Here is a 57,523-nt window from a genome sequence, read left to right as displayed (position 1 = left end):
AGATCTGGCTGAACTCCAGGCCCTTGCGCTGCATCTTGCGCCAGATCGAATAGATGTGTTTCGCCCGGCCGCTGATGTCGGCCTTGACCCCGGTGGCCAGCAGCTCGTTCTGCAACTGGTTCATCACATCGCTGATGAAGCGCTCGCGGTCCAGCCGCCGCTCGTGCAGAAGCTTGGCGATCTGCTTGTACTGGTCGGGCTCCAGATAGCGGAAGGACAGATCCTCCAGCTCCCACTTGATATGGCCGATGCCCAGGCGATGAGCGAGCGGTGCGTAGATGTCGAACACCTCGCGCGCCACGCGCAGGCGTTTTTCGTCATCGGCGGCCTTCACCGCGCGGATCGCGCAGGTCCGCTCAGCCAGCTTGATCAGGGCGACGCGCACGTCGTCGACCATGGCCACGAGCATCTTGCGCAGGTTCTCGACCTGCGCCTGCGAGCCCAGCACCAGCGACTGGCGCGGGCTGAGGCTGGCACTGATGGCCGCCATGCGCAGCACGCCGTCGATCAGCTTGGAGACCACCGGGCCGAAACGCTGGCCGACCTCGGCCAGGGTGACCTTGCCTTCGCGGACCGAGCGATAGATCACGGCGGCGACCAGCGAGTCCTGGTCGAGCTTGAGGTCAGCGAGAATTTCGGCTATCTCGAGCCCCGCCTGGAAGCTCGACGTCCCGTCGGCCCAGGAATGCTTGGCCGGGTTGCCCTTCTTCTCGACTTCCTGGGCGAAATCGCAGGCCTCCTTGAGCGCCGTGCGATCCAGCGCCGAGTCGACGCTCACCACATGATCCAGCCATGCTTCGAGATTGATACTGCCGTCGGTGTTGACCGGCTGGTGCACTCTCACCTGTACCATGTTCCGTTTACCTTTCCATACAGCGCACCTCACGGGTGCACTGACAATCAACCGTGCCGCTTCCCATCCGTGGAAGCCACACCAAGGGGCCAGCCGTTACTGGCCCACTTCGAATAACGCCATGGCCTCGACATGCGCCGTCTGAGGAAACATGTCGAGAATCCCGGCCCTTTTTAACCGGTACCCCTGGCCGACCAGCACCTGCGCATCTCGCGCCAGCGTGGCGGGGTTGCACGATACATAGACCAGCCGCTTGGCCTTGAGGCGGGCGATGCTTTGCACCACCTCGTAGGCACCGTCGCGCGGTGGGTCCAAGAGTACCGCAGAAAAGCCCTCGGCGGCCCATTCGGCACCTGCCAAAGACTGCGATAAATCGGCCTGAAAAAACCGTGCGTTATGCACATTGTTGCTCGCGGCGTTGGCGGCGGCCCGATCGACCATCGCCTGCACACCTTCCACCGCCACCACTTCACGGGCCTGGCGAGCCAGCGGCAGGGCAAAATTGCCCAGGCCACAGAACAAGTCCAGTACCCGTTCATCCGGTTGCGGCGCAAGCCACGCCAGCGCCTGTTGGATCATCAGGGTGTTGACCTGGGCATTGACCTGCACGAAGTCGCCAGGTCGCCAGGCCAGCTCCAGCCCCCAAGGGGCAAGGTCAAACCCAAGTGTCGCGGCGCCATCATGTGGCGCCGGCTCACCCTCGCCCTGCAGCCACAGTTGCGCACCCGACTGCTCGCAGAACGCCTGCAGGCGCGCCAGGTCGCCATCGGCCAGCGGCGCTACATGGCGTACCAGCACCGCCTCGGCCGTGCCGCTGAACAATTCCACATGCCCCAGTGCCTGGGGCCTGCTCAGGCTGCGCAGCACGGTCGGCAGGTGACGCAGGATGGTTTGCAAGGGTTGTACCAGCACCGGGCATTCGTCGATGGCGATGATGTCCTGGCTGGCTTCGGCACGAAAACCGACGTGCAGCTCCCGCGCCTTCACATCCCAACGCACGGCGATGCGCGCGCGGCGGCGGTAGCCGAATTCCGGCCCCGCCAGCGGCGCGGCCCACTCCTCAGGCTGCACACCGGCGACACGCTGCAACTGCTCGGCAAGCAGGCGCTGTTTGAGCGCCAGCTGGCCCTCGTGGGGCAGGTGCTGAAGGTTGCAACCGCCGCAGCGGGCGTAATGCCGACACGGCGCCTCGCGCCGCTCGGGGCTGGCCTGCAGCACGCGCTCAAGACGTGCTTCGACGATCTTGCCGCGGGCATTGAGCACCCGCGCCTCGACCGCCTCACCTGCCAGGGCGCCGCTGACGAACCAGGTGCGCCCTTCGACAAAGGCGATGCCGCGTCCGTCACCGGCCAGGCGCTCGATGTCCAGGCGTTGCTTCTTGCCTACCGGCACCTGTGGGGTGCGATCGCCGCCGGCTGGCTGGAAGCGCAGGCCGCTACTGTTGCTTTTCTTTCTGGACATCAGGTTGCGTCGAACAGGCCGGTGGAGAGATAACGGTCGCCGCGGTCGCAGATGATCGCGACCATCACGGCGTTTTCCACTTCACGGGACAGGCGCAGCATCGCCGCGACCGCACCGCCGGAGGACACTCCGCAGAAAATGCCCTCTTCGCGTGCAAGGCGACGGGTGGTGTCTTCGGCTTCCTGCTGGGACATGTCCATCACCCGATCGACGCGAGTGGCGTCGAAGATCTTCGGCAGGTATTCCTCCGGCCAGCGGCGGATACCCGGAATGGCCGAACCTTCCATCGGTTGCAGGCCGACGATCTGCACCGCCGGGTTCTGTTCCTTGAGGTACTGCGAGCAGCCCATGATGGTGCCGGTGGTGCCCATGGAACTGACGAAGTGGGTGATGCTGCCCTGGGTCTGCTGCCAGATCTCCGGGCCGGTGCTGGTGTAGTGGGCAATCGGGTTGTCGCCGTTGGCGAACTGGTCAAGCACCAGGCCGCGACCTTCGGCCTGCAGCTTTTCGGCCAGATCGCGCGCCCCTTCCATGCCCTCTTCCTTGGTCACCAGGATCAGCTCGGCGCCATAGGCGGTCATCGCCGCCTTGCGCTCGGCCGTGGAGTTGTCGGGCATGATCAGGATCATCTTGTAGCCCTTGATCGCCGCCGCCATGGCCAGGGCGATACCGGTGTTGCCGGAAGTCGCCTCGATCAGGGTGTCGCCAGGCTTGATCTGGTTGCGCAGTTCGGCGCGGGTGATCATCGACAACGCCGGGCGGTCCTTGACCGAGCCGGCCGGGTTGTTGCCTTCGAGCTTGAGCAGGAGGGTATTGCTGGTCTGCCCGGCGATACGCTGCAGGCGAACCAGGGGGGTGTTGCCGACGCAATCGGCGATGGTTGGGTACTGCAAGGTCATGGGCGTGTTTCGCAATCAGGACGGCAGGGGCGCCTATCATACCGGCAAAGGACGCGTGGCCATATCACGCAATTGCTGGGGCATATAGCAGACCGTTATATGGGCGGTGCGTTCTTCACGGACAACCCTACCCCCACAAGAACATCGAACGCCTTCGGGGGAGCGGGTTGATCCGCGAGAAACCCACTGTCGATACACGGCAGGCGCATGCACAGTCGCAACCCTCGTTGCCCATTCTCGGCCCACAGCCTCCCGCCCTGACGCTGGATCGCACTGCGGGCGATGCTCAGCCCCAGCCCAAAGCCTCCATCCCCAGGGCGCGAGCCGTCGAGACGGGAGAACGGCGCGAAGATCCTTTCCAGATCGTCTTCGTCCACCCCGCCGCCCTCATCCTCCAGGAACAACTGCCAGTGATTGCCCTCGCGCTGGCCACTCAGGCGCACCACTCCGTCGTGCGGCGAGTGGCGGATGGCATTGCGCAGCATGTTCTCCAGCGCCTGGGCCAAATGGTTGAGGTTGCCCTCCACCCAACAACTGGCCGGCAACGTGCACTGCAACCGCTGCGCCGCCCAGCCGCTTTCGTAGCAGGCATTCTCCACCAGCAGGTCCCACAGGGCCTGAAGCTGGATGGGCTCAAGGTTCATCGGCGCACGCTCGGCATCCTGCCAGGCCAGTTGCAGGGTGTCCTCGACCAGTTGCTGCATGCAATCCAGTTCCCGCCCGAGGCGTTCGCGCAGGCGCGCGACGTCGGTCTCGCCCTCGCAGGCCACACGCAGGCGGCTCAGGGGCGTGCGCATCTCGTGGGACAAGTCGCGCAAGAGTTGCTGCTGCAGGGCCACGGTGCTCTGCAGGCGCTCGGCCATCTGGTCGAAGGCACGCGCCAGTTCGCCCAGCTCGTCGTCACGGCCGATGGTGCGCGAATCGAGCCGCGCCGACAGTTGGTCGGCACGCCAGGCATTGGCCTGCTCGCGCAACTGGTTCAGCGGCACGATCAGCATCCGGTAGAGGCCTACGCACAACAGCAGGGTGAACAGCCCCGGCATCACGCCATTGGTGATGATCCGCCAGAACAGCCGATACTGGCCGGGGGTCAGGCGCTGGGGCAACTCGATCACCAGCATGCCTTGCTCAGGGGCATGGGGGAACGGCAGGCGCAGCCAGGGCTGGTCGACGCTGCGCCTGCTCATCGGCCAGTCGACTCCGCGCAGACGGGTCAGGCGCTGGATTTCCTCAGTGGACAAGCGAGCGCCGGCGAGCGGTCGCAAGTTGCCATCGAGCACCCCGATCCAGCCCGACTCACGCTGGCGCATGTCCAGCAACCAGCGGTCGAGGCCTTCGCGACCGCCCTGGTTCCAGGCCTGCTCGGCCTCGGCGGCATAACCGCGCAGCAGGTGCCGGGCAGGCTCCGACAGGAAGGCGTTCTGGGTTTCCATGTGCCGGCCCCAGGTGTAGCTCAGGCCGATCATCAGCAGGCAGAAGCCCACCAGCAGCACCGCCAGCTTCCAGAACAGCGATCGACGCTCGAGCATCCTCAGTCTGCCTCGCCCGCACAGAACACGTAGCCCTTGCCCCATACCGTGCGCACCTGGCGCTCGTGATAACCGATGCCCTTTAGCTTGCGACGGATCTGGCTGACATGCATGTCCAGGCTGCGATCATGGCGCGAATAGCCCCGCTGCAGGACCTGCTGATAAAGGAAGGGCTTGCTCAGCACCTCCTCCTGGCTGCGGTTGAGGGTGTCGAGCAGGCGGTATTCGCTGGGTGTGAGCCCTGCTGGCTGCCCGTCGAGCGTCACGTCGCAGGCCTGTTCGTCGAAATGCAGTTGCCCCGGCAGAACGTCACGCGGCGCCTGATGACGGCGCTCCAGGGCGACCCGACGCAGGATCGCCTCGATGCGTACGCGCAGCTCGGCCATGCTGAAGGGCTTGGGCAGGTAGTCGTCTGCACCGCGCTGGAAACCGCTTATACGGTCCGCCTCGGCCCCCAGCGCCGACATCAGGATGACTGGCGTGGCACTGCGCCGGCGTAGTTGCGCCAGGGTGTCCAGACCGTTGAGCCCGGGCAGCAGGATGTCCAGCAACACCACATCGAAGGCCTCGCGGCCAGCAGTTTCCAAGCCTTCCAGGCCGTTACGGCACCAGGTCACGCGGAAACCGCCGCGCTGCAACTCCTCGTGCAGGTAGGCGCCGAGCACCGGATCGTCCTCGATGGCGAGGATGCTTGAGTCGTGAATGGATACGGTATGCATTGGCATCTGCCATGAATTCTCAGTTGCGCGATTATTGGCGAGGGACGCCGTTCTGGCAACCGAGTGTCGACCAATGCCCCGGCAAGCGCCGTGCGGCATAAAAAACCCGCACAAACAAAGTGCATTACCGCTGCGCGCGGAGTAACGTTCTGCGGGATCCCGTCCACTCGCGACGGCCCGCACGCACATGACAGGAGACAGGTGTGCTCGATCGTTTGGGAATCAGAAGCCGCGTCCTGCTGCTGGCCCTACTGCCCGCCGGGCTGATGGCGCTGGTGCTGGGCATTTATTTCACCTGGTTGCAGCAGAACGAACTGCGCACCCAGCTGTTGCAACGCGGCAAGATGATCGCCGAGCAACTGGCACCGCTCGCAGCCCCCGCCCTGGCTCAGGAAGCGCCAGCGCAGCTCGAGCGCATTGCCGCCGAGGCTTTGGAGCAGACCGATGTACGTGCCGTGGCCTTCCTGGCCCCGGACCGTTCGCGCCTGGCCCATGCCGGCCCCAGCATGCTCAACCAGCCGCCCAGCGGCGGCACCGGTACGCAACTGCTGCAACGCACCGGCAACGACGCCACGCGCTACCTGATGCCGGTTTTCGGCCATCACCGTGACCTGGCCACCGAAGCCGTGCCTAACGAATCCGAGCGCTTGCTTGGCTGGGTCGAAATCGAACTGTCCCACGACGGCACGCTCCTGCGCGGCTATCGCAACCTGTTCACCAGCCTGCTGCTGATCTTCGCCTGCCTGAGCCTCACGGTGCTGCTGGCACTGCGCATGAGCCGGGCGATCAACGGCCCGATCGGGCGCATCAAGCACGCGGTCACCCAGCTCAAGGAGGGCAATCTCGAAGAACGTCTGCCGCCGATGGGCAGTGTCGAGCTGGACGAGCTGGCGGCTGGCATCAACCGCATGGCCGAAACCCTGCACAACGCCCACGAAGAGCTGCAGCACAGCATCGACCAGGCCACCGAGGACGTGCGCCAGAACCTGGAGACCATCGAGATCCAGAACATCGAGCTGGACATGGCGCGCAAGGAGGCCCTGGAGGCCAGCCGGATCAAATCCGAATTCCTCGCCAACATGAGCCACGAGATTCGCACCCCGCTCAATGGCATTCTCGGTTTCACCCACCTGTTGCAAAAAAGCGAGCTCACGCCTCGACAGCTCGACTATCTGGGCACCATCGAAAAATCCGCCGACAACCTGCTGGGGATCATCAACGAGATTCTCGACTTCTCCAAGATCGAAGCCGGCAAGCTGGTGCTCGACAGCATCCCCTTCAACCTGCGCGACCTGATCCAGGACACCCTGACCATTCTCGCCCCAGCGGCCCACGCCAAACAGCTGGAGCTGGTCAGCCTGGTGTACCGCGACACGCCTTTGTCGCTGGTCGGCGATCCGCTGCGGCTCAAACAGATCCTCACCAACCTGGTGAGCAACGCCATCAAGTTCACCCGCGAAGGCACGATCGTCGTGCGCGCCATGGTCGAAGACGAGCACGAAGACACCGCGCAACTGCGCATCAGCGTGCAGGACACCGGCATCGGCCTGTCACCGGCGGACGTGCGCACCCTGTTCCAGGCCTTCAGCCAGGCCGACAACTCGCTGTCGCGCCAACCCGGCGGCACCGGCCTTGGGCTGGTGATTTCCAAGCGCCTGATCGAACAGATGGGGGGCGAGATCGGTGTCGACAGCACGCCGGGCGAAGGCTCGCAGTTCTGGATCAACCTGAGCCTGCCCAAGGCCCATGACGACACCGAGGAACTGCCCCTGCAAGCGCTGCTGGGCCGTCGCGCAGCGATCGTCGACGGCCACGAACTGGCCCGTCAGGCCCTGGAGCACCAGCTCGAAGACTGTGGCCTGAGCGTCAGCCTGTTCTCGTCGTTCGAGCAGTTGCTGCAAGGGGTGCAGGCCGCCAGCCAGGCCGGCCAACCCTTCGAGTTCGCCGTGCTTGGCGCCAACCTGGCCAACCTCTCGCCCGACCAGCTCGGCCAGTACCACCAACAACTCGAACGCCTGGGCTGCCAGTGCGTGGTGCTGTGCCCGACCACCGAGCAGGCGCTGTATCACCCATTCCTGCCCAATGCCCATGGCCAACTGCTGTCCAAGCCCACCTGCACCCGCAAGCTGCGCCGCCTGCTGCTGGAACTGGTGCAACCGACCCGCCCCAGCAGCGAACCGCGGTATACGGCCGGCTCACGGGTGCCGAGGATTCTCTGCGTCGACGACAACCCGGCCAACCTGCTGCTGGTGCAGACCCTGCTCGAAGGCATGGGCGCCGCAGTGGTGGCGGTGGACAGCGGCTTTTCGGCAGTTCAGGCCGTGCAGGACGAGCCCTTCGACCTGGTGCTGATGGATGTGCAGATGCCCGGCATGGACGGCTGCGCCTGCACCGAGCAGATCCGTCGCTGGGAAACCAGCCAGAGTAGCCCACCCCTGCCCATCGTCGCCCTGACGGCCCACGCCATGGCCAACGAAAAGCGCGCCCTGCTGCACAGTGGCATGGATGATTATCTGACCAAGCCGATCAGCGAGCGCCAACTGGCCCAGGTGGTGATGAAGTGGACCGGCCTGAGCCTCGGCACGCCACCGCTGGAACGCGTCACCGAACGCCTCCCCGATGGCAACGAGCTGAAGGTGCTCGATCACGAGGAGGGTTTGCGCCTGGCAGCCGGCAAGGCGGACCTGGCCGCCGACATGCTGGCGATGTTGCTGGCCTCGCTGGAAGGTGATCGCCAGGCCATCCGCAACGCCCGCGAACAAGGCGATCGCTCGGCAATGATCGAGCGCGTGCATCGCCTCAACGGCGCTTCGCGCTACTGCGGCGTGCCACAGTTGCGGGCTGCCTGTCAGCGCAGCGAGACCCTGCTCAAGCAAGACAGTCCGCAGGCATTGCAGGCGCTGGATGATCTGGAGCGCGCCATCCACCGGCTGGCGGAGCAGGCGCACCTGAGTGCCTGATCGTCGACGACACACCGAAGGAATCCCCACCATGCGCGTCCTGTTGTTCAGCAGCCAGCACTACGACCAGGAAAGTTTCACCCAGGCCGCTGCCAGCAGCGCGCTGGAGCTGCATTTCCAAGCCGCCCGCCTCACCCCGGACACCGCACCGCTGGCCCAGGGTTTCGAGGTGGTCTGCGCCTTCATCAACGACGATCTGGGCGCCGACGTCCTGCAACGCCTGGCCAGCGGCGGTACACGGCTGATCGCCTTGCGTTCGGCGGGCTACAACCATGTTGACCTGACGGCCGCAGCACACCTGGGGCTGACAGTGGTGCGCGTCCCGGCCTATTCGCCGCACGCCGTGGCCGAACACGCGGTGGCGCTGATCCTGGCCCTCAACCGCCGCCTGCACCGCGCCTACAACCGCACCCGCGAAGGCGACTTCACCTTGCATGGCCTGACCGGCTTCGACCTGCACGGCAAGACTGTCGGCGTGGTCGGCACCGGGCAGATCGGTGCTGCGTTCGCCCGCATCATGGCCGGCTTCGGCTGCCAGTTGCTGGCCTACGACCCCTACCCCAACCCCGAGCTGCTGGCCCTCGGCGCCCGCTACCTGGAACTGCCCGAACTGCTCGGCCAGGCGCGAATCATCAGCCTGCACTGCCCACTGACCGAGCATACCCGTCACCTGATCAACGCCGAGAGCCTCGCGCGCCTGCAGCCCGGTGCCATGCTGATCAACACCGGGCGCGGTGCGCTGGTCGATACCCCGGCGCTGATCGACGCGCTCAAGTCTGGCCAGCTCGGCTACCTGGGCCTGGATGTCTATGAAGAAGAGGCGCAACTGTTTTTCGAGGACCGCTCCGACCTGCCACTGCAGGACGACGTGCTGGCGCGGCTGCTGACCTTCCCCAACGTGATCGTCACCGCACACCAGGCGTTTCTGACCCGCGAAGCCCTGGAGGCGATCGCCGCGACCACCCTGGACAACATCGCCCGCTGGGCAGCAGGCGATGCGCAAAACACGGTCACAGGGTAGGATACGCGGCATTTCTGGAGGACCCATGGTCGAGCACGATTTCCGCTACACCCTTTTCAACCCGCAACACACCCTGATCGAATGCCGTGCACTGGTGCCAGGTCGCTACCAGGTGACCGGCAACGGCGGATCGATGCATAAAGGCGACGTCCTGCTGGTGACGCTCAAAGGCAGCAAGGACCTGTCCATGCGCCTGACCGTCGAGAGCGTCCGTCACCTGATCAACCCTCGCGGCCAGTGGGTTGCCGTGGCCAGCGGCCCGGTGTTCAACGAACTGGAAATCCTCACCTGGCAGGTCAAGTGCGACAGTTGCGAGGCCGTGCTCGACTTCGAATTCGCCGTCGATGCCAAGCTCGACAAGAAGGCCCGCCAGCCCGCCGCCAATGCACGCATCGCGGAACTGGGCTGGAGCAGCCAGGGCGAGCGTCACCTGTGCCGCAACTGCCAGGGAAGCGCCCAGTGAAACACCTGTTGATCTGCGCCGCGCTGCTCGGCGGCCTGTTCGGCTGCGCGGCGCAGCCATCCAAACTGCAGCAGGAGCGCAGCTATGTGCTGGAATGGATCGGCGAACGCCCGCTGATCGACTACAGCCTCCTGACGCTAACCCTGGCCAATGATGGCCGCGCCTACGGCAATGCCGGCTGCAACCATTGGTTCGCCAGCTATACGCTGGACGGCGAGCAATTGAGCTTCGGCAAGATCGGCAAGACCCGCAAGCTGTGTGCACCGGCATTGATGGAGCAGGAAAAGCGCTTCCTCCAGGCACTGGAGACGGTGCAGCGCTGGGATGTGTCGGCGATCGAGCAGATCCGTTTCTGGCCGGCCGAAGGCAAGCCGCTGCGCTTCTGGCCTGAGGAAGGCTGAAGTGCATCGGGGCCGCTGCGCGGCCCATTCGCGGCACGAGGCCGCTCCCACAAGTAACACCGCAGTATTCAGAAATTGCGGAGCTCTTGTAGGAGCGGCCTCGTGCCGCGAATGGGCTGCGAAGCAGCCCCGACAACAGGTCAGGCGTCGCCCTTGAGCGCCTTGATCTTCGCCTGCAGCCCTTCGAGCGTCTGCTCGCCGAGCAACTGCTCACGCACCTTGCCCTTGTCGTCGATGATGTAGGTCACCGGCAGTGCTTCGCTGCGAGGCAGCTCGTAGCGCTCGGCCGGGTCCTGGGCCAGCACGGTGAAGTCGATGCCCAGGGCCTGCGCGGCCTGCTTGAGGTCATCGCCCTGCAGCCCGTCGAAGTTCACCCCCACCACCTTGATGCCCTGGGCGTCCCATTGCTTGGCCGCCGTATTCAGTTCAGGGATCTCGGTGCGGCACGGTCCGCACCACTCGGCCCAGTAATTGAGCACCAGCCAGTGCCCGTCGATCTGTTCGGCCTTCACCGTATTGCCGTGCTGGTCCACGCCGTAGTCCGCACCGCAGCCGCCGAGCAAAAGACTCGCGGTGATGGCCAGTGCAGCTGCCAAACGCCTTGCCATGGGTCAATCCTTCTCGAAGTTTTAAAGCATGAAATGTCGGTCGCTGCGGTTAGAATAGCCGCCAAACCCAGCTGGATGCGACCCGTCATGACCGATCTGACCCTCTATCATAACCCGCGCTGCTCCAAATCCCGCGGCGCCCTTGAACTGCTGGAAGAACGCGGCCTGGCCCCGACCGTGGTGCGTTACCTCGAAACCCCGCCCGACGCCGCCACGCTCAAGGCGCTGCTCGGCAAGCTCGGCATCGGCCCACGCCAGTTGTTGCGCAGCGGCGAAGACGAATACAAGGCCCTGGACCTGGCCAACCCAGCGCTCACCGACGCGCAACTGATCGACGCCATGGTCCAGCATCCGAAACTGATCGAACGCCCGATCCTGGTCGCCGGCGACAAGGCCGTGATCGGCCGGCCCCCCGAGAAAGTCCTGGAGATCCTGCCGTGAGCGATCCCTTCATCCTGGTCCTGTACTACAGCCGCCACGGCTCCACCAGCGAGATGGCCCGGCACATCGCCCGCGGTGTCGAGATGGCGGGCCTGGAAGCGCGCCTGCGCACCGTGCCGGCGATTTCCAGCGAGTGCGAAGCCGTGGCCCCGGACATCCCCGCCAGCGGCGCGCTCTATGCCACCCTCGACGACCTGCGCCACTGCGCGGGCCTGGCCCTGGGCAGCCCGACGCGCTTCGGCAACATGGCCGCGCCGCTCAAGTACTTCCTCGACGGCACCAGCAGCCTGTGGCTGGGCGGTGAACTGGTCGGCAAGCCAGCGGCGGTATTCACCTCCACTGCCAGCCTGCACGGCGGCCAGGAAACCACCCTGCTGTCGATGCTGCTGCCACTGATGCACCACGGCATGCTGGTCACTGGCCTGCCCTATAGCGAATCGGCCCTGCTCGAAACCCGTGGCGGCGGCACGCCCTACGGCGCCAGCCATCATGCTGGTGCCGATGGCAAACGCGAACTGGACCAACACGAGATCGCCCTGTGCAGGGCGCTGGGCCAACGCCTGGCCAATACCGCCAAGGCCCTGGGTGGCGAGCGTGGCTAGAAAGTCCAAGGCCCTGCCTGCACTCGACTGGCTGGCCCCACGCCTGCGCCTGACCCGGGCACTGAGCCTGGCCTGCTTCTTTGGCCTGATCGCCTTGCTGGTGGTGAACAACCTGTGGTTCGCCGACCTGCATGGGGCGCGGGTCGAAGTGATCCTGGCCATCGAGCTGATCCCTCTGCTGCTACTGCTGCCAGGCATGCTCAGCGGCAGCGCCCGGGCGCATGCCTGGACCTGCTTCGTGGTGAACATCTATTTCATCAAGGGCGTGCTGGCAGCGTTCGACCCGGCCCGGGCGCTGTTTGGCTGGGTCGAGGTGCTGGTGAGCCTGGGATTGTTCGTCAGCGGGTTGCTGTACGTGCGCTGGAAGTTTCAGCACGAGCGGCGGCTGGCGGGGGAATAGAACACCGGGTGCGGCATTCGCGGGCAAGCCGGCTCTGTAGGAGCGGGCTTGCCCGCGAAGCAGGCGCCGCAAACCTCAATGATTGACGGTATGCGCCAGCATCACCGACAACTGGCACAGCGGCCGGCCACTCTCTTCATGCCACTGGTTGAACGCCTGCTGCACCAGCGCCAGGTCGCGCTGGCTGGTGGGCGGCTTGTCGATCACCTTCTGCGCGATCAATGCCGCGGCCATGTCCTCGGTAGGGATGAAGGTATCCTTGCCGACCATGCGCAGGAAGCGCGGCGCCGACAACCCACCCAGCTGGTTGCCATGCTTGGCCAGGTACTTCCACAGCCCGACGATATCGGTCTCGGGCCAGTCGGCGATGAAGGCACCGAAACTACCCTTCTCCTTCGCTACATCGAGGATCATCTGCGCATTGCGCGGCACGCTCTTGAGCTTGCCCAGGTGGCGGATGATGCGCTCGTCCTGCATCAGGCGCTCAAGGTGCTCGGCGCCCATGAGCACCACTTTCTCGGGGTCGAAACCGAAGAACACCTGCTCGAACGCTGGCCATTTGGCGTCCACCAGGCTGTGCTTGAGCCCGGCGCGGAACACGCGCAGGGCCAGGGTCGACAGGTAGCGGTCGTCAGTGATGTCGCGCAGTTGCGCCGGCGTGCGCGGTTGCGGCAGGAAGGCTTCGAGCGCCTTGGACGAGCCGAAGCGATTGAGGCAGTACTCGTGCAGCCACTGGTAATCGCGCATGGGTTCAGATGTTCAGCACGTCGAGGAAGCGCGGAGTGGCGCTCTCGTCGATTTTCAGGCTGGTGAAGTCGAACAGGTTGCGGTCGGCCAGTTGCGACGGCGCGACGTTCTGCAGGGCGCGGAAGATGCTCTCGGTACGGCCCGGATGCTTGCGCTCCCACTCCACCAGCATGTCCTTGACCACCTGGCGCTGCAGGTTCTCCTGCGAACCGCACAGGTTGCACGGGATGATCGGGAATTCCTTCATGTCCGAGTAAGCCTGGATATCCTTCTCGCTGCAGTAGGCCAGCGGACGGATCACCACGTTGCGGCCGTCGTCGGCGCGCAGCTTGGGCGGCATGCCCTTGAGCGCGCCATTGAAGAACATGTTGAGGAAGAAGGTCTCGACGATGTCGTCGCGGTGGTGACCGAGCGCCATCTTGGTCGCACCGATCTCGTCGGCGAAGGTGTACAGCGTGCCACGGCGCAGGCGCGAGCACAGCGAACAGGTGGTCTTGCCTTCGGGGATCAGTTCCTTGACCACCGAGTAGGTGTCCTTCTCGACGATGTGGTACTCGACGCCGAGGGTCTTCAGGTAGGCAGGCAGCACGTGCTCGGGGAAGCCTGGCTGCTTCTGGTCCATGTTCACCGCGACGATCTGGAACGAAATCGGCGCCACCTTCTGCAGGTGCAGCAGAACATCGAGCATGGTGTAGCTGTCCTTGCCGCCGGACAGGCAGACCATGACCTTGTCGCCATCCTCGATCATGTTGTAGTCGGTGATGGCTTCGCCGGCGAGACGACGCAGGCGTTTTTGCAGTTTGTTCTGGTTGACCGAGAGGGTGCCCATAGCGCTTGGATCCGCGAGGTGTGACAAAAGCCGGCTATTTTACGCACAAACCGAGCACAGGCGTAGGCCATTCCGATAAAGAATCAACAGCGCCACCGACAGCGCGATTTGCTCTAAAAAGCCGCGTTTATGCCGGGTTCTGCTTCCTATACTGCGACATAAGGCCATATTACCGCTTGATCGGTTGCCTGGCCTCGAGCCACAGGCGCTCCGCTTGGGGGGCGTTTGGCAACGACGATAGGAGTGACCGGCATGATCCATCACGTTCTGGGACTGTTTACCCATCCCGACCAGGAATGGCGGGAGATTCGTGGCGAAGAAGAAAGCATCAGCCATATGTACCTGACCCACACCCTGATCCTGGCGGCGATTCCGGCGGTGTCCGCCTTTATCGGCACCACTCAGGTCGGCTGGGTGATCGGTGACCGACCACCGGTGATGCTGACCATGGAAAGCGCGCTATGGATGAGCGTCATGTCCTACCTGGCAATGCTTGCCGGGGTGGCGGTGATGGGGGCCTTCATCCACTGGATGGCGCGCACCTACGATGCCAACCCCTCTATGGCGCAATGCATCGCCTTTGCCACCTACACCGCCACGCCACTGTTCCTCGGCGGCCTGGCGGCGCTCTACCCCCACCTGTGGCTGGGCATGCTGCTGGGGACAGCGGCCATCTGCTACACGGTCTACTTGCTGTATGTCGGGCTACCGACCTTCATGAACATCCCCACTGACGAGGGCTTCCTGTTCTCCAGCTCCGTGCTGGCGGTGGGCCTGGTGGTGCTGGTGGCGATCATGGCCGCCACCGTGATCATCTGGGGGCTTGGCGTGGGGCCGGTCTACACCAATTAGAAACACCAACACTGGGGCGTCGGGCCAGGGGCCGCCGTTTTGGCGGCCTCTGGCTTCGTGCTGACCGGCGGCTCGGCAAGCGTGCAGGGCTTGCGGCATAATGGCGCGTCAGGAGAATCATCCCGCCATGCCCGAGCAACTCAAGCAACGCGTCGAAACCTGTTACCAGCAAGCCGAAACCTTCTTCAAACGCCCCTTCCCCCGCCCGGAAGTCAGCTTCAAACTGCGCGGCCAGAAGGCCGGTGTCGCCCATCTGCACGAGAACCTGCTGCGCTTCAACCTGCAGCTGTACCGCGAGAACCAGGATGATTTCCTGCGCCAGACCGTGGCCCATGAAGTCGCCCACCTGATCGCCCACCAACTGTTCGGCGACCGCATCCAGGCCCATGGCGAGGAGTGGCAACTGATCATGCGCGGGGTGTACGAACTGCCGCCCAACCGCTGCCACAACTATGAGGTGCAGCGCCGTGTGGCAACCCGCTACATCTACCGCTGCCCCTGCCCGGACAGCGACTTCCCCTTCAGCGCACAGCGACACAAGCTGGTGCGCCAGGGCCGGCGCTATCTGTGCCGGCGCTGCCGGGAGATTCTGGTGTACAGCGGCGAGACACGCGTCGAATGACCCAACGCATTTGCGGGCCAGTCTGATCACCACAAAAACCGAGCATGAAAAAAGGCGACCCTAAGGTCGCCTCTTTCGCATCACTACAACCGCTATCAGCGAGTAGCCGGGCCTTCAGCAACGCCCAGGTCGTCGGTCGGACGGGTTTCGACCAGCGGTGCACCGCCGGAAGCCAGTTCCGATTGCAGCTTGTCGGTGTCCAGTTCCTTCACCCACTTGGCCACGACCACGGTGGCAACGGCGTTGCCGATCAGGTTGGTCAGGGCGCGGGCTTCGGACATGAAGCGGTCGATACCCAGGATCAGCGCAAGGCCGGCAACCGGCAGGTGGCCAACGGCGGACAGGGTGGCGGCCAGGACGATGAAGCCCGAACCGGTAACGCCAGCAGCACCTTTGGACGCGACCAGCAGCACCAGCAGCAGGGTGATCTGGTGAGTGATGTCCATGGGGGTATCGGTGGCCTGGGCGATGAACACCGCAGCCATGGTCAGGTAGATCGAGGTGCCGTCCAGGTTGAACGAGTAGCCGGTCGGGATCACCAGGCCAACCACGGATTTCTTCGCGCCCAGGCGCTCCATCTTGGTCAGCATGCGTGGCAGGGCCGATTCCGAGGAGGAAGTACCCAGTACGATCAGCAGTTCTTCACGGATGTAGCGGATCAGCTTGAGGACGCTGAAACCGTGGGCGCGGCAGATACCGCCGAGGACGATCAGGATGAACGCCAGGCAGGTGATGTAGAAGCAGGCCATCAGGTAGCCCAGCTGCACCAGCGAACCCACGCCGTACTGGCCGATGGTGAAGGCCATGGCACCGAAGGCACCGACCGGCGCCAGCTTCATGATCATGTTGATGATGTTGAACATGACATGGGCGAAGCGGTCGATCAGCTCGAGCACTGGCTTGCCGTAGCTGCCCAGGCGATGCAGGGCGAAGCCGAACAGCACCGAGAACATCAGCACCTGGAGGATGTCGCCGTTGGCGAAGGCACCGACCACGGTGTTAGGGATGACGTTGAGCAGGAAGCCAACGGTGGTCTGCTGCGCACCGGCGGCGGCGTAGGCTGCGACGCTGCTGGCGTTCAGGGTGCTGACGTCGACGTGCATGCCAGCGCCAGGCTGAACCACGTTGACGACGACCAGGCCGATGATCAGGGCGATGGTGGAGACGATCTCGAAGTACAGGAGCGCATAGCCGCCGGTCTTGCCGACCGACTTCATGCTCTGCATGCCGGCGATGCCGCTGACCACGGTGCAGAAGATGATCGGGGCGATGACCATCTTGATCAGTTTGACGAAGCCGTCACCCAGGGGTTTGAGGGCGACACCGGTTTCGGGGTAGTAGTGGCCGAGCAGAATACCGATGGTGATTGCAACGATCACCTGGACATACAGGGACTTGTACAGCGGCTGACGTTTCGTCATGGCTTAATTATCCTCAAGTGTGCCGTTTCACCCTTCCCAGGGCGAGGCACCTAAAGCGCGAACCCTCCTGCACCTGGAGGGATTTGTCGTTGTGTTCGAGCTGCCTGAGCAGGCCTCTGCCAGATCTTTAGCAAGGGTGATGCCAAAATGCCCGGATTGGGTGCAATGCCAGTGTTTTCGGGAAATTTCTGCCCAAGGACAGGGCGAATCGACAGGGGTGGGTTGGCGGATTTCCGCCCGGTGGCGAAATTCGTACAAGGCCGATGGCGGGAATCCGCCCGATGCGGGGCATGATGCAGGAAAGCCTCACCTGCGGGAGCTAGCCTGCCCGCAAGCTCACTCCAGGCTGAACACGATCCTGAATGCCGCCCCGCCCAGGGGCGAATCATCCAGCGTAAGCCGGGCATCGAAGCTGTCGATGATGTCCTTGACCACCGCAAGCCCGATCCCCTGCCCCGGATGCTGCCGGTCCAGGCGCTCGCCGCGCTGCAGGATACGTTCGCGCTGGCCTGCGGGCACACCCGGACCATCATCCTCCACGCACAACACCTGCTGCCCGGGCAGCGCCTCCAGGCTCACCCGCACCTGCCCCAGGCACAGCCGATAGGCGTTCTCCAGCAGGTTGCCGAGCAGCTCGAGCAAGGCACCCTCTTCGATCGGCACCCAGGCTTGCGCGGGAACACTCAGGGTGACGGTGACACGCTTGTCGCGATAGACCTTGTCCAGCGTGTTGCACAGGCTATCGAGCACCGGCGCAAGGCGTACCTTGTGCCGCACCAGGCCGCTCTTGCGCAGGCTGGCGCGTTGCAGCTGGTAGTCGATCTGCTGGCTCATGCGCTCGATCTGGCTTTGCAGCACCCGCGCCTGTTCGCGTTCGCCGCTGCGCTGGCCCATGCTTTCGCCAACCCCCTGCAGCACCGCCAGCGGGGTCTTGAGGCTGTGTGCCAGGTCATCCAGCGAGTCGCGATAACGCTGACGTTGCTCGCGCTCGCTGTGCAGCAGGCGGTTCAGCGAGCCGGTCAGGCGCAGCAGTTCGCGCGGGTGCTCACGGCTCAGCCCCTCACGGGCACCGCTCTCCACTTCATCCAGTTCGTGACTCAACCGGCGCAACGACCGCAGCCCCCAGGTCAGACCAGCCCAGAGCAGCACCATCAATGCCAGCAGGGCCGCGCCAAAGCCCAGGTAGAGTTTCTCGCGCAGGCCGTCGAGGGTGTGCTGGTACTCGCGCACCGGCTGCAGGGCAACGATGCTGAAGGCTGCGCTCTTGCCACCGAGCAGCTTGACCTCGACGTCATAGACGAAGAACTCGTCACCGTCGTCCTGGCGGATTCGCGCGAATTCGCTGCCGCGACCGTCATAGCGGGGTTGATAGTTGATGTGCTTGTCGGCGGTGGCGCGTGAACGCCAGACCAGTCGGCCCTCGCGGTCAAAGATGTAGCCAAGCAGGCCCATGTTGGGCAGGTTGTAGCGCTCGTCGGGCAGCAGCTCGGGCATCTGCAGATGACCATGCTCGATGCGCGCCGCCGAGATCATGGTGGTCACATCCGAGGCCAGGCGCTGCTCGATCGACTCCTGCAGGGCCAGGCTGAAGGCCTTCTGCAGCGCCGGCAGCAGCGCCAGCATGAACAGCAGGGCCAGCAGCGCTGCGGCCAGCATCAGGCGCAGGCGCAGCGAACGGATCATCGGCAGCGCTCGGTGAACAGGTAGCCCAGGCCGCGCACGGTGTCGATGGGTTTGAAGCCGTTGTCGCCCTCGAGCTTGCGGCGCAAACGGCCGACCAATACCTCGATGACGTTGGGATCGCGCTCCTCGTCGTCCGGGTAGAGCTGCTCCATCAGACGGTCCTTGGCCACCACCTGCTGGTGATGGCGCATGAGGTATTCGAGGATCCGGTATTCATAGGCGGTCAGCGCCAGGGGCTGCTCGTCCAGTGTCGCCTGCTTGCGATTGAGGTCCAGCACCAGCGGGCCGGCAGCGATGGTCGACTGGGTAAAGCCACTGGAGCGACGCAGCAACGCGTTCAGGCGCGCCTCCAGCTCTTCGAACTGGAAAGGCTTGACCACATAGTCGTCGGCACCGGCGGCCAGGCCTTCGACCTTGTCCTGCCAGTTGCCGCGGGCGGTGAGAATCAGAATGGGGAACGTCTTGTCCTGGCTGCGCAACTGGCGGATCAGGTCCAGCCCGCTCATGCCCGGCAAGCCCAGGTCGATCACGGCGAGGTCATGGTTGTACTGCTCGGCCTGGTAGAGCGCCTCTTCGGCATCGCCCACCGCCTGCACCACATGCCCGGTCTCGCCCAGACGTGTATACAGATGATGGCGCAGCAGCGCCTCGTCCTCGACCACCAGCAATTTCATGCCGCATCTCCTTTGTCTATATCTCCCGGACCGCCGAGCGGTCAGGGCCGGCACAGCATAACAGCGAACCGGCACGGGAAACCCCTGCCGGTTCGATGAGCCTCGGCCTTAGAACTTGTAGCTGGCGGCGAGGTAGGTCTGGGCGCTGCTGGTCAGGCGCAGGGTGCCGTCCTTCGGACCACCGTGCGGCGACAGCTCGGTGGCGGCATTGCTGCGCAGGTAACGGTAGCCCAGTTCCACCGAGGTGTTGTCGGTGACCTGCTGCAGCACGCCGGCTTGCAGGCCGACCGCGTAGCCGTAGTCAGTATCGCGGCTGTAGCCAGACGAAGTCTGGGTCAGCTTGGTCATGCCCAGGCTGCCGCCGCCGAAGAGCTTGGTGGTGTCGGTGATCGGCAGGAACACATCGTAGCTGCCGAGCAGGTTTTCCTGGCGCAACTTGACGCCGCTGTGATCACCCGAAACGTTGTCGTAGGTCAGGTAGTAGCGGCCTTGATCGTTGATCTGGCCGACACGCAGGCCCCAGGTGCTGTCCTTGCCGATGATGCCGTCGGCGTTGAGGTTATCGGTGTTGCGCTGCAGCAGGCCGGACTTGCGGACTTTGTCGCTGGTCTGACCGTAGGTCAGGCTGGCGAAGTTATCGTCGGCCTGGGCGGTGGCGGCAACGCCAGCGGCGCAAACAGCCATGGCGACCATCAGGGTGTTGAGTGCTTTCATGCTTTGTTACTCCAGTTAGGTGCGCTGTTTCGGTCTGGGGACTAGAGTAAGCAGGGCGCCCTGAACCGCTCCTGAACCCCGGCTGAACCTTGGCTGAACGAACCCGATACGGCTGCATCTTTCCTGGAGACCCCCTCATGCGTTCACTGCTTGCCCTGGCCCTGATGTGCAGCGCCGCCTTCGCCCAGGCGGCGGTACAGACCCGCGAGATCCGCTACCAGGACGCCGAAGGCACTGCGCTGATCGGCTACTACGCCTATGACGACGCCATCGCGGGCAAGCGCCCCGGTGTCGTCGTGGTGCATGAATGGTGGGGGCTGAACGACTACGCCAAGCGCCGCGCCCGCGACCTCGCGGCGCTGGGCTACAACGCACTGGCCATCGACATGTATGGCGACGGCAAGCACACCGAGCACCCGCAGGACGCCCAGGAATTCATGGCCGCCGCGCTGAAGGATCCAGCGGCAGCGGCGCGACGCTTCGACGCCGGGCTCGCGCTGCTCAAGCTGCAACCCAACACCAACAAGCATCAGTTGGGCGCCGTCGGCTACTGTTTCGGTGGCAAGGTGGTACTCGACGCCGCACGCCGGGGCGAGAAGCTCGATGGCGTAGTGAGTTTCCATGGCGCGCTGGTCACCCAGACCCCGGCCAAGCCCGGAGTGGTGAGGGCGAAGATCCTGGTCGAACATGGCGAGGCCGACAGCATGGTCACGCCCGAACAGGTCGAGGCCTTCAAGAAGGAGATGAAGGATGCCGGAGCAGACATGCAGTTCGTCGGCATTCCCGGGGCCAAGCATGGCTTTACCAACCCCGATGCGGACCGCTTGAGCCATGGCGCGCATGGCGGGCCGGATATCGGCTATGACAAGGCGGCAGATGAAAGCTCCTGGAAGGACATGCAGGCGTTCTTCAAGCAGGCGTTCAAGTAAGCGCCCAAGCCCCCGCGAATTCTCTGCGTACTTGTAGGAGCGGGCTTGTCCCGCGATCGGGCGCGCAGCGGCCGTAAAACTGACACAGAGGTTTTTCAGGAAGACGTCGGTCGCCTGGTTGCACGGCCGCTGCGCGCCCGATCGCGGGACAAGCCCGCTCCTACAGGAATCGCGTCAGTTGCGGATTTGCATTGGCCTTGCCCGCGAAACGGCCGGAACTGGCACAATACCGCCCATGGACAGACTCCCCACCTGCTGCACCCCACTCCAGCATCACTGGCCCCTGCCCCAGCCCCTTCCCGGCGCGGTGCTGGTCAGTTGCGCCTTCGATCCCAAGCGCCTGGCCGCCGACGATTTCCAGCGCGCCGGCATCGCACAGAGCCCCAGCCTGCAGCGCTCGGTGGCCAAGCGTCAGGCCGAGTACCTGGCCGGCCGAGTCTGTGCCCGTGAGGCGCTGCAACGCCTGGACGGCCGCGACTATGTTCCGGGCAGCCACGAAGACCGCTCACCGGTCTGGCCCGCCGGCATCCGAGGTTCGATCACCCATGGCCAGGGCTGGGCCGCTGCCGTCGTCGCCCACGAAGGTGCCTGCAACGGTATCGGCCTTGACCAGGAGAGCCTGCTTGACGACGAACGCGCCGAGCGCCTGGCGGGGGAGATCCTTACCGCCGACGAGCTGCAGCGTCTGGACCGCTCAATGATCGGCCTGGGTGTGACCCTGACCTTCTCGCTCAAGGAAAGCCTGTTCAAGGCCCTCTACCCCCTGACCCTCAAGCGCTTCTATTTCGAACACGCCGAAGTGCTGGAGTGGGACGCCACAGGCCACGCACGCCTGCGCCTGCTCACCGAGCTGTCGAGCGAGTGGCACCACGGCCGCGAACTGGATGGCCAGTTCTGCCTGCAGGACGGCCACCTGCTCAGCCTGGTCAGCGCCTGAGCCTCACCCCGGCGCCTGCTGTCGTGGCCAGTTCAGGCTGAAGCAGGCGCCACCCAGCGCCTCGCTGCGCCCCACCTGCGCCCGCCCACCGTGCCAGTAGATGATCCGCCGCACGATCGACAGGCCCAGGCCATGCCCTCCCGAGGCACGGGTACGGCTGTCATCCAGGCGGGTGAAGGGGGTGAAGATGCGGTCCCAGACGCCTTCGGGAATCCCTGGGCCGTCGTCCTCCACTTCGATGCGGCAACGTTGCTGGCCAAGCTGAAAGCTCAGGCGCACCTCGGACTCGGCATGGCGCATGGCATTGCTCACCAGGTTCTGCAACGCCCGATGCAGGTAGCGCGGTTCGGCCTCGACCCAGGCCTGATGGTCTTCCCCCAGCTGGCAGGTCCCGCGGGTCACCCGAACATCCGCACGCAGCGGTGCCAGTTCGTCGATCACCCGATCCAGCAGGCTGTCCAGCTCGATGCGCTGGAACTTCAAGGCCGGCGCGCCCTGCTCCAGGCGCGCGTAGGTCAGCATCTCGTCGACCAGTCGGTCCAGGTCCTGGATATCGCTGTCCATGCCCGCCAGGTGCTTGCTCCGCGCCTGCTCGGTGCTGGCGCTCTCGATCATCTCAAGGCCGAAGCGCAAGCGCGCCACCGGTGTGCGCAACTCGTGGGACACCGCCCGCACCAGCTCACGCTGCATGCTCAGCGAGCGCTGCAAGTGCTCGGCCATGCCATTGAACGCCGCTGCCAGGCGCCCGACCGAGTCCGCATCACCGGCCGGCACGCGAGTTTCCAGGCTGCCCTGGGCGATGCGCGAGGCCGCCATCTCCAACCCCGAAACACGGCGCTCGAGCTGGCGCACCAACAGGTACACCACCAACCCGATCAGGCACAGGCCGAGAAAGGCGATCAGGATCAACAGCTGCGGCGGATAAGGATTGAGCTGATACAGCGGGCCGATTTCCAGCACCCACGGCGAGCCGGACAAACCGGCAAACACGCGGATCGAGTCACCATCGCGGCCCAGCGCCATCACCGTGTCGCCTTCCTCGACCCGGCGCCGCTGGTCGTCGTCCAGCCCTACCCGCTCGATCCGCTGCAGGGCGATGTCGAAACCGAACCCCTTGCTCTGCCTGATCTGCGCCAACCGCTGCTGCTGCTCGGTCACCGGGTAGCGCACCAGCTCGTCGGCCAGCAGATAAAGGGTGGCACGGGCCAACTGCTCGCTGACCTGCTTGACCTGCGCGACCAGCACCACATCCTCGTGCGCCACCTGGCGCAAGACCTTGGCCGCATGCGGACCGGTCTTCTCCACCACCACCAGGCCGCGCGCCAGACGGCTGCGCTGCCCGGCATCGAGGGTCTGCATCGACAGCGGCGCCAGGTCCAGCGGCACCCCGAGCAAGCGCTCCCAGATCACCAGCGACCGCTTGCGCTCGACCTCGTTCTGCAGCGCCAGGTTGTCCGCCATCAGGCTGAAGGTGCCTTGCGCCAGGCCCTCACGATGCTGGCCTGCGCGCACCTCGTTGACCAGGTGCAGGCTCAGCACGCCGAGCACGGCGACCAGCACCAGCACCGCGAGCATGCCGCCATAGATGCGCAGGAAGATCGAATTCATGGGCTGGCATCGCCGACGAACAGGTAGCCCTTGCTGCGCAGGGTCTTGATCAGCCGCGGGTGGATCGGGTCGTCACCGATCTTGGGGCGAATCTTGGAGATGCGCACATCGATGGAGCGATCCTGGCCGTCGTAACCCACCCCGCGCAACGAGGTGGAGATCTGCTCGCGCGACAGCACCCGCCCGGCGTTGCTGGCCAGCAACCAGAGCAGGTCGAACTCGGCGCCGGTCAGGTCGATCGGCTGCTCGCCCAGCCAGGCCTCGCGCAGGCGGTTGTCGATGCGCAGCGGGCCGAAGCTCAGGTCATGTCCCTTGCCCTGCGGCGCCTCGCTGCGCCGCAGCAGGGCGTTGATGCGCGCCAGCAACAGGCGTGGGCGCACCGGTTTGCAGATATAGTCGTCAGCACCCAGGTCCAGCCCCTGGATCTGGTCGAGTTCATCGCTGCGCGCGGTGAGCATGAGAATGGGGTTGGGGAACTGCCCGCGCACCCGCCGGCAGATGCTCAGGCCATCCTCGCCGGGGAGCATCAGGTCGAGGATCACCAGATCAGGCTGGCTGTCGATGATGCGCCGCACCGCCCGCCCGCCATCGCCCTCGACCGCCACCTCGAAGCCGTTGGCCTGCAGGTATTCGGCGGTGAGATCGGCCAGGCGCTGGTCGTCCTCGACGATCAGGATACGGTTGTTGGGCTGGTCCATCGCCGGTCACCTCTGTTCATGATCTTGTTGGCGGTGCGCTATCGTGGGGGCAGGCTTGCCCCGCGACGGGGCAACTGCCGCCCTTCACCAAAGGGCAACATATCCCTCGGATACTACGTCCCGCCCCAGGCACTGCCAACCACGCGAAAAATTCTGTCACAGGCCTGAAACCGGCAAAAACCTCTTGCGACAAGGCCTACAGCGAATACCCACCTTTCACACACAAAGTACCCACAAGTTATCCACAGCGGCTCGCCTTGCAAAGACCCCAATACCGCATTATCTTGTATCCCCATTGCAGCGAACCACTACATGTTGTGGCTTCGACCCAAATCACAAACACAAGTCCAGGCAGAAACTCAAGCGATTTTTCTGCCGGAACTTACAGTGATTTCAGCAGCCAAACCGCTCCTGCGGAGGCGCGACCGAGGCAAGCCCTCCAGGGCCTTGTTCGGGTATGGGTGTTGCAGGCATCGCCTGACACCCGACAGCAACAGTTTTTGGGCGTGACCCAGAATCTTTGACTTCGGCCAGGGAGCGGCAAGTGATTGCCCCTTATTCCTGAGTCTGTCCCGAAGTCGGTAAGCCCGAGCGGGCGGATGCACGTGCGCGTGGCATCCCCCGCCCGGGCCGGTCGAACTGATGGATGGAACGGTGGGCGCCCACAAGGCGCCCGAACAATATAGAAACTGTGGAGACACCCATGCAAACCGACACAACTCGCGAGAACCCGCAGGCCAAGGCGCCGCAGGCCGCCGATTCGAACCAGGATCTGGCTGCGACCGCTCCGGGCCAGCTGCGCGTGATCAAGCGCAACGGCACTGTCGTCCCCTACACCGACGACAAGATCACCGTTGCCATCACCAAGGCGTTTCTTGCAGTTGAAGGTGGCACCGCCGCCGCCTCGTCGCGCATCCACGACACCGTCGCGCGCCTGACCGAGCAGGTCACTGCCACGTTCAAGCGCCGCATGCCGTCGGGTGGCACCATCCACATCGAAGAGATCCAGGATCAGGTCGAACTGGCCCTGATGCGCGCCGGCGAGCAGAAAGTCGCCCGCGACTACGTGATCTACCGCGACCAGCGCGCTAAAGAGCGCGCCACCCGCGCCCACACCGACGCCGTGGTCGAGCCGCACCCAAGCATTCGCATCACCCTGGCCGACGGCAGCCTGGCGCCGCTGGACATGGCACGCCTGAACACCATCATCAGCGAAGCCTGCGAAGGCCTGGCAGAAGTCGATGGCGACCTGATCCAGCGCGACACCCTGAAGAACCTCTACGACGGCGTGGCCATCAAGGACGTCAACACCGCCCTGGTGATGACCGCCCGTACCCTGGTCGAGCGCGAGCCGAACTACTCGTTCGTCACCGCCCGCCTGCTGATGGACACCCTGCGCGCCGAAGGCCTGGGCTTCCTGGGCGTGGCCGACAGCGCCACCCACCACGAAATGGCCGAGCTGTACGCCAAGGCCCTGCCGGCCTATGTCGAGAAAGGCGTCGAGTTCGAGCTGCTCGACCCTGCACTGAAAGGCTACGACCTGGAGCGCCTGGGCAAGGCCATCAATCACGAGCGTGACCAGCAGTTCACCTACCTGGGCCTGCAGACCCTCTACGACCGTTACTTCATCCACAAGGATGGCGTGCGCTTCGAACTGCCGCAGGTGTTCTTCATGCGCGTCGCCATGGGCCTGGCGCTGCAGGAGAAAGACCGCGAAGCCCGTGCGATCGAGTTCTACAACCTGTTGTCGTCGTTCGACTACATGGCATCGACCCCGACCCTGTTCAACGCCGGCACCCTGCGTCCGCAGCTGTCCAGCTGCTACCTGACCACCGTTCCGGACGACCTGTCGGGCATCTACAAGGCCATCCACGACAACGCCATGCTGTCCAAGTTCGCTGGCGGCCTGGGCAACGACTGGACCCCGGTACGCGCCCTGGGCTCGTACATCAAGGGCACCAACGGCAAGTCGCAAGGCGTCGTGCCGTTCCTGAAAGTGGTCAACGACACCGCCGTTGCGGTCAACCAGGGCGGCAAGCGCAAGGGCGCGGTCTGCGCCTACCTGGAAACCTGGCACCTGGACATCGAGGAATTCCTCGAGCTGCGCAAGAACACCGGTGACGACCGTCGCCGTACCCACGACATGAACACCGCCAACTGGATCCCGGACCTGTTCATGAAGCGCGTCTTCGACGACGGCAAGTGGACCCTGTTCTCGCCAAGCGAAGTGCCTGATCTGCACGACCTGACCGGCAAGGCCTTCGAAGAGCGCTACGAGTACTACGAAGCCCTGACCGAGTACAACAAGATCAAGGTATTCAAGACCATCCAGGCCAAAGACCTGTGGCGCAAGATGCTGTCGATGCTGTTCGAGACCGGCCACCCATGGCTGACCTTCAAGGACCCGTGCAACCTGCGTTCGCCGCAGCAGCACGTGGGCGTGGTGCACAGCTCGAACCTGTGCACCGAGATCACCCTGAACACCAACGCCGACGAAATCGCCGTGTGCAACCTGGGTTCGATCAACCTGCCGAACCACATCGTCGATGGCAAGCTGGACACCGCGAAACTGGCGCGTACCGTCAAGACCGCCGTGCGCATGCTCGACAACGTGATCGACATCAACTACTACTCGGTGCCACAGGCGCAGAACTCGAACTTCAAGCACCGCCCGGTCGGCCTGGGGATCATGGGCTTCCAGGACGCGCTGTACCTGCAGCACATCCCGTACGGCTCGGACGCAGCCGTCGAGTTCGCCGACAAGTCGATGGAAGCGGTCAGCTACTACGCCATCCAGGCCTCGTGCGACCTGGCCGATGAGCGCGGCTCCTACGAGACCTTCCAGGGTTCGCTGTGGTCCAAGGGCATCCTGCCGCTGGATTCGCAACAGATCCTGATCGAAGCCCGTGGCGCCAAGTACATCGACGTCAACCTGGAAGAGTCGCTGGACTGGGCTCCGGTGCGCGAGCGTGTGCAGAAAGGCATCCGCAACTCGAACATCATGGCCATCGCGCCGACCGCAACCATCGCCAACATCACCGGCGTGTCGCAGTCGATCGAGCCGACGTACCAGAACCTGTACGTCAAATCGAACCTGTCGGGCGAGTTCACCGTGATCAACCCGTACCTGGTCCGCGACCTGAAGGCCCGCGGCCTGTGGGACTCGGTCATGATCAACGACCTGAAGTACTACGACGGTTCGGTGCAGCAGATCGAGCGTATCCCGCAAGAGCTGAAGGACCTGTACGCCACCGCGTTCGAAGTCGACACCAAGTGGATCGTCGATGCCGCCTCGCGTCGCCAGAAGTGGATCGACCAGGCCCAGTCGCTGAACCTGTACATCGCCGGCGCTTCGGGCAAGAAGCTGGACGTGACCTACCGCATGGCCTGGTACCGTGGTCTGAAGACCACCTACTACCTCCGTGCACTGGCCGCGACCAGCACCGAGAAGTCGACCATCAACACCGGCAAGCTCAACGCCGTCTCCAGCGGCGGCGACAGCGCCCCGGTCCAGGCCGCGGGCCCAGCCCCGGTACCGAAGGCCTGCGCCATCGACGAGCCGGATTGCGAAGCCTGCCAGTAAGGCTTGGCTGAGGCTTCCCCCGGGAAGCCTCAATTTTCTGTGCAACAGCACAGCACCCTGTAGGAGCGGGCTTGCCCGCGAAGAGGCCACCACCTCTCCCGCAGACAGACATAAAAAGCCGCCGCCCAGTGCCGCGGCCAGCCCTCAAAGGGCGCTTCCGATTTGCGTGCACCGCACCGCAACCAAGATCCACCGGCCATACTCCATAGATGGCCCTCAAGCAGGAGAACCTCACCATGCTGAGCTGGGACGAATTCGATAAGGAAGACGGCGAAGTCGCCGCCAAAACCAACACCCCTGCGCAGGCCAACGCCGCCGCGACCCTCGACAAGCTCGACAGCGCCGGCGGTGCCGCCGCCCTGGAAGCTCGCGCCGCCACCGCCAACGACTCCGACGCGGTCAAGCGCGCCAAGGCCGCGCTGGACGCCCTCGACGTCGCCGAAGGCCTGGCCGAACTCGAAGGCTCCTCGGCCCGCGTCGCGGTAGACGAGAAGCGCATGATCAACTGCCGCGCCGACCTCAACCAGCTCGTGCCTTTCAAGTACGACTGGGCCTGGCAGAAGTACCTCGACGGCTGCGCCAACCACTGGATGCCGCAAGAGGTCAACATGACCGCCGACATCGCCCTGTGGAAGAGCATGGACGGCCTGACCGAAGACGAGCGCCGCATCGTGATGCGCAACCTCGGCTTCTTCTCCACCGCCGACTCGCTGGTTGCCAACAACCTGGCCCTGGCCGTGTACCGCCTGATCACCAACCCCGAGTGCCGCCAGTACATCCTGCGCCAGGCCTTCGAGGAGGCGATCCACACCCACGCCTACCAGTACTGCATTGAGTCGCTGGGCATGGATGAAGGCGAGATCTTCAACATGTACCACGAGATCCCGTCGGTCGCGAAGAAAGCCGCCTGGGGCCTGAAGTACACCCGCGCGATCTCGGATCCGGAGTTCAACACCGGCACCGTCGAAACCGACAAGGAGCTGCTGCGCAACCTGATCGCCTACTACTGCGTACTGGAAGGCATCTTCTTCTACTGCGGCTTCACCCAGATCCTGTCCATGGGCCGCCGCAACAAGATGACCGGCGTTGCCGAGCAGTTCCAGTACATCCTGCGCGATGAGTCGATGCACCTGAACTTCGGTATCGACGTGATCAACCAGATCAAGATCGAGAACCCGCACCTGTGGGATGCGGCGATGAAGGAAGAAGCGACCCAGATGATCCTGCAAGGGACCCAGCTGGAGATCGAATACGCCCGCGACACCATGCCTCGCGGCGTGCTGGGGATGAACGCAGCGATGATGGAGGATTACCTCAAGTTCATTGCCAACCGTCGCCTGACCCAGATTGGTCTGAAGGAAGAGTACCCAGGGACTACCAACCCGTTCCCTTGGATGAGCGAGATCATGGACTTGAAGAAGGAGAAGAACTTCTTTGAGACTCGGGTGATTGAGTATCAGACGGGTGGTGCTCTGAGCTGGGATTAATCGCCTAGCGATTCGAAAAGGCTGCCTTTGGGCAGCCTTTTTTATTGCCCGAACTTCAGATCAGGACATCTCCTACACGCATCTCGCTAATTGCCCAACGGCAATCCAAGTAGTTTGTCGGCGATCTTGGCATAGTCGCGGCAGAAGTTAACTACCACAGCACCGACAATGGAACGTTCAAAGCCAACTACAGCTAGCCAGCGCGCTGCATCACAAACCGCACAAAGACGTCGAGTTTGGACAACGCGCTGCGCTGGCGCAGGTAGACCAGATTGACCGGGCGAGTCGCCGGCAGGAAGGGTTCGAGCAACGAGACCAACCGCCCCTCGCGCAGGTCATCGGCGACCAGGAATTCCGGCTGCATGAGGATGCCGTTGCCACTGATCGCAGCCAGGCGCAGCACCTGGCCATCGTTGCTCTTGAGCGTCCAGTGTTCCGGCCAGGAGTATTCACGCCCGGCGTCCTGCAGCGGCCAACTAAAGCGATGGGTCCAACTGGAATGGACAAGCAAGCGGTGCTTGCCGAGATCGGTCGGCACCGTGGGCCAACCCTGTTCGTTCAGATAGGCCGGGGCCGCACAGATCACCATGCGATAGGGGCGCAGCGGCTTGGCGACCAGATCGACATCTCCCAGCTCGCCGATACGAAACGCCAGGTCGAAACCCTCGGCCATGAGGTCGACTACAGTGTTGCTCAGGACCAGATCGACGCGCATCTGCGGATGCTCACGCAGAAACTGCGCCACGATCGGCGCCACCAGCGCCGAGCCCAAGGTCATCGGTGCACTGATTCGCAGCAGGCCGCTGGGTGCCTTCTGCAAGCTCTCGACTTGCTCGTAGGCCCGGCGCACCTGCTCCAGCGCCTGGCGGGACTCTTCATGAAACACCCTTCCCGCCTCGGTGACGTGCATGCGCCTGGTACTGCGCTGGATCAACTCCACCTGCAGCGCTTCTTCCAGCCCACGGATGTACTTGCTGACCATCACGGTCGACAGCCGCAGGTGCTCGGCAGCCGCGCTGAAGCTGCCTTGCTCCACCACGGTGACGAAGACTTCCATCGCGCGCAGACGATCCATATTTAACTCTCAGTTAAAATTAATTGAACGAAACCGTTATTTATTAACAGATAATTTTCCAATAATGTGTCTTCGTCAACTCACAACCACGGTGTTTCATCATGAGGTCGCTCACCTCCCTGCTCGAACGGTTCCCACGCACGTGCTTGATCGAACAGGCCACGCCCATTCAGCGCCTCGTCGCGCTGGAACAGGTCTTGGGGCTCGACGCGCGCGGTATCCGCCTGTTCGCCAAGCGGGACGACTTCATGGCGCTCGGTGGCGGTGGCAACAAACTGAGGAAACTCGAATTTCTGCTGGGCGCAGCGCTGCATGACGGTATCGAGCATGTCATCACCGTCGGAGGCCTGCAGTCCAACCACGCGAGATTGACCGCGGCGGCCTGTGCGTCACTGGGCCTGCCCTGCGAACTGGTGCTGTCGCGGGCAGTCGCCAAGGATGGCGAAGAATACGAGCACAGCGGCAACGTGCTGCTGGACGAGCTTTTCGGCGCCAAGGTGCATATCAGCCCCGACGGGATCAGCGCGCTGCATTGGGCCGAACTGCGTGCAGCGCAGTTGGAGAAGGCGGGCCACAAGGTCAAGGTGATCCCTACCGGCGGCTCTACCGCTCTGGGCTGCCTGGGGTATGTCAGGGCCGCACAGGAAATCGCCGAGCAGGAGCAGGCCCTGGCCCTGCAGTTCACGCGGGTGTTCACGGCCAACGGAAGCTCCGGCACCCATGCCGGCCTCAGTGCAGGATTCGCCGCCCTCGGACGTGGCGCCAACCTGGTCAAATCCTACGCGGTACTGGCAGACGCGAGCACTGCACAACGCCAGACCCTCGACTTGTCACACCATGCCCAGACCCTGCTCGGCCTGCCGGCCGACATCGCAGCGCACGATATCGAGGTGGATGGCAGTTGCCTCGGCAAAGGCTATGGGCTACCGACTCCCGAGATGCTCAATGCCCTACGCCTGATGGCCCGCCATCAAGGCCTGCTGCTGGACCCTGTGTATTCCGGCAAGGCATTCGCCGGCTTGATCGCCGACCTGCAGAGCGACCGTTATGTGCGCGGCGACAACCTGCTGTTCGTCATGACCGGCGGAACACCTGGGTTGTTCGCCTATCGCGATGCCCTGCAAGACGCCTGATCGACTCGCTGACTACCTACCCGCACGTCCTCCATTTCTCCGGCACCCCGCAACGCCCGGCGATGATACGCGTCAGTCACTGGCAAAGCGGCGCCTGCGCCCCACCTCGCGCACAGCCTCGACCAGGGCGCGGGTCATTGGCGCAGGTTTGCCGGTGAAGGCATGGAAACGTGCCATCGCCAGCGGCGGCAAGCCCTCGCTTTCGTCCACCGCACGCAGCCCCTGGCGCAACTGACTCTGCGCCACGGGGCTGACGGCGAAGCCTGCCTGCGCCGCCGCCAGGCAACCGGCCATGCTGCGGCTCTCGAACGCCAGGCGCCAGTCGATATCCGCCGCAGCCAGGGCATTGATCGCCGACTCGCGGTACACGCAAGGCTCGGGAAACACCGACAGCGGTACGGGCTCATCGGACGGCAAGACGGTGTGTTCGGCGAAGGCCCACACCAGAGGCTCTTCCCACAGCAGTTCACTGTCGTCTTCGATGCGTGCGCAGCGTTTGCCGAACACCACGTCCAGTTCCCCCTCCGCCTGTTGGCGCAGCAGTTCGGTGGTGATGCCCACCCGCAACTCGATGGCGATGCCCGGATGCCCGCGGCGAAACACCTGCAGCACCTGTGCAAGCCAGGTGCCGGCGAAGTCTTCGGAAGCGCCGATCACCAACCGCCCGGCGGGCGACTCGCCTCGCAGGCGTGCCCGCACCTCCTGTTCCAGGTCGAGGATATTGCGGGCGTAGGTGTAAAGCGTTTCTCCCGCCGACGTCATGTCCAGCTGGCGGGTGGTGCGCGGCAACAGGCGCGTCCCCAGGCTCTCCTCGAGGCGCTTGATGTGGCCGCTGACCGCTGACGGCGTCAGCGTCAGGCGATCGGCCGCAGCGGCGAAACCGCGCAGGTCGACCACAGCTAGAAAGGTACGCAACAGCACGATATCCAGGGCAAGTGCCGACGACGAAGGATGCGAAGACATCTGGCGATCGCACTGTCGCTGGTATGTATCGGGATGCTTCGAAGCGGCACAGGCGCGGGGTTGACGCAGAGTATGCGCACAACGAGTACCCGAGGCTGAGCCGTTCGAAGTGATTGGGCCGTGCCCTGTGCGGCCACGGCGTGAAGTGCGAATTTCACGCCGTTTTTTATCTAGGCACTTGGCACCCGGACCAACGGCCTTGTAGCGTGACAGCACCCTTATGCGCCCCAGAGCTGACTAGCCCCCATGGAAATCCGCCATTTCCGCTACTTCCTGAGTGTTGCCCAGCACGGTCACTTCACCCGTGCCGCTGAGCAGTTGGGCATCGCTCCGCCAACGCTGAGCCGGCAGATCCAGGACATGGAAAACGAGCTTGGCGTACGCCTGTTCCAGCGCAGCCAGCGGGCCGTGCGTCTCACCGCGGCGGGTGAAGCGCTGCGGGTCGAGGCGTTGCAGGCGGTGCGCCAGTTCGATGCTGCGCAACTCGGCGCGCAGCGGGCCGGGCGGGGCGATGTCGGGCGTATCGAACTGGGTTATGTGGCTTCTGCCGCGTACTCGGGGCTTTTGCAGCAGCAAGTGACGCACTTCAGTCAATCCTGCCCCGGCGTCCAGCTCAATATTCGCGAGGTCGCCATGATGGCCTCGCCCGAGCTGGTTCGTGATGGGCAGCTTGACCTCGCCTATGTACGAATGCCCATGGAATTGCCAGAAGATCTGAACGCCATTACGCTGCTGGAAGAAGGCTTCGTCCTTGCCCTACCCTCCAGCTCCCGCCTCAACGAACTGCCGCAGATCAACGCCGCACGGCTGGCCGGGGAAACCTTCATCCTGCCCGAGCAGATCTCCGGCACCTTGGCGGTAGCCGCACAGGGAGGCTTCACCCCTTACCTGGGGCCGCAGCCCGGCAGCCTGGTGGCGGTGGTCGCTCTGGTCTCGCTGGGCCAGGGCATCGCGGTGGTGCCGGAGTCGATGGTGCGCAGGGTCAATCTGCCGCAGGTCAACTATCGCCCGATCAAAGATTGCCAGCCGCGCTCCTGCCTGGCCCTGCTGCATCGCCGTTTCGAAAAGGCGCCGACGGTGCAGCGCTATATCGAGATGCTGGGGCGCGTGCGCTAGGGTCTGTTCCGCCCTGCCCGGTTCTCCCGCCTGAAGGTGCTGGCTAAAGTCCGCCCATCACTTGCTCCCTGGAGCACCACCATGAACCGTATCGCATTCTGCACACTCGCCCTGGGCCTTGGCCTGACCGACCTACCATGGCCGCGCAGGTCAACTACCGCACCGCCGAAGTCGATGGCGTACAGATCGCCTGGCTCGACAAGCAAGGCTGAACCGGCCCGTATCGCAGCGACCTTGCCAGCCTTTGAAGCTGCGCAGCCTGTGTCGGGATGGCCGCGTTACGAGCGCCAGCCACCTCGCCAGTCATAGGATGTCTTCGCAACTGGCGAGCTAGAGCGACTGTAGCCTCAACACTGGAAAACCTCCGATAAATATGGAAGCAAAACCCTGTTCAAAAGCGTTGACAGCGTTTTCAGGGGTTGTTAATAATCGCCAAAGTTGTACGACAACACACAACAAAAACAACAACTCGTGAAGCCCATCATGTCGACATCCTACCCACGCTACTCGCACCCTCCTCTTTCCAACATTCGCCGCTGCGGCGAATCGCTGGCAGCAACGGGCACCTGAGCGCCCGATTCGCGCGTTTCACCTTGGTCCACGACGGGCCATTCACCCCACCGCCCCTGCAATCGGCCGCTCGCGCGTACCTGGCAGGCGGCTGCCTCACTGCTGGGAGCACAACAATAATGAAAATCCGCCAGACCCTGCCCTTCGCCCTGTTCGGCGCCACCGCCCTGGGGGCACTGCCCGACGCTGCACTGGCCGCCGGCTTCATCGAAGACTCCAAGGCGACCCTGAACCTGCGCAACTTCTACATCAACCGCAACTTCGTCGACCCGAGCAACCCGCAAAGCAAGGCCGAGGAGTGGACACAAAGCTTCATCCTCGACGCCCGTTCCGGATTCACCGAGGGGCCGATTGGCTTCGGCGTGGATGTGCTGGGGTTGTGGTCGGTCAAGCTCGACGGCGGTGGCGGCACTTATGGAACGGCCCTGCTGCCACGCCATGACGATGGACGCCCGGCGGACGATTTCGGTCGCCTGGCCGTGGCCGGCAAGGTGCGAGTCTCGAAGACCGAACTGAAGGTCGGTGAATGGATGCCGGTCCTGCCGATCCTGCGCTCCGACGATGGCCGCTCGCTGCCGCAGACCTTCCGTGGCGGCCAGGTGACATCCAGCGAGATCGCCGGGCTGACCCTCTATGGCGGGCAGTTCCGCGGCAACAGCCCGCGTAACGACGCGAGCATGGACGACATGAGTTTCGGCCGTGGGGTGTCCGATCGCTTCAACTTCGTCGGCGGCGAATACAGCTTCAACGACAAGCGCACCCTGGTCGGGCTGTGGAATGCCCAGCTCAAGGATGTCTACCAGCAGCAGTACCTGCAACTGAGCCACAGCCAGCCACTGGGCGACTGGACCCTGGGCGCCAACCTCGGCTACTTCCAGGGCGAAGACGACGGCGCCGAACGTGCCGGCAAGCTGGACAACAAGACCTACTCGGGCATGTTCTCGGCGCGCTATGCCGGCCATACCTTCTGGGTCGGCCTGCAGAAGGTCAGCGGCGATACCTGGATGCGGGTCAACGGCACCAGCGGCGGCACCCTGGCCAACGACAGCTACAACGCCAGCTTCGACAACGCCAACGAACGCTCCTGGCAAGTGCGCCACGACTTCAACTTCGTCACCGTCGGCATCCCCGGCCTGAGCATGATGAACCGCTACATCAGCGGCCGCGATGTGCACAGCGGCGCGGTGAGCGATGGCAAGGAGTGGGTGCGTGAATCGGAACTGGCCTACGTGATCCAGAGCGGCCCGTTCAAGGATCTGAGCGTGAAGTGGCGCAACTCCAACATCCGCCGCAGCTTCAGCAACAACGAGTTCGACGAGAACCGGCTGATCTTCAACTATCCGCTGTCGATCCTGTAAACCGATACCATCAATGCATTGACAAGCCGCGAACTCGCTGTCGATAATCGACCCATGTCGTACGACAACCTACAACAATCAACGACAAGAGCTGGCCATGACCACTACTCCCTTCAAACGCCTGCTGCTCACCGGAGCGGCAGGCGGCCTGGGCCAGGTGCTTCGCGAACGCCTCAAAGGCAGCGCCGAAGTCCTGCGCCTTTCCGATATCGCCCCGATGGCACCTGCTGCCGGTCCGCATGAAGAAGTGATCACCTGCGACCTGGCCGACAAGGCTGCGGTACACGCGCTGGTCGAAGGCGTCGATGCCATCCTGCATTTTGGCGGGGTGTCCACCGAGCACAGTTTCGAGGATATCCTCGGCCCCAATATCTGCGGGGTGTTCCACATCTACGAAGCGGCGCGCAAGCATGGGGTAAAACGCGTCGTCTTCGCCAGTTCCAACCATGTGATCGGCTTCTATCGCCAGGACGAGCGGCTCGATGCCCACTCCCCTCGCCGCCCCGATGGCTATTACGGCTTGTCCAAGAGCTACGGCGAGGACCTGGCCAGCTTCTACTTCGACCGCTACGGCATCGAGACCGTCAGCATCCGTATCGGCTCGTCCTTCCCGCAACCGCAGAACCCGCGAATGCTTTGCACCTGGCTGAGCTACGACGACCTGCTGCAACTCATCGAACGCAGCCTGCGCACCCCCGACGTCGGCCACACCGTGGTCTATGGCGCGTCCGACAACCGCACTGTCTGGTGGGACAACCGCCACGCCGAGCACCTGGGCTACCAGCCCAAGGACAGCTCGGAGGTGTTCCGCGCCGACGTCGAATCAAGGCCCGCGCCCCCCGCCGACGACCCCAGCATGGTCTACCAGGGCGGCGCCTTCGTCGCTGCCGGCCCCTTCGATTGAGCGCCACTGCGTGCAAGGAGCAGCACCATGCAGCACTGTGAACTGATCGTCGACGCGCGCAACGCCACCGGGGAAAGCCCGGTGTGGCATGCCGGCGAGCAGGCCCTGTACTGGGTCGATATTCCCGCCCGCCAACTGCAGCGCTGGCGCCTGGCCGATGGCAAGCACGACGTCTGGCAGGGCGATGAAATGCTGGCCTGCATCGCCCGTGGCGCACAGGGCTGGGTCGGGGCGATGGAGACCGGCCTGTTCATCCTTGAACCGACCGCGGACGGGCGCCTGCTCGGCACGCTCCTGGCCAGCGTCGAGCATGCCCGCGAGGGCATGCGCTTCAACGACGGGCGCTGTGACCGCCAGGGCCGTTTCTGGGCCGGCACCATGCTGATGGACATGCAGCAAGGCGCCCAGGTCGGCGCACTCTACCGCCTCGATGGCAAGGACCACCTGCATTGCCAGCTCGACGGCATGATCGTGCCCAACGGCCTGGCCTTCAGCCCGGACGGCAGGCGCATGTACCTGTCCGACTCGCACCCGACGGTGCAGAAGATCTGGTCGTTCGACTACGACACCGACAGCGGCACGCCCCATAACCAGCAGCTGTTCGTCGACATGCGCGAGCATCCAGGCCGCCCCGATGGCGCGGCCGTCGACCAGGACGGCTGCTACTGGATCTGCGGCAACGACGAGGGGGTGATCCATCGCTTTGCCCCCGATGGCCGCCTGGACCGCTCGCTGCACGTACCGGTGAAGAAGCCGGCGATGTGCGCCTTCGGTGGCCCCCGACTCGACACCCTGTACGTCACCTCGATCCGCCCCGGCGGCATCGACCTCGCCGACCAGCCGCTGGCCGGCGGCGTGTTCGCCCTGAACCCCGGCGTCAAGGGCCTGGAGGAAACACCCTGGCAAGGCTGACCGCCCAGCCCACCCACACCCGCACGACCGAAACCAGATAATAAAAACCACGGAGTTTCATCATGACCTTCAAACGCACGTTGCTTCTTGCCGCCCTCCCCTTGGCCCTCGGTCTGTCCAGTGCCGCCAGCGCACTGGACATCAAGTTCGCCGAGATCCACCCAGCCGGCTACCCGACAGTGGTCGCCGAGCAGAACATGGGCAAGAAGCTCGAACAGGCCAGCAATGGCGAGATCACCTTCAAGATGTTCGCCGGCGGTGTGCTCGGCTCGGAAAAGGAAGTCATCGAACAGTCGCAGATCGGCGCGGTGCAGATGACCCGCGTGAGCCTGGGGATCGTCGGCCCGGTGGTGCCGGATGTGAACGTGTTCAACATGCCGTTCGTGTTCCGCGACCAGGCGCACATGCGCAAGATCATCGATGGCGAGATCGGTCAGGAGATCCTCGACAAGATCACCAACTCCGAATTCAACCTGGTGGCACTGGCCTGGATGGATGGCGGCTCGCGCAGCATCTACACCAAGAAGCCGGTGCGCAGCATCGATGACCTCAAGGGCATGAAGATCCGCGTGCAGGGCAACCCGCTGTTCATCGACATGATCAACGCCATGGGCGGCAACGGTATCGCCATGGACACCGGCGAGATCTTCAGCGCCCTGCAGACCGGGGTGATCGACGGCGCCGAAAACAACCCGCCGACCCTGCTCGAGCACAACCACTACCAGAGCGCCAAGTACTTCACCCTGACCAACCACCTGATCCTGCCGGAGCCGGTGGTGATGTCCAAGACCACCTGGAACAAGCTCACACCTGACCAGCAGGCACTGGTGAAGAAAGTCGCGCGTGAAGCGCAGATGGAAGAGCGCGAACTGTGGGATGCCAAGTCCGCCGCCAGCGAAGAAAAGCTCAAGGCCGCGGGTGTCGAGTTCATCGCCGTGGACACCAAGCCGTTCTATGACGCCACGGCCCCGGTACGCGAAAAATACGGTGCGCAGTACGCCGACCTGATGAAACGCATCGACGCGGTCGAGTAAGCCACTCCTTCCAGACGACTCCGGCAGCACGGCGCCCGCCGTGCCGCCTCCTGGTGATGCCCATGAAAACGTTTTTCCTGCGCCTGAACGACAGGCTCTACAGCAGCTGCATCTGGATCGCTGGCCTGTCGATCCTGGCCATGTCGCTGATCATTCCCTGGGGCATCTTCGCCCGTTACGTGCTCGGCACCGGCTCCAGTTGGCCGGAGCCGGTGGCGATCCTGCTGATGGTGGTGTTCACCTTCGTCGGCGCCGCCGCCAGCTATCGCGCAGGCGCGCACATGGCGGTGGCGATGCTCACCGACCGCATGCCCGCACCACTGCGCCAGCTGGTTGGCGTGCTGGTGCAGGTGCTGATGATCGTGGTGTGCCTGTTCATGACCTGGTACGGCACCAAACTGTGCATCACGACGTGGAACCAGTTTCTCGCCTCGCTGCCGGGCGTGCGGGTGGGCATGACCTATGCGCCGATCCCGGTGGGCGGCGTGCTGACCTTGATCTTCGTGCTGGAAAAACTCGTGCTGGGCGATCAGAGCAACCGCAGGGTGGTGCGCTTCGACCTGGTGGAAGAAAGCGAAGGAGCGGCATAAATGGATGCGTTCATTCTGTTGGGCAGTTTCATCGCGCTCATCCTGCTGGGCATGCCGGTGGCTTATGCGCTGGGGCTCTCTGCACTGATCGGTGCCTGGTGGATCGACATTCCGCTGCAGGCAATGATGATCCAGGTGGCAAGCGGGGTTAACAAGTTTTCGCTGCTGGCCATTCCATTCTTCGTGCTGGCCGGTGCGATCATGGCCGAGGGCGGCATGTCGCGGCGCCTGGTGGCTTTCGCCGGGGTGCTGGTGGGCTTCGTGCGTGGCGGGCTGTCGCTGGTCAACATCATGGCCTCGACCTTCTTCGGCGCGATTTCCGGCTCCTCGGTGGCCGACACGGCGTCAGTCGGTTCGGTGCTGATTCCGGAAATGGAGCGCAAAGGTTATCCGCGCGAATTCTCCACGGCGGTGACCGTCAGCGGCTCGGTGCAGGCACTGCTCACCCCACCAAGCCACAACTCGGTGCTCTATTCGCTGGCCGCAGGCGGCTCGGTATCGATCGCCTCGCTGTTCATGGCCGGGGTGATGCCGGGGCTGCTGCTCAGTGCGGTGATGATGGGCCTGTGCCTGTTGTTCGCCAAGAAGCGCAACTACCCCAAGGGCGAAGTGATCCCGATGCGCCAGGCGCTGAAGATCGCCGGTGAAGCGCTTTGGGGCCTGATGGCCATGGTGATCATCCTCGGCGGCATTCTCTCGGGCGTGTTCACCGCCACCGAGTCGGCGGCCGTGGCGGTGGTGTGGTCGTTCTTCGTGACCATGTTCATCTACCGCGACTACAAGTGGCGCGACCTGCCCAAGCTGATGCATCGCACGGTGCGGACCATCTCCATCGTGATGATCCTGATCGGCTTCGCAGCCAGCTTCGGCTACGTGATGACGCTGATGCAGATCCCATCGAAGATCACCACCGCGTTCCTGACCCTGTCGGACAACCGCTACGTGATCCTGATGTGCATCAACTTCATGCTCCTGCTGCTGGGCACGGTGATGGACATGGCGCCGCTGATCCTGATCCTCACCCCGATCCTGCTGCCGGTGATCACTGGCATCGGCGTGGACCCTGTGCACTTCGGCATGATCATGCTGGTCAACCTCGGTATCGGCCTGATCACCCCGCCGGTGGGGGCGGTGTTGTTCGTCGGCTCGGCGATCGGCAAGGTCAGTATCGAGGCGACGGTCAAGGCGCTGCTGCCGTTCTACCTGGCGCTGTTCATGGTACTGATGGCGGTGACCTACATCCCGGCCATCTCGCTGTGGCTGCCAAGCGTGGTTCTGTAAGTTCGCGGACAGCCTGCTCTCTCCCGGTGGGAGCACCTGTCTTGTTCAAGTCCTAAAGGCCAGCCCAATCCCCTGTGGGAGCGGCGGTTCGGCGCCCCGACTTGTCCCGCGATCACCGGCAGAGCCGGTGCCATGCAGCGCGGTGTTCTTGGCGTAGGCCCCCGCTCCGGCAAGCCCCCCACTGTCGACCTCTTTTGCAAATGGACCCTGCACATGGCTGTTCCCGCTTCACCTTCCCTCTTCCCGCGCAAGCTGGCCATCGCCCTCCTGGCGCTGCTGGCCTGCTCGTTCGCCGGCAACCACATCGCCGCGCGCATCGCCTTCGATGACGGCACCGGCGTGCTGCTGGCGATTCTCTGCCGCTCGGGCATCACCTTCCTGGCCCTGGCCAGCCTGGTGCTCTGGCAACGCCAGGCCCTGGGGCTGCCCAGCGGCACCCGGAGCTGGCAACTGCTGCTGGGGCTGCTGATCGCCACCCAGAGCCTGTGCCTGTACTCGGCGGTGGCGCGCATCCCGGTGGCGTTGGCACTGCTGGTGGGCAACACCTTCCCGATCCTGCTGGCGCTGCTCAACTGGGCGCTCAACGGCGTACGCCCAACCGGGCGCACGGTGCTGTTCATGGCCCTGATCCTCTGCGGCCTGGTGCTGGCCCTGGATGTGCCGGGACGCCTGGCCGACAGTGGCACGAGCAATCCGCACTGGACCCTCGGGGTCAGCCTGGCCTTCGGTGCCGCCTGCGTGTTCGCCTGTGCGCTGTGGATCACCGACAACAAGCTGGCCGCTGTGCATGGCCCGGTCCGCAGCCTGCTGACCTTGCTGATCGTGTTCACCAGCATGCTGGTGGCAGGCGCTGGTGGTTGGGTGCCGGCGGGCCTGTCGTTGCCGGGCAGCGCAGGGGGATGGATGGCCCTGGCCAGCCTGGTGGTGCTGTACGGGGTGGCATTCACCTTGCTGTTCGTCTGCGTGCCGCGGCTGAACATGGCACAGAACGCGCCAGTGATGAACATCGAACCGATCGCCACCCTGCTGCTGGGATGGGCCCTGCTCGACCAACAGTTGAGCGGCCTGCAACTGCTCGGCGGGGCGGTGGTGGTCAGTGGCATCGTGCTGCTGACGTACCGCCGCCAGCCCGCGGTGAAATGATCACGGCCCTGCCGGAGAACAGCGCAATGACCGAACTGCACCTGCAGGACCGACTGACCCGTCTCACCCTGGCCCCCGCGCTGGGCGCCAGCCTGGTCAACTGGCAGGTCAAGGCCACCGGCCAGGCGTTGTTGCGCCACAGCGACGCCGCAGCACGTGCCAGCGGCTCACCCCGGCGCCTGGCCTGCTATCCGCTGGTGCCCTGGTCCAATCGCATCGCCGCTGGCGGCTTTGCCCGCCCGGACGGCTGGCAGGCCCTGGCCGCGAACACCGATCACGATCCCTACCCGATCCACGGTAGCGCCTGGCAGCAGCCGTGGCGTGTGGAGCACCACAGCCAGCGGCGGGCCCGGCTGATCCTCGACAGCCAGCAGCCCTTCGCCTACCAGGCCATGCTGGATGTGCACCTGCACGAGGGGCGTCTTGACCTGGAGCTGCACGTCACCCACCTTGCCGCCCAGGCGACCTGGCACGGGCTGGGCCTGCATCCGTATTTTCCAAGGTCTGCCAACACCCGCCTGCAGGCATCCGCCCGCCAGGTGTGGCTTGGCGAGAGCGGTGAGCTGCCATCACGGCTGGCGCCCATTCCCGAGGCCTGGCGCTTCGACAGCGCCCGCCACTTGCCCCTGACACCGGTCGACCACGCCTTCGCAGGCTGGACAGGCAACTGCACCATCGAACAGCCCGACGCGGGCTATCGCCTGGAATGCCAGGCCACCGGCACCGACCACTTTCTGTTGTTCTGTCCGCAAGATCGCGACTTCTTCTGCTTCGAGCCGGTCAGCCACCCGATCAACGCCCATCACCTGCCCGGGCGTCCGGGCCTGCGCTTGCTGCAGCAGGGCGAGCAGGTCAGTCTGGGGTTGCGCCTGCGTTATCTGCCAGGCTGACGGGCAGTCAGTCCAGGCCCTTGGCGCGCACGTCGGCGGCCAGCATGTCGATAAACGCGCGCACCTTGGCCGAGCCGTACTTGCTCTCGCGGTGCAGGATATGGATGGGCCAGGGCGCCTCCTCGAAATCGGCGAGCACTACCTGCAGGCGACCGCTGGCGATCTCCTCGACCACCTGGTACGACAGCAGCCGGGCGATACCCAGGCCTGCGCATGCGGCGGCAATGGCACCGTCGTTGCTGGTCACGGTGAGGCGGGGCTTCATGCGCACCATGGTCGGCTCGTCGGTCAGGCCAAAACGCCAGCCCGCACGTGGCGACAGGTTGGTGGTGGCGATCACCACATGCTCGTGCAGGTCGGAGGGGTGAGTCGGTACGCCGTGCCTGGCGAGGTAATCGGGCGAGGCGCAGAGCATGCGCCTGACCTTGCCGACACGCAGGGCCTTGAGCCCGGAGTCGGGCAACTGGCCGATGCGCACCGCCACATCCATGCCCTCCTCGACCATGTTCACCACCCGATCGAGGAAGTACGCCGACACGTCCACCTCAGGGTACTGCTGCAAGTAACGCACGATGCTGGGCATGACGAACTTCTTGCCGAACAGGATCGGCGCGGTCACCGCCAGTTCGCCCTTGGGCGTGGCGTTGACTCCGGCAGCCGCCTCGTTGGCCTCGGCGATGCTGGCGAGGATGCTGCGGCAGTCTTCCAGGTAACGGCCGCCGGCCTCGGTAAGGCGCACGCTGCGGGTGGTACGCAGCAGCAGCTTGACCCCCAGGCGTTCTTCGAGGGCGCTGACCGCGCGGGTCACCGCAGCGGGCGACATGTCCAGCCGCCGTGCCGCGCCAGCGAAGCTTTCCAGCTCGCCGACGGCGACGAATACCTTCATCAGGTGGATGTGGTCCATGCCCTGCCCTTCTGCCTGGAAACGATGTGCGATTATTTCAGCAGCCGGGGCGAATGAGTAGGTCGGGATGAGTGATGACCTGCGGCAGCAGGTAACTGGCCTCACACTCTGCAGCACAGGGCAGCGCCGGGACATCGAGCATGTCGATATCAGGGCAGCTGTCCCCAGGCCACGCGGCAGACTGCTCGAGCGGTTCGACGACGTTCATCACTCATCTCCTGTCGCGAGGATCAGGCCTCGGCCTGTAGACCTGCCGCCGTGCGCGGCATCGCCACGAAATCATCCAGCGCCTCGATCCGCGCCAGCCACCCTCGCACATTCGGGTAGGCATCCAGCGACACGTTGCCTTCCGGTGCGTGGGCGATATAGGAGTAGTTGGCGATGTCGGCGATGCTCGGCTCGCTGCCGGTGAGGAACGACGCCTTGCCCAGCTCAGCCTCCATCACCTTGAGCAGGTTGTGGGCACGACCGATGACTTCGTCGGCATTGAAGCCTGCACCGAACACGGTGATCAGTCGGGCAGCGGCCGGTCCGAAGGCGAGGGGGCCGGCGGCAATGGAGAGCCAGCGTTGTACACGGGCCTCGCCGGCGGCATCCTGGGGCAGCCAGCGGCCCTGGCCATAGGTCTTGGCCAGGTAGACGAGGATGGCGTTGGAGTCGCCGATGATGGTGCCGTTGTCGTCGATCACAGGCACTTGCCCGAACGGGTTGAGGGCCAGGAACTCAGGCTTTTTCTGCTCGCCCTTGGCCAGGTCGACGAAGATGACTTCCGGCTCCAGCTTGAGCAGCGACAGCATCAGCCGGGCACGATGAGCGTGGCCGGACGTGGGGAAGTGATAGAGCTTGATAGGGTTGGACATGGTCTGGACTCCGGTTCAAAGGGTTGAGGTCTGAGCGCCGGTATCCAAGGGTGGCGCTGCTGGAGGGAATCCTGCACCTGTTCGCCGTTCAACAGAATCCGTGTGGCCAGCAATCCATAATTTCGCTGATCGGAATAATAAAAGCGGTGGCAGGTCGATGGCCACCGGTTGCTCTGGGTGTCGACTTCGCTATGAAGCGCCAGTGATCAGTTGCGTATCAGCTTCTGATAGCGATACAGACCGCGGACCGCCTCGATCACGCCTGGCACGCAGGCCTGATGTTCGTCGAAGCTCATCGCATCGAGCAGCTCGAAATTGTCTTCCAGGCCATGCAGGGAAATGGCCTTGAGCAGGGCGTCCTGCTGCGCTGGCAACTTGCTCCACTCGGCAACCTGGGTGCCGCGCATGTAGCCGAAACACCACTCTTCGAGAATGATCGCTGGCCCTTCCTCGCCCTCGCTTTCCTCGAACAACGGCTCGAAGCCGTCGAGGTTCTCGGCGACCTGGTCGGCGTAGCGCAGCATCAGCGCAGTGTAGGCTTCCTCGTGGGCGGGCTTCTTGAACTTGGGCACCTTGCCGCCGGCAACGGCTGGCAGCCATTGCTCGGGGTTGACCCTGACAGGCGAACTGGCCAGCGCAGTGAAGAAACCGTTGAGCTCGGCGAGGTTGAGTACCGAGTAGTCGTTGCCGTAGGTGATCAGGAGGTCTTCGAGGCGGTGGAGTTCTTTTTCGCTGAGCGGCGGGAGCATGGGCTGGCGTCCTGATTGAATAGGGGTGCACCCTAGCACAGAGCCATGCAAAACGTGCCCGCTCATGCGGGCACCGGCTCAGTGGGCCAACCAGTCATCCAACTCTGTGAGGGCTGAGCTGCCCAGCAGCAACCAGAGCAAGATGCGACACTTGCGCGGGCAGAGCACACCAGCCATGCGCATGCCCTTCGCCTGCAGGTCGATCTCACCCCCCACAAAACCGTAGGTCGCACGAGCCGTCGAGCCACTGCCGGTGCGGGTAGCGACGATGACCGGCATGTGCCCGACCACATCAGCCAACGTATCGGCCCAGGGCTCGGAAACATGGCCGGCGCCAAACCCGGCGACGACCAGCCCGTCATACCCCAAGCCCGGGAGGGCCTGCAGCAAGGTCGTATCGGCATCGAGGCAGGCCTCGAGCAGGACAACGCGCTGGCTGGTGCGCTGCGGGAGAGGCAGCACTCGGCGTCGTGAAGCGACCTGACGATAGTGTGCACAGCCCTCTACCACCTGCCCTATGGGCCCGCTGCCCGGGGATTCGAACGCCGCCATCGCAAGGCTTGCCGTCTTGCGAACCGCTTTGGCCTCATGGATCTGGTCATTGATCACGGCCAGAACACCCCTCCCCCGGCTGTTCTCGGACAGGGCCACCCGCACGGCCGCCAGTAGATTGGCCGGCCCATCGGCACCAGGGTGGCTGGCAGCGCGCATGGCACCGGTCATGATCATTGGTGCATCGCATGGCCAGAGCAGGTCGAGGAAGTACGCCGCCTCCTCGAGGGTATCGGTACCCTGGGTCAGCACCACAGCCTGTGCACCCTGCCCGACTTGCGCCTTGGCCCACGCCAAGACTTCCAGCAACCCGGTGAAGTCCAGTGATGCACTCGGTACCAGGCATAAAGTCGCCGTGCTGAACTGCGCCAGCCCGACCAGTTGCGGCAATGCAGCCAGCATTGCATCACAATCGAGTTTCGGTGTGACCCCCTGCCCCGGAGCTGCGGCCTGCATGCTGACCGTCCCCCCCAGGCTGCCGATGGCGACACGCGGCAATGCCGTTTCCTGCGTCATGCTTCACCTCCTGCCAGCCATCCGACCAGAGGCACGATCGCCAGGGTACAGATGGCCATGGACAACACATTGCCGATATAACCGTGCATGTAGCGTGGCAAACGCTGAGTGATGGCCACGGCCAAGGGCGGTGCGAACACTGCGCCAAACACTGCGCTGGCCACCACCACCTGCCAACTGCCGCCCCATGTGAGGACCGTCGCCGGCACGACCGAGACGATGGGAATGTAGGTGGGATACCAGCCCCGCATCATCCACTGCCGTCGCCACAATAACACGCCGACCAACGAGGCCAGCGCCTGCCCTGCCACCATGTGCAGCACCAACTGTGAGCCATAGGCCGGGGCACCTGGTGCGAGTATGTAAGCCAGCAGTACGCCCAACAGCAGGCCCAGGCTGGCCAGTTCATTGCCGAAAAATGGCGCCTCGCTGAAGTCTGCCAGCACCCGCCGCAGGGTCCAGGCAACGCCATGGTCGGGGTTGCATGCGCCCGCGGTCGACGGGGCGGCTGCGAGGCCATCACGTACCAGCACGGGATAGCGCTTGCACAACAGGAAGGCCACCACGCTGCCCAGTGCCATGCCGCAGACATTGCCGATGACTACCGGCAAGCCCAGCGGGTAGCACAAGTAATTGACCATCATCAGGCTCGCCGGGGTCACTAGCACGGCACCGAGCAGAGCACCATTGATCGCGACTCGCCAGCCCCCGCCAAAGAACAGCACCATGGCCGCTGGCAGTGACACAAAGGCCACGAATGTCGGTTGCCAGGTACCGCTGGAAAGCGTCCAGCCCCACAACCCGTGGCTGAGCAGCAACCCCAGCATCGAACTAAGCAGCAGCCATGGCCAGAGCCCGCTGCCGTAACAGATGGCGAAGCCTTGCCAACGATAGCCCCGAACCTGGGCCCAATGCGCAAGGCTCGCGCCCAACAGCAGGCCCAGGGCGGGGAGCTCATGCTTGTAGAACGCAACCTCGCTGATGTCACCAATGATCCAGCGCAACCGACTCAGTGGCTGATCCAGGGTCGCGGCGACGTGGGCGTAATCAGGCCACTGTCCCAACACCAAAACCACGAGCAGCATCCCGGCCACGGCGGCCACGATGAAAGTGCAGGTGAATGACCGTCGTGTCGAATCGTGTACGTGTTCCATACCCTCTCCTCAACGCGGCAGCGGTGCATGCAACCGATAACCCAGGGTCGCGTCGTACAGGTCGATACGTCGATCCCGGGGCAGATCATTGAGGCTGTTCCAGATGGGCGCCGAACGTGCTGCGCTAAGGTCGACATCCGCATAGAGGATGCACTCCTGCTCGGCTCCGGCCACTTCCCCAAGCGGCCAGCCATGGGTGCCAGCGATCAGCGAGCAGCCGAGGAAACGCCCGCCACGTTCATGGCCGATACGATTGGCGGCGGCGATGTAGAGGTTGTTGACATGGGCTGCCGTCATGGTGAGATACGACGCCATGCAGCGCCCCGCCTCGTCGAACAGCGGCGGTGGCGTCCACACCCAGTTGTTCAGGCTGCAGATGATATCGGCACCCTGCGCGGCCATCAGGCGGGGGACTTCAGGGAACCAGATATCCCAGCAGATCAACAGGCCGATCCTGCCTATTGGCGTCTCGAAGACCGGGAAGCCCAGGTCACCAGGGGTGAACCAAAGCTTCTCCTGGTTCCACAGATGCGCCTTGCGGTAATGCCCCAGCAGGCCGCCGGGCCCCAGGAGCACGGCGCTGTCATAGAGCCTGAGGCCATCACGTTCGGCGAAGCCCGCGACTAGGTAGACCTGCAGCTCGCGGGCAAGCTCCGTCCAGGCCTTGAGGCTTCGCCCCTCAGACAAGGTTTCGGCATGGTCATAGGCTTCTGAGCGGGACTGGAAGGTATAGCCGGTATTGGACAGCTCGGGCAGTACGATGAGTTTGGCGCCTTCGCGCGCAGCCTGCCGTACAAGGGCCAGGCTTTGACAGAGATTGGCGTCGCAATGTTCGAGACCAACTTGCGGGTCGTACTGGATGACAGCGACGCGCACAGGGCTGACGGGGTGGTGCATGGCGGCTTCCTCTTGTGGTTGTTTTGGAAGGCCGCCAGTAGATCTGGGGAAGTACAAAGAGAAACAGTCAGGGATCTCTCATCACCATGCAAGAAAGGTTCAAATCTCTTGAAAGATAGATCCTACTTGCCTACGCATCGGTCAAGACCGCCGGACCTCATAATGCGGATAGCACTCAAGAGTGAAATCGCCCTTGAACTGAGCCTGGGTGTGGTCGCAGAGGTTGATCACCACATCGATGGCTGTACGCAGACAAGGCTCGGTCCAGCCGGCATCGACAGAAAAGGACTCACCGGCAAGGTACAGCCCTGAAGCACCGGCCAGGTCACGGTTGTACTTCATCAGGCTGACGGCGTCATAGTAGGTACCAGCTCGGTACAATTTCGCGCACCCCAACGAATTACGATCTGTCATCCAGCGTTGTATGCGAATGTTTTGCTTATCGATGTAGGGAGAGATGGGTTCAGCGATATTGACGCATCGCATCAGAATTCGATCCAGCTCAGCCACACACTTGTCCACCAGTTCATCGTCCGAGAACACCGCAAGCTTGGTCGCATCATCCTCCCATGTGTAGCTGAGCAGGATGCAGTCATGCGCACAGTGGTCGTTGTAGCGATAGGCATAGACATCGTGGACAAAGCTGTCGGTAATCAATATCTGCGGCAGTTGGGGATTATGGTCGAGGAAGCGCTTATCGAGAGGCGCGTAAACCTTGCAACTGGTCTCCCAGTGCGCATGTTTCCAGGCATCGATAATCGGCTGTGGCAATACAGCCTGACTGAATCCCTCGAGGCGAATATTGGTTTCGATCAACCAGGAAGGCATCGTCAGGATTACGCTGTCGAAGACGTCGCTAAGCAGTTTCTCCTCCGCGGGCTCGCTTGGCTGCCATCGATAATCAACCTGGATACGGCCATCGGCCAGCTTGTGCAGTGCACATACCGAACTGCTAGTGAGCAGCCCGTTGTCGCGGGCAACACACTGTTCATAGAGTGAAGTGCCACCCGCCTCCAGCGGCATGAAAAGCAGGCATTCATCCATTGCCGCCAAGCCTACATAAGTCGGCGCCTGGAACCTCTCCCCTCTGCTATCGGGGATTCCATCACGCTCCAAATAAGGCGCGGGCAACGGTACACCTTGGTCATCCACCCTGCCGTGGACCAACTGCAAATGGCTGCTGAATCCAAAAATTGCAGTCCGTAGCGGATACAGGCAGCAGACGTCATAGAAGGCGCCCCAACTACCGTCACCTATCCCGATGGCATAAAAGATCGCCGATTCGTCGCTATCCATTCCCAACCCACCGAACGCGCCAGGATCGGCCGCACTCCATGTGTCGAGAACAGGCAGGTGCACCAGATCGCGAAAGGACAAACGATGGTAGTGCTCAACGATGGCAGACCACATGGCCTCCCACTCCGCCGTCCCATACACAGCGGCCACTTTCTCGGCAAACCGCTTGGCAAAGCGCTGCCATTTACCGTGAACCGACTGCAAGATTTCGGTTGGTGGGGGTGTAATGCCCTCTGGATTCTTCCAAATGAGCAACTTGGGATCTCCCTCGCCATGCAGCAAACCTTCCCGCAGGTATATACCCGTAGCATTGACCCACGGTGTGCCTGGATTAGGAAAGTCGGAGATCTTCAGATCAAATAACTGGGCGTAATGGGCCATGAGTGAACGCCCTGCCTTGGGAGGCTCGCCGGTTCGATTGAAGAACGGCATACGCATGGCTCCCATCTCGAACGGCGTCGAAGACTGAGCGTGGCTCTCTGGATGACCTACCACGGTCAGATGTCGCCCGCCAATACGCTGGGACTGCTCGATCAAGGTAATCTGGGTGAAACCACAACGCAGCAGTTCACGCGCTGTGGTGAGGCCTGTAACGCCCGCACCAACGATGCAGATGCGATGCTCCGGGCGAGTTGCAAGGGCAATACCGTCTACTTGCTCTACCAGTCGGCGATAGTCAAAACATAGGTCAGGTGGATTGGGAAATCGTGCAGCCCAGGGCTTAAGGGGAGAGTTCGGCTTGATAGCCAGATCGGCAGGATGATTGTGTGACGATCCTATAGTCATGATTCAGGCACTTCCTTCGAGGAAAAAAGAAACCTGAAAATGCCGCGCCCAAGCAAATGGCAAGTGGTAATTAGTTGTTTTGAACTGTGAAAACCTTCGCGGGCGTATCGTAACCTCGACTTGCCCGCGAAGGCACCTCAGGCCTTACACCGCCAGCGCGCGCTCACGCAGCTCGCTGTTGAGGATGCGGTCGTTCTCGCTGTAGTCGACCGGGCAGTCGATCACATGCACGCCCGGGGTCTTGATGCAGTGCTCAAGCAGCGGCAGCAGGCCTTCGGCGCTTTCCACGCGGTGACCATTGGCGCCGTAGGCTTCGGCATACTTGACGAAGTCCGGGTTGCCGTAGTCCAGGCCGAAGTCGGTGAAGCCCATGTTGGCCTGCTTCCAGCGGATCATGCCGTAGCCGTCGTCACGCAGGATCACCACGGTGATGTGCATGCCCAGACGTACCGCGGTTTCCAGCTCCTGGCTGTTCATCATGAAGCCACCGTCGCCGCATACCGAGATCACCGGGCGGTCCGGGTACACCAGGTGCGAAGCCATGGCCGACGGCAGGCCGGCGCCCATGGTCGCCAGGGCGTTGTCCAGCAGTACGGTGTTGGGCTTGTGCGCCTTGTAGTTGCGGGCGAACCAGATCTTGTAGATGCCGTTGTCCAAAGCGACGATGCCTTCGGAGGGCAGTACGCGACGGATGTCGGCAACCAGGCGCTGCGGGTAGACCGGGAAGCGGTCGTCATCGGCACCTTCGGCGATCTGCGCCTCGTTGGCTTCACGGATCGCCATCAGGCGGGTGAAGTCCCAGTGCGAGGTGTCGGTCAGCGCTTCACTGATCTGCCACACGGCGTTGGCGATGTCGCCGATCACTTCGACCTGCGGGAAGTACACGGCATCGACTTCGGCAGAGCGGAAGCTGATGTGAATGACTTCGGTGCCGCCACGGACCATGAAGAATGGCGGCTTCTCGATCACGTCGTGGCCGATGTTGATGATCAGATCGGCCGCCTCTACGGCGCGGTGCACGAAATCACCGGACGACAGCGCAGCGTTGCCCAGGAAGCGTGGGTGACGCTCGTCGACCACGCCTTTACCCATCTGCGTGGTGATGAACGGGATGCCGGTCTTGTCGATCAGTTGCTTGAGGACCTTGGCGGTCATCTTGCGGTTGGCACCGGCACCGATCACCAGGATCGGGTTGCGGGCGTTCTGCAGCTTCTGCACAGCGGCTTCGATGGCCACGTGCTCGGCCAGCGGGCGGCGGTGCAGGCTGCGCGGGATCGGCAGCGCGTCGGTCTGCTCGGCAGCGATGTCTTCGGGCAGTTCCAGGTGCACGGCACCGGGCTTTTCTTCTTCGGCCAGGCGGAATGCTTCGCGCATGCGCGCCGGGATGTTGTCGGCCGAGGCGAACTGGTGGGTGTACTTGGTGATGGGGTCCATCATGCCGCACACGTCGATGATCTGGAAACGGCCCTGCTTGGACTTCTTGATCGGCTTCTGGCCGGTAATCATCATCATCGGCATGCCGCCCAGGTACGCGTAGGCACTGGCGGTCACCAGGTTGGTCGCACCTGGGCCCAGGGTCGACAGGCTGACGCCGGTCTTGCCGGTCAGGCGGCCATAAGTGGCAGCCATGAAGCCTGCGGATTGCTCGTGGCGGGTCAGTACCAGCTTGATCTTCGACTTGCGCAGGGATTCGAGCAGGTCGAGGTTCTCCTCGCCGGGAATGCCGAACACATACTCGACACCTTCGTTTTCCAGGCATTGCACAACGACATCGGCGGCCTTGGCCATCTTGCTTGTTACCTCAATTGATTGGACGTGGGTGGAGTCCAGGGACGGTCAGCGCGGTGCGCTGACATCGGTCTGTCCGGTGGCCAGCAAAGCCCCCCGAACAAAGCCTTGACGCAGGCAACGCTCGACAAAGTCACTTACAAATGCGGCCGAATTGTCGCAGCCCCTCGGAACGGCCATGGCCTGGCGGATCGCGGTGAACGCACCGTCGAGCACACGGTAGCGCGGATCGGTGTCGGCGACCTTCTGCAAAGGCTGGCGCACACCTGCGGCGGCGTCCAGGCCTTCGTCGACAAACAGATCGACGGCAGCTGCGGAGGTGTCGGCGCGACACAGTTCGGCATGCTGCAGGGTGCGGCTGAGGTAGAGGTCATAGGCCGCGCCCTTGCCGACGGCCAGGCGCAGGCCGGATTGGTCGAGTTCGTCGACGTGCTGGAAGGGGGCGTCTTTTCTGACCAGGTAGGTGCCCTCGATCAGCACGTAGGGCGCGCTGAAGGCGATCTGCGCCTCGCGCACCGGTTCGATGGCGAGGAAGGCCAAGGTCCAGGCGCCCTCCTCCAGGGCGGCGAACACCTTGCCCGCGGCGTCAAAGGTGCGCATCTCGAGGCGCACGCCCAGTTCTTCGGCCAACTGCTTGGCCAGGGCGACCGAGACGCCCTGGGGCTCGCCGTCAGGGCCGCGTTGGGCGAGGACCGGGTTGCCGTAGTTGATGGCAGCACGCAGGACGCCATCAGGGGCAATTTCGTCGAGGACGGCCTGGGGGATAGTGAGCGTCATTGGAACTCCGCTGGGCAATGAGTGGGATTGAGAGTTACAGCCTCTGGCGAATCAGAAGACCTGTGGGAGCGGGCTGGCCCGCGAAAAGGCCAGCAGCGATTCAAGAATCGGCTCAGGCAGAAAAGACCATGCACACCGGGCTGCCGGTGGACACCGAGAAACCAGTCTGGCGCAGCCTGCCCTGCTCGGGATCGACGACGAAAGCCACGATGCTGTCGCTGTCTTCGTTGAGCGCGAAGAGGAAACGCTGATTGGGGGTAAGGGCGAAAAAGCGAGGAGTCTTGCCGGCACTGGGCTGCACTTCGACCAGGCTCAGAAGACCACTGGCTGCATCGACCGCATACACCGCAAGGCTGTCGTAGCCCCGGTTGGAGGCATAGACGAAACGACCGTTGCGGTCGATCTCGATCTCCGCGGCGCGGCTGTTGCCGGTGTAGGTCGAGGGCAGCGTCGAGAGGATCTGCAGCGGCTGCAACGCGCCGTTGTGCGAGTCGAAACGGTAGGTGGTGACGGTCGAGTCCAGCTCGTTGACCACATAGGCGAACGGCGCCTTGGGGTGCACTGCAAGATGCCGCGGGCCGGCGCCTTCGCGAGTGGTGACGAAAGGCTGCTCGGCGGGATGCAGGCGGCCGTCGTCGAAGCGAAAGGTGAATATCCGGTCCAGCCCCTTGTCCGGCACCAGGACGAACTGGCCCGAGGCATCGAAGAGGTTGAAGTGCGGCTTGGCGAAGGGCTGCTCGATACGGTGCGGGCCGATCGGCCCCTCAAGCGTGAGCAACTGGCTGAGGGGGCCGATGCGCCCGTCCTGTTCGACATTGAGCACGGCAAGCGTGCCCGTGATGTGGTTCGACACCACCAGGAAGCGCTCGCTCGGGTCCAGTGCCAGGTGCACCGGATTTCTGCCCTCGCAGCGCTGACGGTTGAGCAACGCGAGCCGACCAGTGGCCTTGTCGACAGTGAAGGCGCTGACCTCGTCGAGGTCGCCATGCACCGTGTAGAGCCGATCCCCAGAGCGATTCAGCGCCAGGAAGGAAGGGTTGACCAGATCACCGACGACCTGGACCTGCTCCAGGCTGCCGTTGGCCTGATCGAGGCGGTAGACAGTGATGCCGTCGCCACGGGCATTGCGCTCCCGGGTCGTGCGCGAGCCGACATAGGCGTACATAGGGGTCGTTCTCCCAGTTGCGGATAGGTGGATCACCTGGCTGGCTGCCCATGGTCAGGGACGCGGAGCTACCAGGCAAGTCCGCGCCCTTCATATGTGCAAACGATGCCGGGGCCTCAGCCGCGGGTGCGCTGCACCACCTTGCGGATCACGTAAGGCAGTACACCGCCATTGGTGAGATAGCGGATCTCCTGCTGCGAGTCGAGCCGTGCGATGAGTTCGGCCTCATCGACACCGCCATCGACGCGACGCACCTGCAGGCGGATGCGGTTGTCACCGACCCTCAGTTCGTCCAGGCCGATGAAATCGAACTGCTCGCTGCCGTCGAGCTGCAGGTCATCGACGCCCTGCCCTGCCGGGAACAGCAAAGGCAGCACACCCATGCCGATCAGGTTGCTGCGGTGGATACGCTCGATGCTGCGCGCCACCACAGCTCGCACGCCAAGCAACGCCTGGGCCTTGGCCGCCCAATCGCGACTGGAGCCTGCGCCGTAGTTGATACCGGCGAACACCACCATGGGGGTGCCGACATAGCTCTGCGCGGCCTCGTAAAGCGGCAGGCACTGACTGTGGTCGGCATTCCAGGCCCAGGCGCCGACGCCAGGCTGGGTATCACCGAGCAGACGGTTTTTCACCGACTTGTTGGTGAAGGCACCACGCAGCATGACTTCGTGGTTGCTGCGCCGGGTCGAATACTGATTGAGGTCCTGCGGGTCTTCGCCGCGGTCCAGCAGCCACTGGCCGGCCAGGCTACTGGCGGGAATGGCGCCGGCTGGAGAGATGTGGTCGGTGGTGACATTGTCCCCCAGCACCATCAAGGTACGGGCGTTCTCGATTGCCAGGCTGGCCTTGGGTTCGGCCTGGATATCGGCCAGGTATTGCGGGCGGCGCAGGTAGGTCGAGCGTGCATCCCAGGGGAACTGCACGCTGCCCTCGGCCGAGAGGGCCTGCCAATGATGGGTGCCGGCCCACACCGTGGCCAGGCGCTGCTGGAAGAACTCGGGCTTGACCACCTGGGCCACCAGCGCCTGCACTTCATCATCAGTGGGCATCAGGTCGTGCAGGTGAACCGGGTTACCGGCGCTATCCTGACCGAGCGGCTCGTGGGTCAGGTCGATATCGATGCGCCCGGCAATGGCGAAGGCTACGCACAGCGCAGGCGATGCCAGGTAGCCCGCAGGCACCTTGGGGTTTACCCGACCTTCGAAGTTGCGGTTGCCTGAAAGCACCACCACCCCCTTCAGGCCTTGATCAGCAAAGGCCTCGACATGTGCCTCGAGCTTGCCGGAGTTGCCGATGCAGGTCATGCAGCCGAACCCGGCCAGGTCGAAGCCCAGCGCGGAGAAGTCCTGCAGCAAGTCGGCTTCGCTCAGGTAATCAGCCACCACCTGCGAGCCGGGCGACAGCGAGGTCTTCACCCAGGGCTTGCGCTTGAGCCCCAACCGCCGCGCGCGGCGGGCCAGCAGACCGGCCTGGATCATCTGCGCGGGGTTGGCGGTGTTGGTGCAACTGGTGATGGCCGAGAGCACCACCGCGCCATGGTCGATGGCCTCGCCGAAGCTGGGCGCGAGGTAGCGGCTGCCGATCAGCTCGCTACCGCCCAGCACCTGTTCGCGGAACGACTCACCGGCGCGCGACAGCGGCTGACGCTGGTGCGGCTGGTAGGGGCCTGCGACGCTGGGCTCGATACTGGCAAGGTCGAGCTCGATCAGTTCGTCGAATTCAGGCTCCGGCAGCGCGTCGTGGCGATACAGCCCCTGGGCCTGCAGGTAGGTGGTGGCCTGCAGGCACAGCTCGGCGGAGCGACCGCTGAGCTTGAGGTAATCGAGGGTCTGGTCATCGAAGGGGAAGAACACCACGGTGGCACCATACTCGGGCGCCATGTTCGATACCGTGCCACGCGCAGCCCAACCGAGGTTCGATAGACCCGGGCCTGTGAACTCGACGAACTTGCCCACCACCGAACGCTGGCGCAGGATCTCGGCCACGTGCAGCGACAGGTCGGTGGCGGTCACTCCAGAACGCAGGGCGTTGCTGACGCGAAAACCGATAACCTGGGGGAAGTTGATCGGCACCGGCTCACCCACCATCGCCGCCTGGCCTTCCAGGCCGCCTACACCCCAGCCGAGCACACCGATGGCGTTGATCATCGGCGTGTGGCTGTCGGTGGCGACCATGTCGTCAGGGTGCAGCAAACGCTGCCCCTCGGCGGTGCGGGTTTCCCACACCACCTTGGCCAGGGCCTCCATGTTCATCTGGTGGATGATGCCAGTCCCCGGCGGAATGACACCGAAATTGTCCAGGCTCTTCTGCGCCCACTTGATGAAGCGATAGCGCTCGCTGTTACGACGAAAATCGATCTCGAGGTTCTGCTCCACCGCATCGGCTTCTGCGTAGTGTTCGACGATCACCGAATGGTCGATGGTCAGCACCGCAGGAATCAGCGGGTTCATCGCCGCCGGGTCGCCGCCGAGTTCGGCGACCACATCGCGCATACCGGCAAAGTCGGCCAGGGCTGGCAGGCACGTGGTGTCATGGAACATCAGGCGGTTGGGCTGGAATGGCACCTCGCAGTCCGGCCCCTCGCCGATGGCGCGGGCAAGCACGGCGTCCAGCGCCTCGGGAGAACAGCGTGCCACGTTCTCCAGAAGGATGCGGATGGCGTAGGGCAAGCGCTGCAGTTGGGTGGGCGTCAGCAGTTTCTTGAGATCGAGGTAGGTGAAGTGATCCTGGTCGATCTGCAGGGGGCTCATCAGGTGGGCATTGTCGATCATGCGCGTGTCGCTCGGCTTCTTGTCATCATGGCGTCGTTCAGGCGACGACGCTGCAGGTGAGCCAATGCTAGGCGCTGGAGCGAGGGGTGAAAATTGATCGATTATCACGTCAGCGTTCTCCATCGGAGAACGCTCGAAAGGAAGGTTATGGCTGGGAGGGAGCGCCCAGGTGGTCGATGAAGGTCTTGAGCGTCGGCGAGGCGAGCTCGTACTTCTTGAATACCAGCAGCAATGAGCGGTGGGCCCAGGGCTCTGACAGGGTCACACGCTTGAGGCTGTGGCTGCGCACGTAGGGCTCCACCGCGCTACGTGGCAGCACGGTAATACCCAGGCCATTGGCGACCATGCGACACATGCAGTCGAAGCTGCTGATACGAATACGCAACTTGAGCGGTTGACCCATTTCTTTGGCCTGTTCGGTGAGCAGGCTGTGCAGGGTGCTGTCCAGGTGCGGGCCGACGAACTCGTATGCCAGCACCTCGCTGAACTGTACGGTGCGGCGTTTGGCCAGCTCGTGCTCTACCGGCACCACCAGCACCAGTTCATCGTGCCGGTAAGGCAGGGTTTCAAGCCCCAGTGGGGCTGTGTGCGACGAGATGATACCGAGGTCGGCGTGATCATCCGCGACAGCGCGGACTACCGCCGAGCCTACACCTTCCTCGATATCGAACTTGATCTGTGGGTAAAGCTGGGTGAAGCCAGCCATGTCCTGGGGCAGGAACTGCGACAGCGCCGAGGTGATGGCGTGAATGCGGATATGGCCTTTGACCCCTGCGGCGAACTCGCTGAGTTCGTTGTCCAGCTGTGCCAGGGTCTGCTTGAGCTGACGGGCGTAATAGAGCAGGGATTGACCGGCAGGCGTCAACTCGACACCGCGCGCGTTGCGAATCAGCAGCGGCGAACCGATCTGCGCCTCAAGTTCGCTGATGCGTTTGCTGATCGCCGAGACCGCCAGGTGCTTGATACCCGCAGCGCGCGTCAGATTGCGCTCCTGGGCGACAGTGATGAACAGGTCCAGGCTGGTAAGGTCGTAGCGCATGCGGGCCGGGTCAGGGAAGAATAGAGGTGCACCATACCCTGTAGAGGCAGGCTTGTCCCGTGGCATGGGCGGTCCGGTCTGGCGAACGCCAGAAAGACAAAACCCCTACCTGCTCACGCAGATAGGGGTTTTGCGAAATGAATCTTGACGATGACC

52 protein-coding genes (1 of these 52 cut by a window edge) are annotated in these 57,523 nt (G+C 63.7%); 23 read left to right on the top strand and 29 right to left on the bottom strand.

The window, feature by feature from the left end; genetic code table 11:
- The 5 genes from relA to HU748_RS24615 form a co-directional block, all read right to left on the bottom strand.
- Positions 1–853 carry the beginning of a GTP diphosphokinase gene (gene relA / locus HU748_RS24635; protein WP_186708445.1) on the bottom strand. The gene continues 1,388 nt to the left of window position 1, outside the view, so the window shows 853 of its 2,241 coding nt (coding positions 1–853); it begins with the start codon at positions 851–853; its stop codon lies off the left edge, out of view.
- Positions 854–949: 96 nt separating this feature from the next.
- Entirely contained in the window at positions 950–2,314 is a 1,365-nt protein-coding gene (rlmD, locus tag HU748_RS24630; RefSeq protein WP_186722347.1) for a 23S rRNA (uracil(1939)-C(5))-methyltransferase RlmD, read from the bottom strand.
- Entirely contained in the window at positions 2,314–3,213 is a 900-nt protein-coding gene (gene cysM / locus HU748_RS24625; protein ID WP_186666958.1) for a cysteine synthase CysM, read from the bottom strand. Before cysM ends, rlmD begins: the two co-directional genes overlap by 1 nt.
- Positions 3,214–3,308: 95 nt before the next feature.
- Positions 3,309–4,742, bottom strand: coding sequence for a sensor histidine kinase (locus HU748_RS24620; protein WP_186666959.1), 1,434 nt, complete (start codon positions 4,740–4,742; stop codon positions 3,309–3,311).
- Between the two features lie 2 nt (positions 4,743–4,744).
- Positions 4,745–5,461 carry a response regulator transcription factor gene (locus HU748_RS24615; RefSeq protein WP_186708451.1) on the bottom strand — a complete coding sequence of 239 codons (717 nt, stop codon included), beginning with the start codon at positions 5,459–5,461 and terminating at the stop codon, positions 4,745–4,747.
- 203 nt (positions 5,462–5,664) lie between these two features.
- Between HU748_RS24615 and HU748_RS24610 the strand changes: the two genes are divergently transcribed.
- From HU748_RS24610 to HU748_RS24595, 4 genes are read left to right on the top strand one after another with little or no spacing between them, the layout of a single operon-like run.
- The gene (locus tag HU748_RS24610; RefSeq protein ID WP_186722341.1) at positions 5,665–8,421 is read left to right on the top strand and encodes a response regulator; all 2,757 of its coding nucleotides are present in this window, start codon (positions 5,665–5,667) and stop codon (positions 8,419–8,421) included.
- Positions 8,422–8,452: 31 nt separating this feature from the next.
- Entirely contained in the window at positions 8,453–9,442 is a 990-nt protein-coding gene (locus HU748_RS24605) for a 2-hydroxyacid dehydrogenase (protein ID WP_186722340.1), read from the top strand.
- A gap of 25 nt (positions 9,443–9,467) precedes the next feature.
- Positions 9,468–9,905 carry a hypothetical protein gene (locus HU748_RS24600; protein WP_186722339.1) on the top strand — a complete coding sequence of 146 codons (438 nt, stop codon included), beginning with the start codon at positions 9,468–9,470 and terminating at the stop codon, positions 9,903–9,905.
- Positions 9,902–10,306: an META domain-containing protein gene (locus tag HU748_RS24595; protein WP_186722338.1), complete on the top strand. Its 405-nt coding sequence runs from the start codon at positions 9,902–9,904 to the stop codon at positions 10,304–10,306. Before HU748_RS24600 ends, HU748_RS24595 begins: the two co-directional genes overlap by 4 nt.
- A gap of 140 nt (positions 10,307–10,446) precedes the next feature.
- Here the strand turns inward: HU748_RS24595 and HU748_RS24590 are convergent, their stop codons facing one another.
- Positions 10,447–10,914 (bottom strand): TlpA disulfide reductase family protein, encoded by a 468-nt coding sequence (locus tag HU748_RS24590; RefSeq protein ID WP_186666964.1) that lies wholly within the window; start codon positions 10,912–10,914, stop codon positions 10,447–10,449.
- An 87-nt stretch (positions 10,915–11,001) separates the two neighbouring features.
- On the opposite strand from HU748_RS24590, the gene arsC reads away from it, so the two are divergent.
- From arsC to HU748_RS24575, 3 genes are read left to right on the top strand one after another with little or no spacing between them, the layout of a single operon-like run.
- A complete protein-coding gene (gene arsC, locus HU748_RS24585) occupies positions 11,002–11,355 on the top strand; it encodes an arsenate reductase (glutaredoxin) (protein WP_186666965.1) in 354 nt (117 codons plus the stop codon).
- A complete protein-coding gene (wrbA, locus tag HU748_RS24580) occupies positions 11,352–11,957 on the top strand; it encodes an NAD(P)H:quinone oxidoreductase (RefSeq protein WP_186666966.1) in 606 nt (201 codons plus the stop codon). Before arsC ends, wrbA begins: the two co-directional genes overlap by 4 nt.
- Positions 11,950–12,357: a DUF2069 domain-containing protein gene (locus HU748_RS24575; protein WP_186722336.1), complete on the top strand. Its 408-nt coding sequence runs from the start codon at positions 11,950–11,952 to the stop codon at positions 12,355–12,357. Before wrbA ends, HU748_RS24575 begins: the two co-directional genes overlap by 8 nt.
- A gap of 75 nt (positions 12,358–12,432) precedes the next feature.
- Here HU748_RS24575 and HU748_RS24570 read toward each other — a convergent pair whose 3' ends face one another.
- The gene (locus HU748_RS24570) at positions 12,433–13,104 is read right to left on the bottom strand and encodes a DNA-3-methyladenine glycosylase I (protein WP_186666968.1); all 672 of its coding nucleotides are present in this window, start codon (positions 13,102–13,104) and stop codon (positions 12,433–12,435) included.
- 4 nt (positions 13,105–13,108) lie between these two features.
- Positions 13,109–13,933, bottom strand: coding sequence for a tRNA 2-thiocytidine(32) synthetase TtcA (ttcA, locus tag HU748_RS24565; protein ID WP_186666969.1), 825 nt, complete (start codon positions 13,931–13,933; stop codon positions 13,109–13,111).
- A 252-nt stretch (positions 13,934–14,185) separates the two neighbouring features.
- On the opposite strand from ttcA, the gene HU748_RS24560 reads away from it, so the two are divergent.
- A complete protein-coding gene (locus tag HU748_RS24560; RefSeq protein ID WP_054892910.1) occupies positions 14,186–14,785 on the top strand; it encodes a Yip1 family protein in 600 nt (199 codons plus the stop codon).
- A gap of 100 nt (positions 14,786–14,885) precedes the next feature.
- Complete coding sequence (locus HU748_RS24555; protein WP_272979761.1) at positions 14,886–15,407, top strand: SprT family zinc-dependent metalloprotease; 522 nt, start codon at positions 14,886–14,888, stop codon at positions 15,405–15,407.
- A gap of 95 nt (positions 15,408–15,502) precedes the next feature.
- Here HU748_RS24555 and HU748_RS24550 read toward each other — a convergent pair whose 3' ends face one another.
- The 4 genes from HU748_RS24550 to HU748_RS24535 form a co-directional block, all read right to left on the bottom strand.
- Positions 15,503–16,828, bottom strand: coding sequence for a dicarboxylate/amino acid:cation symporter (locus HU748_RS24550; RefSeq protein WP_186666971.1), 1,326 nt, complete (start codon positions 16,826–16,828; stop codon positions 15,503–15,505).
- A gap of 336 nt (positions 16,829–17,164) precedes the next feature.
- Positions 17,165–18,511 carry an ATP-binding protein gene (locus tag HU748_RS24545; protein WP_186666972.1) on the bottom strand — a complete coding sequence of 449 codons (1,347 nt, stop codon included), beginning with the start codon at positions 18,509–18,511 and terminating at the stop codon, positions 17,165–17,167.
- The gene (locus HU748_RS24540) at positions 18,508–19,185 is read right to left on the bottom strand and encodes a response regulator (protein ID WP_054892914.1); all 678 of its coding nucleotides are present in this window, start codon (positions 19,183–19,185) and stop codon (positions 18,508–18,510) included. Before HU748_RS24540 ends, HU748_RS24545 begins: the two co-directional genes overlap by 4 nt.
- Positions 19,186–19,293: 108 nt before the next feature.
- Positions 19,294–19,899: an outer membrane beta-barrel protein gene (locus HU748_RS24535; protein WP_186666973.1), complete on the bottom strand. Its 606-nt coding sequence runs from the start codon at positions 19,897–19,899 to the stop codon at positions 19,294–19,296.
- Between the two features lie 137 nt (positions 19,900–20,036).
- Between HU748_RS24535 and HU748_RS24530 the strand changes: the two genes are divergently transcribed.
- Positions 20,037–20,828 (top strand): dienelactone hydrolase family protein, encoded by a 792-nt coding sequence (locus HU748_RS24530; protein ID WP_186722334.1) that lies wholly within the window; start codon positions 20,037–20,039, stop codon positions 20,826–20,828.
- 235 nt (positions 20,829–21,063) lie between these two features.
- Positions 21,064–21,765, top strand: a complete 702-nt coding sequence (locus HU748_RS24525; RefSeq protein ID WP_186666975.1) for a 4'-phosphopantetheinyl transferase superfamily protein — start codon at positions 21,064–21,066, stop codon at positions 21,763–21,765.
- A gap of 3 nt (positions 21,766–21,768) precedes the next feature.
- Here HU748_RS24525 and HU748_RS24520 read toward each other — a convergent pair whose 3' ends face one another.
- Positions 21,769–23,373: an ATP-binding protein gene (locus tag HU748_RS24520; protein ID WP_186708472.1), complete on the bottom strand. Its 1,605-nt coding sequence runs from the start codon at positions 23,371–23,373 to the stop codon at positions 21,769–21,771.
- Positions 23,370–24,071, bottom strand: a complete 702-nt coding sequence (locus HU748_RS24515; RefSeq protein WP_186666977.1) for a response regulator transcription factor — start codon at positions 24,069–24,071, stop codon at positions 23,370–23,372. Before HU748_RS24515 ends, HU748_RS24520 begins: the two co-directional genes overlap by 4 nt.
- A 703-nt stretch (positions 24,072–24,774) precedes the next feature.
- Between HU748_RS24515 and HU748_RS24510 the strand changes: the two genes are divergently transcribed.
- Entirely contained in the window at positions 24,775–27,654 is a 2,880-nt protein-coding gene (locus HU748_RS24510) for a ribonucleoside-diphosphate reductase subunit alpha (RefSeq protein ID WP_054892920.1), read from the top strand.
- Between the two features lie 236 nt (positions 27,655–27,890).
- Positions 27,891–29,141, top strand: a complete 1,251-nt coding sequence (locus HU748_RS24505; protein ID WP_186666978.1) for a ribonucleotide-diphosphate reductase subunit beta — start codon at positions 27,891–27,893, stop codon at positions 29,139–29,141.
- Between the two features lie 193 nt (positions 29,142–29,334).
- On the opposite strand, the gene HU748_RS24500 is transcribed toward HU748_RS24505, so the two are convergent.
- Positions 29,335–30,216 (bottom strand): LysR substrate-binding domain-containing protein, encoded by an 882-nt coding sequence (locus HU748_RS24500; protein ID WP_186722333.1) that lies wholly within the window; start codon positions 30,214–30,216, stop codon positions 29,335–29,337.
- Positions 30,217–30,317: 101 nt separating this feature from the next.
- On the opposite strand from HU748_RS24500, the gene HU748_RS24495 reads away from it, so the two are divergent.
- Entirely contained in the window at positions 30,318–31,349 is a 1,032-nt protein-coding gene (locus HU748_RS24495; RefSeq protein ID WP_186722331.1) for a D-cysteine desulfhydrase family protein, read from the top strand.
- A 72-nt stretch (positions 31,350–31,421) separates the two neighbouring features.
- Here HU748_RS24495 and HU748_RS24490 read toward each other — a convergent pair whose 3' ends face one another.
- Positions 31,422–32,312, bottom strand: coding sequence for a LysR substrate-binding domain-containing protein (locus HU748_RS24490; protein WP_186722329.1), 891 nt, complete (start codon positions 32,310–32,312; stop codon positions 31,422–31,424).
- A 246-nt stretch (positions 32,313–32,558) separates the two neighbouring features.
- Between HU748_RS24490 and HU748_RS24485 the strand changes: the two genes are divergently transcribed.
- The 9 genes from HU748_RS24485 (at position 32,559) to HU748_RS24445 (ending at position 42,110) form a co-directional block, all read left to right on the top strand.
- Positions 32,559–33,428 carry a LysR substrate-binding domain-containing protein gene (locus tag HU748_RS24485; protein ID WP_186722327.1) on the top strand — a complete coding sequence of 290 codons (870 nt, stop codon included), beginning with the start codon at positions 32,559–32,561 and terminating at the stop codon, positions 33,426–33,428.
- 689 nt (positions 33,429–34,117) lie between these two features.
- Positions 34,118–35,356, top strand: a complete 1,239-nt coding sequence (locus tag HU748_RS24480) for an OprD family porin (protein ID WP_186722325.1) — start codon at positions 34,118–34,120, stop codon at positions 35,354–35,356.
- A 97-nt stretch (positions 35,357–35,453) separates the two neighbouring features.
- Positions 35,454–36,260, top strand: coding sequence for an NAD(P)-dependent oxidoreductase (locus HU748_RS24475; protein ID WP_186708487.1), 807 nt, complete (start codon positions 35,454–35,456; stop codon positions 36,258–36,260).
- Positions 36,261–36,287: 27 nt separating this feature from the next.
- Positions 36,288–37,172: an SMP-30/gluconolactonase/LRE family protein gene (locus HU748_RS24470; protein ID WP_186722323.1), complete on the top strand. Its 885-nt coding sequence runs from the start codon at positions 36,288–36,290 to the stop codon at positions 37,170–37,172.
- A gap of 62 nt (positions 37,173–37,234) precedes the next feature.
- Positions 37,235–38,206 (top strand): TRAP transporter substrate-binding protein, encoded by a 972-nt coding sequence (locus HU748_RS24465; RefSeq protein WP_186722321.1) that lies wholly within the window; start codon positions 37,235–37,237, stop codon positions 38,204–38,206.
- 62 nt (positions 38,207–38,268) lie between these two features.
- Positions 38,269–38,796 carry a TRAP transporter small permease gene (locus HU748_RS24460; protein WP_186722319.1) on the top strand — a complete coding sequence of 176 codons (528 nt, stop codon included), beginning with the start codon at positions 38,269–38,271 and terminating at the stop codon, positions 38,794–38,796.
- The gene (locus tag HU748_RS24455; protein ID WP_186722317.1) at positions 38,797–40,077 is read left to right on the top strand and encodes a TRAP transporter large permease; all 1,281 of its coding nucleotides are present in this window, start codon (positions 38,797–38,799) and stop codon (positions 40,075–40,077) included.
- 213 nt (positions 40,078–40,290) lie between these two features.
- On the top strand, positions 40,291–41,220 hold the full coding sequence (locus tag HU748_RS24450; protein ID WP_186722316.1) for a DMT family transporter: 930 nt from the start codon (positions 40,291–40,293) through the stop codon (positions 41,218–41,220).
- A gap of 26 nt (positions 41,221–41,246) precedes the next feature.
- The gene (locus HU748_RS24445; RefSeq protein WP_238343454.1) at positions 41,247–42,110 is read left to right on the top strand and encodes an aldose 1-epimerase; all 864 of its coding nucleotides are present in this window, start codon (positions 41,247–41,249) and stop codon (positions 42,108–42,110) included.
- A 7-nt stretch (positions 42,111–42,117) separates the two neighbouring features.
- On the opposite strand, the gene HU748_RS24440 is transcribed toward HU748_RS24445, so the two are convergent.
- From HU748_RS24440 to HU748_RS24380, 13 genes are all read right to left on the bottom strand, one after another.
- A complete protein-coding gene (locus HU748_RS24440) occupies positions 42,118–43,014 on the bottom strand; it encodes a LysR family transcriptional regulator (RefSeq protein ID WP_186722312.1) in 897 nt (298 codons plus the stop codon).
- A 37-nt stretch (positions 43,015–43,051) separates the two neighbouring features.
- Complete coding sequence (locus HU748_RS24435) at positions 43,052–43,222, bottom strand: hypothetical protein (protein WP_186722310.1); 171 nt, start codon at positions 43,220–43,222, stop codon at positions 43,052–43,054.
- Between the two features lie 22 nt (positions 43,223–43,244).
- Positions 43,245–43,874, bottom strand: a complete 630-nt coding sequence (locus HU748_RS24430; protein ID WP_186722308.1) for a glutathione S-transferase — start codon at positions 43,872–43,874, stop codon at positions 43,245–43,247.
- A 206-nt stretch (positions 43,875–44,080) separates the two neighbouring features.
- A complete protein-coding gene (locus tag HU748_RS24425) occupies positions 44,081–44,623 on the bottom strand; it encodes a UPF0149 family protein (RefSeq protein ID WP_186722306.1) in 543 nt (180 codons plus the stop codon).
- 78 nt (positions 44,624–44,701) lie between these two features.
- Positions 44,702–45,691 carry an asparaginase gene (locus tag HU748_RS24420; protein WP_186722304.1) on the bottom strand — a complete coding sequence of 330 codons (990 nt, stop codon included), beginning with the start codon at positions 45,689–45,691 and terminating at the stop codon, positions 44,702–44,704.
- Positions 45,688–46,776, bottom strand: coding sequence for a hypothetical protein (locus HU748_RS24415; RefSeq protein WP_186722353.1), 1,089 nt, complete (start codon positions 46,774–46,776; stop codon positions 45,688–45,690). Before HU748_RS24415 ends, HU748_RS24420 begins: the two co-directional genes overlap by 4 nt.
- Positions 46,777–46,854: 78 nt before the next feature.
- Positions 46,855–47,742: a nitrilase family protein gene (locus HU748_RS24410; protein WP_186722302.1), complete on the bottom strand. Its 888-nt coding sequence runs from the start codon at positions 47,740–47,742 to the stop codon at positions 46,855–46,857.
- A gap of 141 nt (positions 47,743–47,883) precedes the next feature.
- Positions 47,884–49,824 carry an FAD-dependent oxidoreductase gene (locus HU748_RS24405; RefSeq protein ID WP_186722300.1) on the bottom strand — a complete coding sequence of 647 codons (1,941 nt, stop codon included), beginning with the start codon at positions 49,822–49,824 and terminating at the stop codon, positions 47,884–47,886.
- Positions 49,825–49,968: 144 nt separating this feature from the next.
- On the bottom strand, positions 49,969–51,612 hold the full coding sequence (locus HU748_RS24400) for an acetolactate synthase large subunit (protein ID WP_065861364.1): 1,644 nt from the start codon (positions 51,610–51,612) through the stop codon (positions 49,969–49,971).
- 48 nt (positions 51,613–51,660) lie between these two features.
- A complete protein-coding gene (locus HU748_RS24395; RefSeq protein ID WP_186666995.1) occupies positions 51,661–52,389 on the bottom strand; it encodes a transporter substrate-binding domain-containing protein in 729 nt (242 codons plus the stop codon).
- A gap of 112 nt (positions 52,390–52,501) precedes the next feature.
- Complete coding sequence (locus HU748_RS24390; RefSeq protein ID WP_186722298.1) at positions 52,502–53,554, bottom strand: lactonase family protein; 1,053 nt, start codon at positions 53,552–53,554, stop codon at positions 52,502–52,504.
- A gap of 116 nt (positions 53,555–53,670) precedes the next feature.
- Positions 53,671–56,328 (bottom strand): aconitate hydratase AcnA, encoded by a 2,658-nt coding sequence (gene acnA / locus HU748_RS24385; protein ID WP_186722296.1) that lies wholly within the window; start codon positions 56,326–56,328, stop codon positions 53,671–53,673.
- Between the two features lie 145 nt (positions 56,329–56,473).
- Complete coding sequence (locus tag HU748_RS24380; RefSeq protein ID WP_186666998.1) at positions 56,474–57,367, bottom strand: LysR family transcriptional regulator; 894 nt, start codon at positions 57,365–57,367, stop codon at positions 56,474–56,476.
- Positions 57,368–57,523: the final 156 nt, after the last annotated feature.

Origin of the sequence: Pseudomonas sp. RW3S2, from assembly GCF_014268955.1 — a bacterium.
Lineage (GTDB): Bacteria > Pseudomonadota > Gammaproteobacteria > Pseudomonadales > Pseudomonadaceae > Aquipseudomonas > Aquipseudomonas wayambapalatensis.
Note: the sequence above shows the minus strand (reverse complement) of the source record. Positions and strands in the feature narration are given on the sequence as shown.

Coding starts and splice junctions, on each gene's coding strand:
- rlmD (WP_186722347.1), bottom strand. CDS start 2,314: ATGTCCAGAAAGAAAAGCAACAGTAGCGGCCTGCGCTTCCAGCCAGCC.
- cysM (WP_186666958.1), bottom strand. CDS start 3,213: ATGACCTTGCAGTACCCAACCATCGCCGATTGCGTCGGCAACACCCCC.
- HU748_RS24620 (WP_186666959.1), bottom strand. CDS start 4,742: ATGCTCGAGCGTCGATCGCTGTTCTGGAAGCTGGCGGTGCTGCTGGTG.
- HU748_RS24615 (WP_186708451.1), bottom strand. CDS start 5,461: ATGCATACCGTATCCATTCACGACTCAAGCATCCTCGCCATCGAGGAC.
- HU748_RS24605 (WP_186722340.1), top strand. CDS start 8,453: ATGCGCGTCCTGTTGTTCAGCAGCCAGCACTACGACCAGGAAAGTTTC.
- HU748_RS24600 (WP_186722339.1), top strand. CDS start 9,468: ATGGTCGAGCACGATTTCCGCTACACCCTTTTCAACCCGCAACACACC.
- HU748_RS24590 (WP_186666964.1), bottom strand. CDS start 10,914: ATGGCAAGGCGTTTGGCAGCTGCACTGGCCATCACCGCGAGTCTTTTG.
- arsC (WP_186666965.1), top strand. CDS start 11,002: ATGACCGATCTGACCCTCTATCATAACCCGCGCTGCTCCAAATCCCGC.
- HU748_RS24570 (WP_186666968.1), bottom strand. CDS start 13,104: ATGCGCGATTACCAGTGGCTGCACGAGTACTGCCTCAATCGCTTCGGC.
- ttcA (WP_186666969.1), bottom strand. CDS start 13,933: ATGGGCACCCTCTCGGTCAACCAGAACAAACTGCAAAAACGCCTGCGT.
- HU748_RS24560 (WP_054892910.1), top strand. CDS start 14,186: ATGATCCATCACGTTCTGGGACTGTTTACCCATCCCGACCAGGAATGG.
- HU748_RS24555 (WP_272979761.1), top strand. CDS start 14,886: ATGGCGCGTCAGGAGAATCATCCCGCCATGCCCGAGCAACTCAAGCAA.
- HU748_RS24550 (WP_186666971.1), bottom strand. CDS start 16,828: ATGACGAAACGTCAGCCGCTGTACAAGTCCCTGTATGTCCAGGTGATC.
- HU748_RS24545 (WP_186666972.1), bottom strand. CDS start 18,511: ATGATCCGTTCGCTGCGCCTGCGCCTGATGCTGGCCGCAGCGCTGCTG.
- HU748_RS24540 (WP_054892914.1), bottom strand. CDS start 19,185: ATGAAATTGCTGGTGGTCGAGGACGAGGCGCTGCTGCGCCATCATCTG.
- HU748_RS24535 (WP_186666973.1), bottom strand. CDS start 19,899: ATGAAAGCACTCAACACCCTGATGGTCGCCATGGCTGTTTGCGCCGCT.
- HU748_RS24530 (WP_186722334.1), top strand. CDS start 20,037: ATGCGTTCACTGCTTGCCCTGGCCCTGATGTGCAGCGCCGCCTTCGCC.
- HU748_RS24525 (WP_186666975.1), top strand. CDS start 21,064: ATGGACAGACTCCCCACCTGCTGCACCCCACTCCAGCATCACTGGCCC.
- HU748_RS24520 (WP_186708472.1), bottom strand. CDS start 23,373: ATGAATTCGATCTTCCTGCGCATCTATGGCGGCATGCTCGCGGTGCTG.
- HU748_RS24515 (WP_186666977.1), bottom strand. CDS start 24,071: ATGGACCAGCCCAACAACCGTATCCTGATCGTCGAGGACGACCAGCGC.
- HU748_RS24510 (WP_054892920.1), top strand. CDS start 24,775: ATGCAAACCGACACAACTCGCGAGAACCCGCAGGCCAAGGCGCCGCAG.
- HU748_RS24505 (WP_186666978.1), top strand. CDS start 27,891: ATGCTGAGCTGGGACGAATTCGATAAGGAAGACGGCGAAGTCGCCGCC.
- HU748_RS24500 (WP_186722333.1), bottom strand. CDS start 30,216: ATGGATCGTCTGCGCGCGATGGAAGTCTTCGTCACCGTGGTGGAGCAA.
- HU748_RS24495 (WP_186722331.1), top strand. CDS start 30,318: ATGAGGTCGCTCACCTCCCTGCTCGAACGGTTCCCACGCACGTGCTTG.
- HU748_RS24490 (WP_186722329.1), bottom strand. CDS start 32,312: ATGTCTTCGCATCCTTCGTCGTCGGCACTTGCCCTGGATATCGTGCTG.
- HU748_RS24485 (WP_186722327.1), top strand. CDS start 32,559: ATGGAAATCCGCCATTTCCGCTACTTCCTGAGTGTTGCCCAGCACGGT.
- HU748_RS24480 (WP_186722325.1), top strand. CDS start 34,118: ATGAAAATCCGCCAGACCCTGCCCTTCGCCCTGTTCGGCGCCACCGCC.
- HU748_RS24475 (WP_186708487.1), top strand. CDS start 35,454: ATGACCACTACTCCCTTCAAACGCCTGCTGCTCACCGGAGCGGCAGGC.
- HU748_RS24470 (WP_186722323.1), top strand. CDS start 36,288: ATGCAGCACTGTGAACTGATCGTCGACGCGCGCAACGCCACCGGGGAA.
- HU748_RS24465 (WP_186722321.1), top strand. CDS start 37,235: ATGACCTTCAAACGCACGTTGCTTCTTGCCGCCCTCCCCTTGGCCCTC.
- HU748_RS24460 (WP_186722319.1), top strand. CDS start 38,269: ATGAAAACGTTTTTCCTGCGCCTGAACGACAGGCTCTACAGCAGCTGC.
- HU748_RS24455 (WP_186722317.1), top strand. CDS start 38,797: ATGGATGCGTTCATTCTGTTGGGCAGTTTCATCGCGCTCATCCTGCTG.
- HU748_RS24450 (WP_186722316.1), top strand. CDS start 40,291: ATGGCTGTTCCCGCTTCACCTTCCCTCTTCCCGCGCAAGCTGGCCATC.
- HU748_RS24445 (WP_238343454.1), top strand. CDS start 41,247: ATGACCGAACTGCACCTGCAGGACCGACTGACCCGTCTCACCCTGGCC.
- HU748_RS24440 (WP_186722312.1), bottom strand. CDS start 43,014: ATGGACCACATCCACCTGATGAAGGTATTCGTCGCCGTCGGCGAGCTG.
- HU748_RS24435 (WP_186722310.1), bottom strand. CDS start 43,222: ATGAACGTCGTCGAACCGCTCGAGCAGTCTGCCGCGTGGCCTGGGGAC.
- HU748_RS24430 (WP_186722308.1), bottom strand. CDS start 43,874: ATGTCCAACCCTATCAAGCTCTATCACTTCCCCACGTCCGGCCACGCT.
- HU748_RS24425 (WP_186722306.1), bottom strand. CDS start 44,623: ATGCTCCCGCCGCTCAGCGAAAAAGAACTCCACCGCCTCGAAGACCTC.
- HU748_RS24420 (WP_186722304.1), bottom strand. CDS start 45,691: ATGACGCAGGAAACGGCATTGCCGCGTGTCGCCATCGGCAGCCTGGGG.
- HU748_RS24415 (WP_186722353.1), bottom strand. CDS start 46,776: ATGCTGCTCGTGGTTTTGGTGTTGGGACAGTGGCCTGATTACGCCCAC.
- HU748_RS24410 (WP_186722302.1), bottom strand. CDS start 47,742: ATGCACCACCCCGTCAGCCCTGTGCGCGTCGCTGTCATCCAGTACGAC.
- HU748_RS24405 (WP_186722300.1), bottom strand. CDS start 49,824: ATGACTATAGGATCGTCACACAATCATCCTGCCGATCTGGCTATCAAG.
- HU748_RS24400 (WP_065861364.1), bottom strand. CDS start 51,612: ATGGCCAAGGCCGCCGATGTCGTTGTGCAATGCCTGGAAAACGAAGGT.
- HU748_RS24395 (WP_186666995.1), bottom strand. CDS start 52,389: ATGACGCTCACTATCCCCCAGGCCGTCCTCGACGAAATTGCCCCTGAT.
- HU748_RS24390 (WP_186722298.1), bottom strand. CDS start 53,554: ATGTACGCCTATGTCGGCTCGCGCACGACCCGGGAGCGCAATGCCCGT.
- acnA (WP_186722296.1), bottom strand. CDS start 56,328: ATGATCGACAATGCCCACCTGATGAGCCCCCTGCAGATCGACCAGGAT.
- HU748_RS24380 (WP_186666998.1), bottom strand. CDS start 57,367: ATGCGCTACGACCTTACCAGCCTGGACCTGTTCATCACTGTCGCCCAG.